General features: G+C 71.3%; 53 protein-coding genes and 1 pseudogene (2 of these 54 only partly in view). 19 read left to right on the top strand and 35 right to left on the bottom strand.

The window, feature by feature from the left end; translation table 11 throughout:
* The 5 genes and pseudogenes from AB0H12_RS03050 to AB0H12_RS03070 form a co-directional block, all read right to left on the bottom strand.
* Positions 1-631, bottom strand: a pseudogene (locus AB0H12_RS03050) (acyclic terpene utilization AtuA family protein) (it extends 868 nt beyond the left edge of the window).
* Positions 632-687: 56 nt separating this feature from the next.
* Positions 688-1,440, bottom strand: a complete 753-nt coding sequence (locus AB0H12_RS03055) for a TIGR03084 family metal-binding protein (protein ID WP_499620385.1) — start codon at positions 1,438-1,440, stop codon at positions 688-690.
* Positions 1,437-2,036, bottom strand: coding sequence for a TetR/AcrR family transcriptional regulator (locus tag AB0H12_RS03060; RefSeq protein ID WP_499620386.1), 600 nt, complete (start codon positions 2,034-2,036; stop codon positions 1,437-1,439). The genes AB0H12_RS03055 and AB0H12_RS03060 overlap by 4 nt, the downstream gene beginning before the upstream one ends.
* Positions 2,037-2,108: 72 nt before the next feature.
* On the bottom strand, positions 2,109-2,510 hold the full coding sequence (locus AB0H12_RS03065; protein ID WP_499620387.1) for a nuclear transport factor 2 family protein: 402 nt from the start codon (positions 2,508-2,510) through the stop codon (positions 2,109-2,111).
* An 88-nt stretch (positions 2,511-2,598) separates the two neighbouring features.
* A complete protein-coding gene (locus AB0H12_RS03070; protein ID WP_499620389.1) occupies positions 2,599-3,186 on the bottom strand; it encodes a TetR/AcrR family transcriptional regulator in 588 nt (195 codons plus the stop codon).
* Between the two features lie 108 nt (positions 3,187-3,294).
* On the opposite strand from AB0H12_RS03070, the gene AB0H12_RS03075 reads away from it, so the two are divergent.
* Positions 3,295-4,080, top strand: coding sequence for an SDR family oxidoreductase (locus AB0H12_RS03075; RefSeq protein ID WP_499620390.1), 786 nt, complete (start codon positions 3,295-3,297; stop codon positions 4,078-4,080).
* A gap of 97 nt (positions 4,081-4,177) precedes the next feature.
* Positions 4,178-5,623: an FAD-binding oxidoreductase gene (locus tag AB0H12_RS03080; RefSeq protein WP_499620391.1), complete on the top strand. Its 1,446-nt coding sequence runs from the start codon at positions 4,178-4,180 to the stop codon at positions 5,621-5,623.
* 86 nt (positions 5,624-5,709) lie between these two features.
* On the opposite strand, the gene AB0H12_RS03085 is transcribed toward AB0H12_RS03080, so the two are convergent.
* Positions 5,710-6,009 (bottom strand): hypothetical protein, encoded by a 300-nt coding sequence (locus AB0H12_RS03085; protein ID WP_499620392.1) that lies wholly within the window; start codon positions 6,007-6,009, stop codon positions 5,710-5,712.
* Between the two features lie 139 nt (positions 6,010-6,148).
* Positions 6,149-8,053 (bottom strand): intein-containing Rv2578c family radical SAM protein, encoded by a 1,905-nt coding sequence (locus tag AB0H12_RS03090; protein ID WP_499620394.1) that lies wholly within the window; start codon positions 8,051-8,053, stop codon positions 6,149-6,151.
* A gap of 46 nt (positions 8,054-8,099) precedes the next feature.
* Here AB0H12_RS03090 and pnuC point away from each other — a divergent pair, with 46 nt between their 5' ends.
* Both pnuC and AB0H12_RS03100 read left to right on the top strand, forming a co-directional pair.
* On the top strand, positions 8,100-8,741 hold the full coding sequence (gene pnuC / locus AB0H12_RS03095; protein ID WP_499620395.1) for a nicotinamide riboside transporter PnuC: 642 nt from the start codon (positions 8,100-8,102) through the stop codon (positions 8,739-8,741).
* On the top strand, positions 8,738-9,823 hold the full coding sequence (locus AB0H12_RS03100; RefSeq protein WP_499620397.1) for an AAA family ATPase: 1,086 nt from the start codon (positions 8,738-8,740) through the stop codon (positions 9,821-9,823). Before pnuC ends, AB0H12_RS03100 begins: the two co-directional genes overlap by 4 nt.
* Before the next feature lie 70 nt (positions 9,824-9,893).
* Here AB0H12_RS03100 and AB0H12_RS03105 read toward each other — a convergent pair whose 3' ends face one another.
* On the bottom strand, positions 9,894-10,520 hold the full coding sequence (locus tag AB0H12_RS03105; protein ID WP_499620808.1) for a nitroreductase family protein: 627 nt from the start codon (positions 10,518-10,520) through the stop codon (positions 9,894-9,896).
* 136 nt (positions 10,521-10,656) lie between these two features.
* Between AB0H12_RS03105 and AB0H12_RS03110 the strand changes: the two genes are divergently transcribed.
* Positions 10,657-12,120, top strand: coding sequence for a YibE/F family protein (locus tag AB0H12_RS03110; protein ID WP_499620398.1), 1,464 nt, complete (start codon positions 10,657-10,659; stop codon positions 12,118-12,120).
* On the opposite strand, the gene AB0H12_RS03115 is transcribed toward AB0H12_RS03110, so the two are convergent.
* The gene (locus AB0H12_RS03115; protein ID WP_499620809.1) at positions 12,047-12,409 is read right to left on the bottom strand and encodes a DUF1304 domain-containing protein; all 363 of its coding nucleotides are present in this window, start codon (positions 12,407-12,409) and stop codon (positions 12,047-12,049) included. The two genes, AB0H12_RS03110 and AB0H12_RS03115, sit on opposite strands and share 74 nt — an antisense overlap.
* A gap of 19 nt (positions 12,410-12,428) precedes the next feature.
* Here AB0H12_RS03115 and AB0H12_RS03120 point away from each other — a divergent pair, with 19 nt between their 5' ends.
* Together AB0H12_RS03120 and AB0H12_RS03125 are read left to right on the top strand one after the other, a co-directional pair.
* On the top strand, positions 12,429-12,836 hold the full coding sequence (locus AB0H12_RS03120) for a hypothetical protein (protein ID WP_499620400.1): 408 nt from the start codon (positions 12,429-12,431) through the stop codon (positions 12,834-12,836).
* Between the two features lie 7 nt (positions 12,837-12,843).
* Complete coding sequence (locus AB0H12_RS03125; protein WP_499620401.1) at positions 12,844-13,707, top strand: spermidine synthase; 864 nt, start codon at positions 12,844-12,846, stop codon at positions 13,705-13,707.
* A 68-nt stretch (positions 13,708-13,775) separates the two neighbouring features.
* Here AB0H12_RS03125 and AB0H12_RS03130 read toward each other — a convergent pair whose 3' ends face one another.
* From AB0H12_RS03130 to AB0H12_RS03145, 4 genes are all read right to left on the bottom strand, one after another.
* Positions 13,776-14,150, bottom strand: a complete 375-nt coding sequence (locus AB0H12_RS03130; protein ID WP_499620402.1) for an SCO4402 family protein — start codon at positions 14,148-14,150, stop codon at positions 13,776-13,778.
* A gap of 131 nt (positions 14,151-14,281) precedes the next feature.
* The gene (locus AB0H12_RS03135; protein WP_499620403.1) at positions 14,282-14,911 is read right to left on the bottom strand and encodes a hypothetical protein; all 630 of its coding nucleotides are present in this window, start codon (positions 14,909-14,911) and stop codon (positions 14,282-14,284) included.
* Positions 14,908-16,173 (bottom strand): histidine--tRNA ligase, encoded by a 1,266-nt coding sequence (gene hisS, locus AB0H12_RS03140; RefSeq protein WP_499620405.1) that lies wholly within the window; start codon positions 16,171-16,173, stop codon positions 14,908-14,910. The genes AB0H12_RS03135 and hisS overlap by 4 nt, the downstream gene beginning before the upstream one ends.
* 6 nt (positions 16,174-16,179) lie before the next feature.
* Positions 16,180-16,881 (bottom strand): MBL fold metallo-hydrolase, encoded by a 702-nt coding sequence (locus AB0H12_RS03145; RefSeq protein ID WP_499620406.1) that lies wholly within the window; start codon positions 16,879-16,881, stop codon positions 16,180-16,182.
* A gap of 145 nt (positions 16,882-17,026) precedes the next feature.
* Between AB0H12_RS03145 and AB0H12_RS03150 the strand changes: the two genes are divergently transcribed.
* Positions 17,027-17,887, top strand: a complete 861-nt coding sequence (locus tag AB0H12_RS03150) for a peptidylprolyl isomerase (RefSeq protein ID WP_230571897.1) — start codon at positions 17,027-17,029, stop codon at positions 17,885-17,887.
* 704 nt (positions 17,888-18,591) lie between these two features.
* Here AB0H12_RS03150 and AB0H12_RS03155 read toward each other — a convergent pair.
* The 3 genes from AB0H12_RS03155 to AB0H12_RS03165 form a co-directional block, all read right to left on the bottom strand.
* A complete protein-coding gene (locus tag AB0H12_RS03155) occupies positions 18,592-20,892 on the bottom strand; it encodes a RelA/SpoT family protein (RefSeq protein ID WP_230571896.1) in 2,301 nt (766 codons plus the stop codon).
* Between the two features lie 124 nt (positions 20,893-21,016).
* A complete protein-coding gene (locus AB0H12_RS03160; protein WP_499620408.1) occupies positions 21,017-21,220 on the bottom strand; it encodes a DUF397 domain-containing protein in 204 nt (67 codons plus the stop codon).
* Positions 21,213-22,073: a Scr1 family TA system antitoxin-like transcriptional regulator gene (locus AB0H12_RS03165; RefSeq protein ID WP_499620810.1), complete on the bottom strand. Its 861-nt coding sequence runs from the start codon at positions 22,071-22,073 to the stop codon at positions 21,213-21,215. The genes AB0H12_RS03160 and AB0H12_RS03165 overlap by 8 nt, the downstream gene beginning before the upstream one ends.
* Before the next feature lie 98 nt (positions 22,074-22,171).
* Between AB0H12_RS03165 and AB0H12_RS03170 the strand changes: the two genes are divergently transcribed.
* A complete protein-coding gene (locus AB0H12_RS03170) occupies positions 22,172-22,927 on the top strand; it encodes a tetratricopeptide repeat protein (RefSeq protein ID WP_499620409.1) in 756 nt (251 codons plus the stop codon).
* 364 nt (positions 22,928-23,291) lie between these two features.
* Here AB0H12_RS03170 and AB0H12_RS03175 read toward each other — a convergent pair whose 3' ends face one another.
* The 7 genes from AB0H12_RS03175 to ruvC form a co-directional block, all read right to left on the bottom strand.
* Positions 23,292-23,810 carry an adenine phosphoribosyltransferase gene (locus tag AB0H12_RS03175; protein WP_499620411.1) on the bottom strand — a complete coding sequence of 173 codons (519 nt, stop codon included), beginning with the start codon at positions 23,808-23,810 and terminating at the stop codon, positions 23,292-23,294.
* A complete protein-coding gene (gene secF, locus AB0H12_RS03180; protein WP_499620412.1) occupies positions 23,807-25,006 on the bottom strand; it encodes a protein translocase subunit SecF in 1,200 nt (399 codons plus the stop codon). Before secF ends, AB0H12_RS03175 begins: the two co-directional genes overlap by 4 nt.
* 1 nt (position 25,007) lies before the next feature.
* Complete coding sequence (gene secD / locus AB0H12_RS03185; protein ID WP_499620414.1) at positions 25,008-26,858, bottom strand: protein translocase subunit SecD; 1,851 nt, start codon at positions 26,856-26,858, stop codon at positions 25,008-25,010.
* Between the two features lie 150 nt (positions 26,859-27,008).
* Positions 27,009-27,377, bottom strand: coding sequence for a preprotein translocase subunit YajC (gene yajC / locus AB0H12_RS03190; protein ID WP_498772391.1), 369 nt, complete (start codon positions 27,375-27,377; stop codon positions 27,009-27,011).
* A gap of 98 nt (positions 27,378-27,475) precedes the next feature.
* Entirely contained in the window at positions 27,476-28,531 is a 1,056-nt protein-coding gene (gene ruvB, locus AB0H12_RS03195) for a Holliday junction branch migration DNA helicase RuvB (RefSeq protein ID WP_499620415.1), read from the bottom strand.
* Positions 28,528-29,118: a Holliday junction branch migration protein RuvA gene (ruvA, locus tag AB0H12_RS03200; protein WP_499620417.1), complete on the bottom strand. Its 591-nt coding sequence runs from the start codon at positions 29,116-29,118 to the stop codon at positions 28,528-28,530. The genes ruvB and ruvA overlap by 4 nt, the downstream gene beginning before the upstream one ends.
* Entirely contained in the window at positions 29,115-29,735 is a 621-nt protein-coding gene (gene ruvC / locus AB0H12_RS03205) for a crossover junction endodeoxyribonuclease RuvC (protein WP_499620418.1), read from the bottom strand. The genes ruvA and ruvC overlap by 4 nt, the downstream gene beginning before the upstream one ends.
* 179 nt (positions 29,736-29,914) lie before the next feature.
* Here ruvC and AB0H12_RS03210 point away from each other — a divergent pair, with 179 nt between their 5' ends.
* Both AB0H12_RS03210 and AB0H12_RS03215 read left to right on the top strand, forming a co-directional pair.
* Entirely contained in the window at positions 29,915-31,438 is a 1,524-nt protein-coding gene (locus AB0H12_RS03210; RefSeq protein WP_499620420.1) for a diguanylate cyclase domain-containing protein, read from the top strand.
* Positions 31,435-31,881 carry a cupin domain-containing protein gene (locus AB0H12_RS03215; protein ID WP_499620421.1) on the top strand — a complete coding sequence of 149 codons (447 nt, stop codon included), beginning with the start codon at positions 31,435-31,437 and terminating at the stop codon, positions 31,879-31,881. Before AB0H12_RS03210 ends, AB0H12_RS03215 begins: the two co-directional genes overlap by 4 nt.
* 10 nt (positions 31,882-31,891) lie before the next feature.
* Here the strand turns inward: AB0H12_RS03215 and AB0H12_RS03220 are convergent, their stop codons facing one another.
* Together AB0H12_RS03220 and AB0H12_RS03225 are read right to left on the bottom strand one after the other, a co-directional pair.
* Positions 31,892-32,665 carry a DUF899 family protein gene (locus tag AB0H12_RS03220; protein ID WP_499620423.1) on the bottom strand — a complete coding sequence of 258 codons (774 nt, stop codon included), beginning with the start codon at positions 32,663-32,665 and terminating at the stop codon, positions 31,892-31,894.
* A gap of 90 nt (positions 32,666-32,755) precedes the next feature.
* On the bottom strand, positions 32,756-33,253 hold the full coding sequence (locus AB0H12_RS03225) for a DinB family protein (protein WP_499620425.1): 498 nt from the start codon (positions 33,251-33,253) through the stop codon (positions 32,756-32,758).
* Between the two features lie 117 nt (positions 33,254-33,370).
* On the opposite strand from AB0H12_RS03225, the gene AB0H12_RS03230 reads away from it, so the two are divergent.
* Both AB0H12_RS03230 and AB0H12_RS03235 read left to right on the top strand, forming a co-directional pair.
* Positions 33,371-34,429 carry an ATP-dependent DNA ligase gene (locus AB0H12_RS03230; protein ID WP_499620427.1) on the top strand — a complete coding sequence of 353 codons (1,059 nt, stop codon included), beginning with the start codon at positions 33,371-33,373 and terminating at the stop codon, positions 34,427-34,429.
* Positions 34,430-34,466: 37 nt separating this feature from the next.
* The gene (locus AB0H12_RS03235; RefSeq protein WP_499620428.1) at positions 34,467-35,426 is read left to right on the top strand and encodes a helix-turn-helix transcriptional regulator; all 960 of its coding nucleotides are present in this window, start codon (positions 34,467-34,469) and stop codon (positions 35,424-35,426) included.
* Positions 35,427-35,438: 12 nt separating this feature from the next.
* Here the strand turns inward: AB0H12_RS03235 and AB0H12_RS03240 are convergent, their stop codons facing one another.
* Together AB0H12_RS03240 and AB0H12_RS03245 are read right to left on the bottom strand one after the other, a co-directional pair.
* On the bottom strand, positions 35,439-35,981 hold the full coding sequence (locus AB0H12_RS03240; protein ID WP_230571878.1) for a uracil-DNA glycosylase: 543 nt from the start codon (positions 35,979-35,981) through the stop codon (positions 35,439-35,441).
* 133 nt (positions 35,982-36,114) lie between these two features.
* Positions 36,115-36,867 (bottom strand): DUF427 domain-containing protein, encoded by a 753-nt coding sequence (locus AB0H12_RS03245; protein ID WP_499620430.1) that lies wholly within the window; start codon positions 36,865-36,867, stop codon positions 36,115-36,117.
* 99 nt (positions 36,868-36,966) lie between these two features.
* Between AB0H12_RS03245 and AB0H12_RS03250 the strand changes: the two genes are divergently transcribed.
* Entirely contained in the window at positions 36,967-37,632 is a 666-nt protein-coding gene (locus AB0H12_RS03250) for an HAD family hydrolase (protein WP_499620432.1), read from the top strand.
* On the opposite strand, the gene AB0H12_RS03255 is transcribed toward AB0H12_RS03250, so the two are convergent.
* The gene (locus AB0H12_RS03255; RefSeq protein WP_499620434.1) at positions 37,621-38,151 is read right to left on the bottom strand and encodes a DUF305 domain-containing protein; all 531 of its coding nucleotides are present in this window, start codon (positions 38,149-38,151) and stop codon (positions 37,621-37,623) included. The two genes, AB0H12_RS03250 and AB0H12_RS03255, sit on opposite strands and share 12 nt — an antisense overlap.
* A gap of 418 nt (positions 38,152-38,569) precedes the next feature.
* Here AB0H12_RS03255 and AB0H12_RS03260 point away from each other — a divergent pair, with 418 nt between their 5' ends.
* Positions 38,570-40,687, top strand: a complete 2,118-nt coding sequence (locus AB0H12_RS03260) for a discoidin domain-containing protein (RefSeq protein ID WP_499620436.1) — start codon at positions 38,570-38,572, stop codon at positions 40,685-40,687.
* A 140-nt stretch (positions 40,688-40,827) separates the two neighbouring features.
* On the opposite strand, the gene AB0H12_RS03265 is transcribed toward AB0H12_RS03260, so the two are convergent.
* Genes AB0H12_RS03265 through AB0H12_RS03290 form a run of 6 tightly spaced genes read right to left on the bottom strand, consistent with a single transcriptional unit; the run spans position 40,828 to position 48,034 of the window.
* Entirely contained in the window at positions 40,828-42,228 is a 1,401-nt protein-coding gene (locus tag AB0H12_RS03265) for a GH1 family beta-glucosidase (protein WP_499620438.1), read from the bottom strand.
* Between the two features lie 40 nt (positions 42,229-42,268).
* On the bottom strand, positions 42,269-43,294 hold the full coding sequence (locus AB0H12_RS03270; RefSeq protein ID WP_499620440.1) for an ABC transporter ATP-binding protein: 1,026 nt from the start codon (positions 43,292-43,294) through the stop codon (positions 42,269-42,271).
* Complete coding sequence (locus AB0H12_RS03275) at positions 43,291-44,283, bottom strand: ABC transporter permease (RefSeq protein ID WP_499620442.1); 993 nt, start codon at positions 44,281-44,283, stop codon at positions 43,291-43,293. Before AB0H12_RS03275 ends, AB0H12_RS03270 begins: the two co-directional genes overlap by 4 nt.
* A gap of 3 nt (positions 44,284-44,286) precedes the next feature.
* Positions 44,287-45,267 carry an ABC transporter permease gene (locus AB0H12_RS03280; RefSeq protein WP_499620443.1) on the bottom strand — a complete coding sequence of 327 codons (981 nt, stop codon included), beginning with the start codon at positions 45,265-45,267 and terminating at the stop codon, positions 44,287-44,289.
* On the bottom strand, positions 45,264-46,379 hold the full coding sequence (locus AB0H12_RS03285; protein WP_499620446.1) for an ABC transporter ATP-binding protein: 1,116 nt from the start codon (positions 46,377-46,379) through the stop codon (positions 45,264-45,266). Before AB0H12_RS03285 ends, AB0H12_RS03280 begins: the two co-directional genes overlap by 4 nt.
* On the bottom strand, positions 46,376-48,034 hold the full coding sequence (locus tag AB0H12_RS03290) for an ABC transporter substrate-binding protein (RefSeq protein WP_499620447.1): 1,659 nt from the start codon (positions 48,032-48,034) through the stop codon (positions 46,376-46,378). Before AB0H12_RS03290 ends, AB0H12_RS03285 begins: the two co-directional genes overlap by 4 nt.
* A 185-nt stretch (positions 48,035-48,219) precedes the next feature.
* On the opposite strand from AB0H12_RS03290, the gene AB0H12_RS03295 reads away from it, so the two are divergent.
* The 4 genes from AB0H12_RS03295 to AB0H12_RS03310 all read left to right on the top strand — a co-directional run bounded on the left by AB0H12_RS03295 (position 48,220) and on the right by AB0H12_RS03310 (position 55,617).
* Positions 48,220-49,482, top strand: coding sequence for an ROK family transcriptional regulator (locus AB0H12_RS03295; protein ID WP_499620449.1), 1,263 nt, complete (start codon positions 48,220-48,222; stop codon positions 49,480-49,482).
* Positions 49,483-49,628: 146 nt separating this feature from the next.
* Entirely contained in the window at positions 49,629-52,082 is a 2,454-nt protein-coding gene (locus AB0H12_RS03300) for a glycoside hydrolase family 3 C-terminal domain-containing protein (protein WP_499620451.1), read from the top strand.
* A 135-nt stretch (positions 52,083-52,217) separates the two neighbouring features.
* A complete protein-coding gene (locus AB0H12_RS03305) occupies positions 52,218-53,261 on the top strand; it encodes a LacI family DNA-binding transcriptional regulator (RefSeq protein WP_499620453.1) in 1,044 nt (347 codons plus the stop codon).
* Between the two features lie 151 nt (positions 53,262-53,412).
* A complete protein-coding gene (locus tag AB0H12_RS03310; protein WP_499620455.1) occupies positions 53,413-55,617 on the top strand; it encodes a pectate lyase-like domain-containing protein in 2,205 nt (734 codons plus the stop codon).
* 396 nt (positions 55,618-56,013) lie between these two features.
* On the opposite strand, the gene AB0H12_RS03315 is transcribed toward AB0H12_RS03310, so the two are convergent.
* A protein-coding gene (locus tag AB0H12_RS03315) for a maleylpyruvate isomerase family mycothiol-dependent enzyme (protein ID WP_499620457.1) crosses the window boundary here: on the bottom strand, positions 56,014-56,829 show its 3' portion. The gene runs 45 nt beyond the window's last position; 816 of the gene's 861 nt are visible here — the last part of the coding sequence; the start codon falls outside the window, past its right edge; its stop codon occupies positions 56,014-56,016.

Below are 56,829 nucleotides of genomic sequence, written 5' to 3' on the forward strand. Positions count from 1 at the left end.
CGGTGTCCACGGTGACCGCGCCGCCCGTGCCGTCGTGCTTGGTGATGACCGACGAGCCGTCCGCCTCGATCTCCGCGATCGGGAAACCGGGCCTGGTCGCGTCGATCGACGTGAAGAACGAGTAGTTGCCGCCGGTGGCCTGCGCGCCGCACTCCAGCACGTGACCGGCGACCGTCGCGCCCGCCAGCGCGTCGAAGTCCTCCCGGCCCCAGCCGAAGTGCGCGGCGGCCGGCCCGACGACCAGCGACGCGTCGGTGACCCGACCGGTGACCACCACGTCCGCTCCGGCCCTCAAGCACTCGGCGATGCCCCACGCGCCGAGGTAGGCGTTGGCGGTCAACGCCTCCGGGAACCGCTCGCGCACGTCGTCACCGGTCACGTGGGCGACCTTCGCGCCGAGCCCGAGCCGGTCGATCGCCTCGGCCAGGCCTTCCGGGTTCACCCCGCCCGCGTTGGCGACGATCTTGACGCCGCGGGCGAGCGCGTCGGCCAGGTTCTCCTCCAGCTGGCGCAGGAACGTGCGGGCGTAGCCGAGGTTGGCGTCCTTCACCCGGTCGCGGCCCAGGATGAGCATGGTCAGCTCGGCCAGGTAGTCGCCGGTCAGCACGTCCAGCTCGCCGCCGGTGAGCATCTCGCGGACGGCGGAGAACCGGTCGCCGTAGAAGCCGGAGGCGTTGCCGACGCGGATCACGACCGCCCCCGGCGACCGCGGCCAGGGCCGGGAGGACCGGCGAACGCCTGCGCGATCGGGACCCAGGCGCGCGCGGCCTCGCCGACCACCGCGACGGCCAGGTCGTCGCGGTGTCGCCGTTGGGTGGCCAGCAGGCAGAAGTCCAGGGCGGGACCGGTGATCCGGTTCTCCGCGTCCTCCGGGCCCCACGTCCACGCCTCGCCGTCGGGCGGGACCAGCTCGACCCGGACGGGCGCCTGCGGCACGGGCAGCCCGTTGACCACGAACGACCAGCCGAACGTGCGGACGGCGATGTGCGCGACGTGCTTGAGCCGGTGCGTCGGCTCACGGGTCACGCCGAGCGCGTCGGCCACGTCCTGGCCGTGCGCCCACGTCTCCATCAGCCGGGCGGTGGCCATGGACGTCGCGCTCATCGGCGGTCCGAACCACGGCATCTTCACGCCCGGCGGCAGCGCCGCCAGTGCCTCGGCAAGCTCGGCGCGGCCCACCCGCCACTCCTCCAGGCTGATCGGCTCCCGCGCGCCCTCGTCCACCATGTCCGCGGTGGCCCGCGTCAACGCGGCGGTGAACGCGCCCGGGTCCCGGGCGGCGAGCGTGGCCACGCGGTCGGTCCAGCGCAGGTGGCTGATCTGGTTGGCGATCGTCCAGCCCTCGGCGGGCGTCGGGACGGCCCAGTCGGACAGCGGCGCGACCAGGTCGTCCAGCACCTGGCTCTCAGCGCGCAGGTCGTCCAGGAGTTCGTCGATCACAGCGAGTCCTCCAGCATCCGCGCCCAGTGCCGGATGATCCGACCCCGTCGCTTGCGGTCGTCGGTGAGCTGGTTGGCCAGCGCGAGGCCGCGCACCAGGTCCAGGGTGAGCTGCACGGTCTCGCGGACGCCCGGCTTCGTCTCGTCGGCGTCCAGCAGCTCGACGGCGAGGCGGTGCGTCTCGCGCCCGAGGCGGACCTCCAGCGGCACCACCACGGTCTTGAGGTCGGGATCGGTGCGTGCGGCGACCCACAGCTCGAGGGCGGCGGTGAACAGGTCGCTGGCGTAGAAGTCGGCGATCAGCTCGACCACGGCGGCTGTGCTGCCGTTGACCTGCCGCGCGCGCTCTTTCAGGTCGAGGACGCTCTCCGCGCCCAGGTGCTCGACCGCGGCGGCGACCAGTTCGCCGCGGGTGCGGAAGTGGTGCAGCTGAGCGCCGCGGGACACGCCGGCGCGCTCGGCCACCACGGTCGTCGTCGTGCCCGCCCAGCCGCGCTCGACCAGGCACTCGACCGTGGCCTCCATGAGCTTGCGCCGGGTCTCGCGGCTGCGGTCGGCCTGGCGCCGCGTCTCCCGCCGGCCGGTGTCGGTGGACATGGCACCGAGTGTTCCGCGCCAACTAACAAACAGTCAAGACTGTTTGTTAGTTGGCGCGGGCGGACCACCCGGCTACCAGCCGCCCTGCGCCATCGTCTGGAACAGCCACTTGCCGTCGGTCTTCACCAACAGGTCGCCGTACCGCACGACCTGCGAGAAGTCACCGGCGGTGATGGTCGCGTCGGTGATCACGAACACGAGGTCGGCGTTGATGAACACCGGCGTCCGGACGGACTCCATCCGCACGTCGCCGTCGCCCAGCGTCGCCCTCATGTCGGTGAGGAACCGCGCCCGGTCCCACGACTGCGCCGACCCGTCGGTCACCGCGTTGACCGGGAACAGCGCCATGTCGGCCATCGCCTCCACGTCCTTGGCCACCGCCAACGCGTCCCACTGCTCGAACCACGCGAGCACGCCCGCCACGTCTTCGTCGGTCGGCACGAACCCAGCTCCACCACCCGGCACGGCATTCATGACGTACATTGTACCGTACAACGTACGACAATGGCCGCAGAGGGGCACTAAAGGGGTTTGACCAGGGGTTTCCGAGATCCGGCGAGGGTCAGGCCGGCCAGGCCGCCAGGGCGATGTCGACCATCCGGTGCAACTGCTCGCGGTCGACGCCGTCCGCCGCCTGCACCGAGATCCCCTGCGCGACCAGCACCACGAACTTGGCCAGGTCGGCCGCGTCCACGCGGGAGGGCAGGTCGCCCTCGGCCTTGGCCCGCTCGAAGCGGTCCCGCAGCCCGACCTCGCCGGTCCGACGCCAGTCGGCCAGCCGCTCACGGGTCGCCACGGCGTCCTCGCCCATGGCGAGGCCACCCTGGAGGCTCAGGCAACCGGTCGGACAGCCGGGCCGGGTCGACACGTCGGCGGCGCCGCACAGCATGCGCTCGGCGGCGGCACGGGCGGTCGGCTGGTCGAGCGCGTCCCGGACGTGGACGGCCTGCCGCTCGGTGTAGCGCTCGAGCACCTTGAGGAACAGGGACTCCTTGTTGCCGAAAGCCGCGTACAGGCTGGGGCGGTTGATGCCCATCGCCTCGGTCAGGTCGGACAGGGCCGCACCCTCGTAGCCGCGTTCCCAGAACACCCGGAGGGCCTGGTCCAACGCCTCGTCGGCGTCGAACCCGCGCGGACGTCCACCGGCCATCGATCCGTCACCTCGCTTCTGGACCTGCCAGCACGGTACTCGACCCTCGCCGGTGAGAGCCGTCACAGGTTGTTGACCGATCGGTACAGAACACGAATTGTGTACCTCATGGTAAATAACTCGGGCAGGTTGGCGGGACGGCGTGCGGTGGTCACCGGCGGCACACGGGGCATCGGTGCGGGGATCGTGCGCAAGCTGGTCGCCGAGGGCGCGGTCGTGCTGACCACGGCCCGTTCGGCGGGCGGCGCGGACCTGCCGCCGGACGTGCTCTTCACCACCGCGGACGCGGCCGACCCGGACTCGGCGCCCCGGTTGGCTGACGAGGCCGTCAGGCAGCTCGGCGGGGTGGACATCCTGGTGAACAACGCCGGCGGCGGCCAGGCGAAGCCGGGGGGCTTCGGCGACATCGACGACAAGGCGTGGCAGGAGATCCTGGAAACGAACCTGCTGGGCGCGGTGCGGCTCGACCGCGCGCTCCTGCCCGGGATGGTCGAACGGGGCTCGGGCGTGATCATCCACATCTCGTCGTCCGCGGCGCACGTCCCCGTCGGCCCGCTGCTGCACTACTCGGCCGCCAAGGCGGCGCTCTCGAACTACAGCAAGGGGCTGGCCGAGGAGGTGGCTCCCAAGGGCGTGCGGGTCAACCGGGTCTCCCCCGGCATGACCGAGACCTCCGCGGTGGACGCGGTGCTCGGCGAACTCGCCGCGAGCACCGGCGGCGGTCTCGACGACGCCCGGGCGGCGCTGGTCGGGATGATCGGCGGCATCCCGATCGGCCGCACGGGCACGCCGGAGGACATCGCCAACCTGGTGGCGTTCCTGGTGTCCGACGAGGCGGCCTGGATCACCGGCGTCGACTACGTCATCGACGGCGGCACCCTCAAGGCCGCGTAGTCCGGGGGTCGACCGGCTCCTCGTCAGCGGTCCGAACAGCGGTTCCGCCGTGATCGGACGCCTTGTTCGATGAGGGCTGACCGACGAGGAGGCCGGTGTGGGGTTATCACGGCGGGACGTGTTGCGGTGGGCGGGCGCGGCGGTGGCGGCAGGCGGCACGGTGGCCGCGGGCGGCGCGCCGGCGGCAGGCAGCCCGGTGGCGGCGAGTGGCGCGCCGGCGGTGGCTCGGCCCGGGAGGTGGGCCCGGCTGCGCGCCCGCCTGGCCGGTGAGCTGCTGGTGCCCGGCGACGACGGCTACGCCGCCGCGCGGCTGCCGTTCAACTCCTTGTTCGACCACCACCGACCGGCCGCGATCGCCCGCTGCGTGCGCGCGGAGGACGTGCAGCGGTGCCTGGAGGAGGCTCGACGCGGCCGGATCCGGGTGGCCGCGCGCGGCGGCGGGCACAGCTACGCCGCGTACTCCACCCCGCACGACGGCCTGGTGGTCGACCTCGGGCCGATGGCAGGCGTCGACGTGCGGCCCGACGGCACCGCGGTGATCGGCGCGGGCGCGCGCCTCGGTGACGTCTACGCGGCCCTCGCCGCCGCAGGCCGGTGCCTGCCGCTGGGCAACTGCCCGTCCGTCGGCATCGCCGGCCTCACGTTGGGCGGTGGCCTAGGCTGGGTGGACCGCGCCCTCGGCCTCACGTGCGACTGGCTGCGCGCCGCCCGCGTGGTCACGGTCGACAGCCGCCTGGTCACCGCCTCGGAGGACCGCGAGCCGGACCTGTTCTGGGCGTTGCGCGGCGGCGGGGGCGGCAACTTCGGCGTGGTCACGTCGTTCGAGTTCGCCACCGCGCCCGCGCCGGAGGTGCTCACCGTGTTCCGGCTGAGGTTCCCGGCCGGGTCGGCGGCGGACGTGCTCGGCGCCTGGCAGCCGTGGAGCGCCGGGGCTCCCGACCGCCTGTCCAGCACCTGCGTGGTCCTGCCCGACGGTTCGGTCGACCTCACCGGCTGCTCGATCGGCCCGGCGGCCGCGCTGCTCGGCGACCTGGCCCAGCTGGGCGTCGAGGGGCGGCTGGAGCACGCCGAGGTCGACTACCCGACCGCGACGGCGATCATGACCCAGGGGCACCCGCCCCGCAACGCCTTCCGCGCGTCCTCACGCATAGCGGACGGCATGTGGGACGACCCCGCGGCAGTGGCGGAGACGGTGCGGGGCAAGGACAGCGCGCTGCTCATCGTGGGCGCGCTCGGCGGTGCGATCGACCGGCTCGCCCCCACCGACACCGCCTACCCCCACCGCGGCGCGCCGACGTCCGTCGAGGTCTTCGGCACGGTCGGCGACCTGCCGCCCGAGCTGGTCACCCGCGAGGTGGACGACGTCCAGTCGGCGTTGGCCGGTCTGGTCGGCACGGGCACCTACATCAACTACCTGGACCCCGAGCAGGAGGACTGGGCGGAGACGGGCTACCGGCACAACCTGCCCCGGCTGCGCGCCGTCGCCCGCCGCTACGACCCGGACGGGGTCCTGCGGTTCCCGCAAGCGGTCGGAGCGCGGTGAACCGAGAGGTCGCGTGGGCCGTCTCGGGACTCCCCGGGTAGCACCGCGGGGAGTCCCGGACGTGGCGACGTTCGGTCGAGCGGATCTCAATCGCCGAGCGGGTCCCAGTCATCGAGCGGGTCCCAGTCGTCCAGCGGGTCCCAGTCGTCCAGCGGATCCCAGTCGTCCAGCGGATCCCAGTCGTCCAGCGGATCCCAGTCGTCCAGCGGATCCCAGTCGTCCAGCGGATCCCAGTCGTCCAGCGGGTGCCCCTTGGCGACCGAGTCTCCGACGGCGTGGTCAGCCGGGACGGCGGACACCGGTTCGGCGTTGGCGGTCATGGTTCCGACCAGCAGTGCCAGGCCGCTCATCGTCGTGACGGTCGCGGTGAGCAGAGTGCGTCGCATCGTCAGCCCTTCCTCGTGTCGGGTACTGCGGCTGGGATAGCCACCGACGCGATGACGACGCCGCCGAACGGCCACCAGCACCCGAAGGAGTTGCAGAAGGTTCACGACCGAACGCACCGGGTAAGCATCCGGGTCGAGGTCAGAGGAGGGTCAACTGCTCGTGCACGACCGGGCCGTTCGGCGTCGAGGCGGGCAGGCTGCCCGCCGGCCACACGCCCTCGTCGTCGCCGGGCACGCCGACCGCGTCGCGGTCGCCGCGCACGTCCAGGCCGTGCCGGCGCAACAACGGCTCGATGCGCGCCGCCAGCCACCGCCGGTACCGGGCGTCCACATAGGACCCGCGCGCGTACAGCCCCCGGTAGTCGTCGGCCAGGTCCGGCCGCTCGCGCACCAGCCACCGGGCGAACCACTCGCGCGCGCCCGGCCTCAGGTGCAGCGGCAGGACCGTGACGCCCGTGGCGCCTGCGGCGGCGATCGAGGCCAGCAACGCGTCCAGCTGCTCCTCCGAGTCGGTCAGCCTCGGCAGCACGGGCGCGACGAACACCCCGCACGGCAACCCCGCGTCGCGGACCCGGCGCACCAGCTCCAGCCTCGCCTGGGGGCTGGGCGTGCCCGGTTCCAGCCCGGATTGCAGCTCGCGGTCCAGCAGCGCCAGCGACACCCCGATGCCCACCGACACCGTGGACGCGGCCTCCGCCAACAGCGGGATGTCCCGCGACAGCACGGTCCCCTTGGTGAGGATCGAGAACGGCGTGCCGGAGTCGGCCAGCGCCCGGATGATGCCCGGCATCAACGCGTACCGGCCCTCGGCCCGCTGGTACGGGTCGGTGTTCGTGCCCATCGCCACGTGCTCGCGCCGCCACCGCTTGGACCGCAACTGGCCCGCGAGCACCTCGACCGCGTTGACCTTCACCACGACCTGGGTGTCGAAGTCGCGCCCGGCGTCCAGGTCGAGGTACGTGTGCGTGTTGCGGGCGAAGCAGTTGTGGCTGACCAGGCCGTTGGCCACGAAGTCACCGGTGCCGGTGGTGATGTCGTACAACGTCCGCGTCACGCCGAGCGACTCCACCGACACCACCGCCAGCCGGGACGTGGACGGCACCGCCATGCCCTCCACCGCGTTGCCGCGCCCGATCGCCGGGCCGACGAGGTGCAGGAACCGCAGCCGCTCGGCCAGCCCGCCGGTGATCCGCACACCGCGCACCTCGACCACGTGCGACACGCGCAGCCGCAGCAGCGCCAGCACCGCCGCCTCGAACACCTCGCTGTCCGAACTGGACATCACCAGCTCACCGCCGGTCGAGCTGCCCCTCGCGTCGAACAGACCGGCCAGGAAACCCTTCGACCACTCGTCACCCGGCGTGGCGGGCCACTGCGCCAGGTCGTGCTCGCGCGGCACCCGGCCGCCGGCGAACTCGCGCACGCGGCCGAGCACGTCCGGGTGGCTGGGCAGGCCGCCGCGCACCGCGCCCCAGAGGTAGCCCGCGCGGTACTCCTCGCCGTGCGCGGGCGGCGAGGCGAACCGGCCCGTCCCGACCAGCTGCGCGCCCTTGACCAGGAACGGCCGCTCCTCGAAGTCGTCGCACCGGCCGGGCGTGACGTGCTTCCACCCCTCGTCGGTGAGGAACCGGTGGTCGCCGCCCGCCACCACCTGCGTGCCGTCGCTCAACGTGACCCGGTAGGCGGGCTTGGAGGTCTTCCAGTGCGCCCGCACGCGGGTGACCACGAACCGGCCCTGCGCCGTGCCGAACACCTCCTCGCCGACGGCCAGCTCGGCGATGGGCTTGGTGCGGCCGTCCGCCAGCAGCACCGGCGTGTCACCGGTCAGGCAGTACGTGCAGCCGTGCGTGCAGCCGCGGTACGGGTTGACCGTCCAGCCGAACGGCAGGCCGCCGCCCGGCACCTTGTTCAGCACGGACTTGGCGTTCACCTCGTGGAACACGACGTCGGCGAAGTCGGGAGTTCGTACGCTACGGACCAGCCCCGGCAAACCCGGCAGGGCCTGCTGCCGGCCCGCCCCGTCCTTCTGCCCGTCCCATCGCATGTCCACATTCGAACACGTGTTCGAAAAAGGGTCAAACGGAGTGCCTGTGTCTGTGCTGGACGTCATCTTGTGGCCCTTCAACACCACCGCGTTCACGTTCGCCGGCGTCGCCACGAGCTGGGGCGAAGTCGCCGGTTTCGTGACCGGCGCGCTCTGCGTGTGGCTGGTGGCCCGGCAGAACCCGCTCAACTGGCCGATCGGCATCCTCAACAACCTCGCCTTCCTCGTGCTGTTCGCGACCAGCGGCCTGTACGCGGACTCGGGCCTCCAGGTCGTCTACGTGGTGCTCGCGCTGTACGGCTGGTGGGCCTGGCTGCGCGGCGGCGTCGAGCACACCCCGCTGCCGGTCGGTCGCACCACGCGCGAGCAGTGGTGGTGGCTCCTCGCCGCCGGCGTGGCGGGCACCCTCCTGCTGGTGTGGGTGCTCACCACGTTCAGCAACTCGACCGTGCCGTGGGCGGATTCCGTGACCACCGTGCTCTCGTTGCTGGCCACGTGGGGCCAGACCCGCAAGAAGGTCGAGTGCTGGTGGCTGTGGATCGCCGCGGACGTGATCTACGTTCCGTTGTACGCCTACAAGGACCTGTGGCTGACCGCGATCCTCTACGTCGGCTTCATGGCTCTGTGCGTGCTCGGCCTGCGCAACTGGACGAAGGCGTTGCGCCAGGACGAGGCGGTGGCCGCGTGACCGACTTCGACCACGCGCTGGTGCTCGGCAAGTTCTACCCCCCGCACGCCGGTCACCACCACCTCATCCGCACGGCCGCCGCGCGGAGCCGGCGCACGACCGTGACCGTGCTGGCGTCGAGCGCCGAGTCCATCCCGGTCGCCGACCGCGTGTCGTGGCTGCGCGCCGAGCACGCGGGCACGCCCGGTCTCGTCGTGCTCGGCGACGTGGACGACCACCCGATGGACTTCGACAGCGATGTGGTCTGGGAACTGCACATGGGCGTGGCACGGGCGGTGCTCGCCCGGCGGGCCATCCTGGACGGCGAACCGGCGTCGGCGGCGGTCGACGTGGTGTTCTCCAGCGAGCGGTACGGCGACGAGATGGCCAAGCGGCTCGGTGCGCGGCACGTGCTGGTGGACCTCGACCGCGGCGCCGTTCCCGCGTCGGGGACGGCGGTGCGGGCCGATCCGCGCGGGCGGTGGGGGTGGCTCGGGAGGGCGACCAGGGTCGGGTTGTGCGCGCGGGTCGTGGTGGTGGGAGCCGAGAGCACCGGCACGACGACGTTGTCGCGGGAGTTGGCGGAGGCGTTGGGTGCGCCGTGGGTGCCCGAGTACGGGCGGGAGCACACCGAGCTGAAGCTGGCGGCTGCGCGGGCGTTCGACCCCGAGGCGGGGGTCGATGGTCTCGTGTGGACGGTCGGCGACTTCCAGGACGTGGCGCGCAGGCAGCAGGAGCTGGCCGACGCGGCGGTGGACGGGCCGGTCCTGGTGTGCGACAACGACGCGTGGGCCGCGACCGTGTGGGGTCACCGGTACCTCGGCGCGCCGCACCCGGACATCGCGCCGGACGCCCGCCGCCCCGCCCTGTACCTGCTGACCGATCACGTCGGCGTGCCGTTCGAGCAGGACGGGTGGCGGGACGGCGAGCACCTGCGGGAGTGGATGACGGACTTGTTCCGGGTCGGGTTGGCGCGGCGGGGTGTGCCGTGGCGGTTGGTCACGGGGTCGCCGGAGGAGCGGCTGCGGCAGGCCTTGGCGGCGTGCGAGGAGGCGGTGGCGGCGCACTTCCGGTTCGCCGACCCGTTGGAGCCCGGCCGGTGACGCGGCCCGTTTGGGCCCCTCGGCGACGCGGTCGGTGACGCGGCCCGGTCGGCATCAGCGAGGAGAGCCGTCAGATGGTGACGAGCACTTGGTCCAGTGATTCGCGGACCAGGTCGGGCACCACGCAGTCCTCGGCCGGGTAGCCGATCGGGATCACCGCGAACGCCTTCTCGTTGCGCGGGCGGCCCAGCACGTCGCCGAGGAACCTCATCGGCGACGGCGTGTGGTTCAGCGCGGCGAGCCCGGACAGGTGCAGCGCGGTCAGCAGCATGCCGACCGCGATGCCGACCGACTCGTCCACGTAGTAGTGCTTGCGGCGGGTGCCGTCGGGCTCCAGGTAGTAGCGCTGCTCGAACACGACGACCAGTTCCGGCGCGTCGGTCAGGTGCGGTTCGACGTCGTCGGTGCCGAGCGGGCGCAGCGCGTCCAGCCACTCGTCGCCGAGCCTGCCCGCGTACGAGACGCGTTCCTCGTGCTCGGCGGCCTCACGGATGCGGCGACGCACCGCGGGGTCCTTGACCAGCACGAACGTCCACGGCTGCTGGTGGGCTCCGCTGGGCGCGGTGGAGGCGACCGCGATGGCGTCGAGCACCACCCGGTCGGGCACGGGATCGGTGGAGAACATGCGCACCGTGCGGCGGGCCCGCATGCGGGCCCGCAGGTCGGCGGCCGTGCGCAGGGACTCGTCGACCGGCATCCTGGCCGGTCGGTACGGGACCGGCTCGAAGGACCGGCCGTGGATGGGTGTCCAGTTCGTGGTCACGCGGCGAGCGTGGCACCGACCGGGGCGTGGTTGAAGGGCTCACCCCGAAATTCGCACCGAACTGTCCGACATGCGGACGACCGGGGTGGGCGGGCAGTATGTGCGCGTGCGCGCCAAGGACCTCATCGCCGCCCATGGACACGGCCATGGGCACGGCCCCGTCGAGCCTGCTTCCCGACGTGTGCGGAAGCTGCTGCTGGTCCTGCTGCTGCCGCTCGTGCTCGCGACCGTGGTCGGCGCGCTGCTGCTGTACCCGTTCGGGCACGAGCAGCGCACGGGCGCGGAGGCCGGGCTCGCGCAGGTGCCGGTGCGCGGTGACGTGACGGCGGTGGCGCGGGGCGGGTGCGGTCCGGACACGGGCGAGCCGGGTGCCACCGGGTGCGTGCTGGTGACCGTGAAGATGAGCGACGGCGCGGCGGCGGGTCGGGAGATCCGGATCCCGGTGCCGGACCAGCCGGGCACGCCGACGTTCACCGTGGGCGACGCGGTGGTGCTGTCCTACGGCGGCGGCGACCCGAACGACAGCACGTCCTACCAGCTGGCCGACTTCCAGCGGGGTGTGCCGCTGCTGCTGCTGGCCGTGCTGTTCGCGGCGGCGGTGCTGCTGCTGGGACGGTGGCAGGGGCTGGCGGCGCTGGGCGCGCTGGCGTTGAGCTTCGTGGTGCTGGTGCTGTTCGTGCTGCCCGCGATCCTGGCCGGCGAGAACCCGCTGACCGTGGCCGTGGTCGGCGCGGGGTTGATCATGTTCGTGGTGCTGTACCTGACGCACGGGTTGTCCGCGCGGACGTCCACGGCGGTGCTGGGCACGTTGGTCAGCCTGGCGTTGATCTGCGTGCTGGGCGCGGTGTTCTCCGCGTTCGGCAAGCTGACCGGGTTGGACCAGGAGACGGCGAACCTGGTGTCGCTGCTCGGGCACGGCATCGACACGCGCGGGCTGCTGCTGGCGGGCACGATCATCGGCGCGCTCGGCGTGCTGGACGACGTGACCGTGACGCAGACCAGCGCAGTGTGGGAGCTGCGTCGGGCGAACCCGTCGCTGGGGTTCCGCGAGCTGTACGCGGCGGGGTCGCGGATCGGCCGCGACCACTTGTCGTCCGTGGTGAACACGCTGGTCATGGCGTACGCCGGCGCGGCGCTGCCGCTGCTGCTGGCGTTCACGCTGTCGGGGCGGAGCCTGGGCGAGATCCTGACCGCGCAGGAGGTGGCGCAGGAGGTCGTGCGGACCCTCGTGGGCAGCATCGGGCTCGTGGCGGCGGTGCCGATCACGACCGCGTTGGCGGCGTTCGTGGCGGGGCGTGAGGTGGTGCCCGAGCCCGCCGGGTCCGGTGGGTCTGGAGGGTTGGGTGAATCGGGTGGGTCCGGTGGGGTGGTTGGTCCGGCCGATCCGCTGTGGCGCAAGCACGTGAGGGGTGACCTGCGCACCGGTTACGACCCGGCGAAGGGGCCGTGGCGCCGTCCGGCTACCTCGCCAGCACCACCAGCAGCAACGCGATCGCGGCGGGCACGGACTGCACGACCAGGATCCGACGACTGACGGTCGCGGCGCCGTACAGGCCCGCGACGATCACGCAGATCAGGAAGAACACCGCGAAGGCGAACCCGGTGGAGCCCCGGGCGATCAGCGCGAAGATCAGCCCGGCGGCCAGGAACCCGTTGTAGAGCCCCTGGTTGGCGGCCAGCACCTTCGACTCGGCGGCGAACTCGGGCGTGGTGCCGAACGTCGCACGGCCGCGTGGCGTGTTCCAGAGGAACATCTCCAGCACGACGATGTAGAGGTGGATGGCCGCGACCAACGCGGTGAGGACATCTGCGGCGAGCTGCACGGATCGGTACCGTACCGCCATGCTGCGGACCGTGCTGGGTCTCACCGCCCGTGTCGCCACCGGGCTGGTGTCGGGCATGCTGGCGTTGCCGCGGATCGCCGACGCGCTGGAGAAGCTCGCACCGCTGGCGCAGGCGTTGCCGCAGGTCGCGGAGTTGCGGGGCACGCTGGAACGGCTGGAGCAGCTCGCCACGTTCCTGGCCAACGAGATGCCCGAGGCGTTGCACCAGCTGGAGGTGGTGCAACGCCAGTTGACCGAGCTGGAGCCCCGGATCGCCACGTTGGCCGGCAGCACCGGGCAGCTGGACGAGTCGATCCGCGTGCTGGCCGCCGCGCTCGGGCCGTTGCAGGGCACGACCGAGCGCCTGGGCAGGCTGGTCGACCGCCTGCCGGACCGGAAGCGCCGCACGCAGTCGCTACCGGGATAATCGTCGGGTGGGACGGATCCGGAAAGCCGACGAGACCATCAGCCGTGAGGTCGACTCGGGCATCGCGGAACTGATCCCGGACCCCGACGTGCCGAGGGCGTGGATGCTGCGCCTGAACGGCACGCCGCAGTCCCACGTGGACCTGGACGACCCCGGGCACCTGGAGTTCGAGTACCTGCGGCGGCTCGGCCACGTCGCCGACCTGGTCGCGCCGGGCAGCGAGCCGATCCGGGCGCTGCACCTGGGCGGCGGCGCGCTCACGTTGCCCCGGTACATCGCGGTGACGCGACCGCGTTCCAGCCAGCAGGTGGTGGAGATCGACGCGGCGTTGGTCGACCTGGTGCGCGGCGTGCTGCCGTTGGACCGGAACTGGCGGCTGCGGATCCGCAACGGTGACGCGCGGGCGGTGCTGGAGAAGGCGCCCGAGGCGGCGTTCGACCTGGTGGTGACGGACGTGTTCGCCGGGTCGCGGACGCCCGCGCACCTGACGTCGGTGGAGTTCGTGGCGTTGGCGTCGCGGGTGCTGCGGGCGGGCGGCGTCTACGCGGCCAACATCGGCGATGGCGGGAAGCTGGCGTTCGCCAAGGCCCAGGCCGCGACCGTTCGGGCGGTGTTCCCGCACGTGTGCGTGCTGGCGGAGCCGGCGGTGTTCAAGGGCAGGCGGTTCGGCAACTTCGTGCTGGTCGGGTCGCACGTCGAGCTGCCGGTGGCGGCGTTGACCCGGTTGACGGCCGGTGACCCGTTCCCTGGGCGGGTGGAGCACGACGACTCGCTGGTCAGGTTCATCGGCGGTGCGCCGGCGACGACGGACGCGACGGCCACCCTGTCCCCCGCGCCGCCCAAGGGCACGTGGGGTCTGCCGGACGACTAGGCGGAGTTCGATCAAGGCGGAGGCCGAGATCAGGACGAAGTACAGAGGACGAAGGCCTGGCGGTCAGGTCAGGAAGGGTTGTGGGTCTGCATGACCTGCCACGCCTTGGCCGCTGTCCGCACCACGTCGTCCCACCTGGGGTCGGCGAGGTAGACGGCGTCCGGCTCATCGCCCAGGTCGTCGATCAGCGGGCCGAACACCGCGCCCAGCTCGGCGAGCGGTTCGACCTCGTCCGGGTGAATCACGGTTCCCACGGCCGACACCGGGTTTGGCAGCACCCGGGCGTCGTCGAACAGGCTGTGGACGGCGAGGTCGAGCTCGTCGTAGTAGCCGGGGTGCGGCAGCTGGTGGCGGATCCACACCCGTTCCTGGTACGCGCGGTCGGAGAGGGACTCGACGGCCGCCAGCACCTGGGTCCGCATGCCGGGGTACTTGATCGTCACGGGGTCGTCCGCGTCCTCTGGTCGACGGGTCGTCGAGGTGATGGTGGAGCGAAAAGAAGAGTCCTCGCCGGACGGCAGATCAGCAGGATGACGGCCGGTGGGGTCGACGGTCCAGGGGGCCTGGGTGGACGTCAGGGTTGGTCGAGGGTGGAGACGAAGCGGGAGATGGCTTCCGGGTTCAGTTTCTGGGCGAGGCGGCCGGTGGGGGCTTTGGAGCCCAGTTGGTAGAGAGGGCGGTCGGAGGCGGGCAGGCCTCGGGCTTCGGCGCGGAGCTGGGCGACCAGGAGTTCGGAGAAGACCAGGCCCGGGGGGTCGCCTCGGCCGGCGAGGACGTCGGCCAGTTTGCGCAGTGGGAGGACGCCCTGTTCGCGGCCTCCGGTTCCGGCGTAGATGGCCAGTGCGAGGTTGATCGCCTTGCCGCCGCCGCGCACGAAGAGGCCGACGGTGCGGCTGCCGCGCACGTCGGTGACCAGCAGGTCGAGTTGGTCGGCGGTGTGCAGGTCGACCGAGCGCGTGCCGAAGGCGCGGACGGAGAGGACGTGGCCCTCCAGCCAGACCCTGCGGCGCGCTTCCGACCAGGCCAGCAGGAGGAGGGGTACGGCGAAGATCGCTGCCGAGACCAGGCCGGTGGTCCGGCCGGCGAGCAGACCGAGCAACCCGCCGAACGCGGCGGCGACGATCAACGCGCCGATGGCGACCGTGCGCGCGCGTTTGCGCACCGCCTTCGGGTCAAGCAGGTCAAGGGCAATCCGCTCGCTCACCGGCCCAACGCCTCCAGCACTGAGATCACCACGTCCGCCAGCGGCACCTCGCGCTGGTCGCCCGACGACAACTCCTTCACCTGCACGACACCGGCCTCGATGTCGCGCTCACCCAGGACGAGGGCGAAGCGCGCGCCCGAACGGTCGGCGCCCTTCATCGCACCCTTGAGGCCCTTGCCACCATAGGACAGGTCGAACCGCACACCGGCGGCGCGCAAGGGAGCCGAGAGGGCGACCAGGCGGGACTTCGCGGCCTCGCCCAACGGCACGCCGTAGACGTCGCAGCGGGTCTGGTCGCCCGGCGTGACGCCCTCCACCTGGCAGGCGAGCAGCGCGCGGTCGACGCCGAGGCCGAAGCCGACGCCGGACAGCGGCTGGCCGCCGAGCTGTTCCATGAGGCCGTCGTACCGACCGCCGCCGCCGATGCCGGACTGGGCGCCGAGCCCGTCGTGCACGAACTCGAACGTCGTCTTGGTGTAGTAGTCCAGCCCGCGCACCATCCGCGGGTTCTCCGCGAACTTCACGCCCAGCTCGTTGAGGTAGCCCTTGACCTGCTCGTAGTGGGCGAGGGACTCGGCGGAGAGGTTGTCCACCATGAGGGGTGCGTCGGCGACGAGTTCGCGCACCTCGGGGCGCTTGTCGTCCAGCACGCGGAGGGGGTTCAGCTCGGCGCGGCGGCGGGTCTCGTCGTCGAGGGGCAGCTCGGCGAGGAAGGCCTGGAGCTTCTCGCGGTACTGCGGGCGGCAGGTCGCGTCGCCCAGCGACGTCAGTTCGAGCCTGAAGCCGGTCAGGCCGAGGGCTCGGAAACCGGCGTCGGCGATGGCGATGACCTCGGCGTCCAGGGCCGGGTCGTCGACGCCGACGGCCTCCACGCCCACCTGGTGGAACTGGCGGTAGCGGCCTGCCTGGGGCTGTTCGGCGCGGAAGAACTGGCCCGCGTACGCGAGCTTCACGGGCAACTGGCCGCGGTCGAGGCCGTGCTCGATGACGGCCCGCATGACGCCCGCCGTGCCCTCGGGCCGCAGCGTGATGGACCGCCCGCCGCGGTCGGTGAACGTGTACATCTCCTTGCTGACCACGTCGGTCGACTCGCCGACGCCGCGCGCGAACAGCGCGGTGTCCTCGAAGACGGGCAGCTCGACGTAGCCGTAGCCGGCTCGGCGCGCCGACTCCACCAGCGTGTCGCGCACCGCCAGGAACGACGCCGAGGTGGGCGGGAAGTAGTCGGGAACGCCCTTGGGGGCGGCGAAGGGGGTCGTCACTGTTCTCTACAGTCCTCGGTGCGGTGCGGCCGGCGCGCCCGGTGAGCCCAGCTCCAGCAGGAACGGGTTGCTCACGCGCTCGCGACCGATGGTCGTCGTCGGTCCGTGGCCGGGCAGGACCACCGTGTCGTCGGCCAGCGTCAGCACCTTCGTGCGCAGCGACGTCAGCATCTCGCGGTGGTTGCCGCCCGGCAGGTCGGTGCGTCCGATGGAGCCGGCGAAGAGGGTGTCGCCGGACAGCACGAGCCGTCCGCCCTCCTCGGTGCCGGCGCGGAACATCACCGACCCGCCGGTATGGCCCGGTGTGTGGTCGACGGTCAGCCGGAGGCCGGCCAGGTCCAGCTCGGCGCCGTCGGTCAGCTCGCGCACCTCGCGAGGCTCCCGCATCTCCAGGTTGCCGCCGAAGAAGGCCCGTGACCCGGCGCTGATGCCCTTGAGCGGGTCGGCCAGCATCTCGCGGTCGTCGGGGTGGATCCACGCGGGGATGTCGTTGCCGTCGCAGACGGGCGCGACGGAGAACGTGTGGTCGAAGTGCCCGTGCGTGAGCAGCACCGCGACCGGGGAGAGCCGGTGCTCGCGCAACGCCTCGGTGACCGGCTCGACCGCGTCCTGACCGGGATCGACCACCACGCACGCCCCGCCCGCGCCCGTGGCCAGCACGAAGCAGTTGGCCTGGAGAGCGCCGGTCGGGAAGCCGATCACCAGCACGGGATCACCTCTCGACGGCAACGGATCGACAACGGATCCCTGTGGACCACGCCAAGCAGCCTATCCGGCATACACCAGTCACATACCTGCCCCCTAGACTGCTGACCGATCGTCGCCGTCGACGCAGAGATCAGGGAGGTTGCAGGTGCCGACCAACGTGCAGCGCCGCGAGCAGGCCAAGCGGAAGCTGGAACGCCAGCTCGTCCGCAGGGCGGAGCGCGCGAAGCGGCGCCGGGTGATCGCGGTCGTCGCGACGGCGGTCACCGTCGTCGTGGTCGCGGGCGGTGTGTACTTCCTCGCCACGACCGACTTCAGCAGCACCGGCGACGACGCCGCCGCCAGCTCGACCACCCCGGCCCCGATCGAGATCCCGACCGAGGTGAAGGCGCTGCCCACGCGCCCGACGCCCATCGCGGACCCGGCCACGTGCGAGTACCGGCCGTCGACGGAGCCCGCGTCCAAGGAGGGCACCAAGGCCCCCGAGGCGAGCGCCCCCGCGACCGGCACGGCGACCGCCACCATCAAGGCCAACATCGGCGAGCTGAAGCTGACCCTGGACCGCGCCCTGGCGCCGTGTGCCGTGAACAGCTTCGTCAGCCTGGTCAAGCAGGGCTACTACGACGGCAGCACGTGCCACCGCATCGGCACCGAGGGCCTCCAGATGCTGCAGTGCGGCGACCCGACGGGCACCGGCACCGGCGGCCCGGGTTACACGTTCGACAACGAGACGTGGCCCGAGCTGACCTACGGCCGCGGCTACCTGGCCATGGCGAACGCCGGCCTCGACCAGGCGACGCAGAAGGGCACGAACGGCAGCCAGTTCTTCATCGTCTACGGCGACGCCCAGCTGTCGCCCGACTACACCGTCTTCGGCAGCCTCGACGAGGCCGGTCTGAAGCTCATCGACGAGGTCGCCCGCGCGGGCCACGACGGCTCGTTCGACCCGAGCCCCGGCGGCGGCAAGCCGAACAAGGAAGTCAAGTTCGAGTCGGTCGCGGTCGCCTGACGACAGCCGCGGAGAAGACGCAGGGGCCCGGCACTCGGGAGAGGAGTGCCGGGCCCCTGCGTCTTCCTCATCGGCCAAGCCGATCTCTCGGATGGTCCCACCGGCCCCTTACGTTTCACTGACGCCACCAGGATCCCTGGCGGCCTCGGGTGCCCGAGACGGCCGCCGGGCCTCCAGGTGCGATCTCTTCACCCTCCAGCAACGCGAAACCTCGGCGAGTTGACCCGAAGGAGCCTGCGGCTTGCGGGCGGTGGCCCGGATTCGAGAACGGTCACCATTGAGGCCGAGCACATCCCCGTGCTCGGGTACGCGGACACGATCCACGGATCCCGGGCCGACGTGTGCGGGGTGCCGGCCAACGTCGGGGACCTGGTGACGTGGCACGTGAACACCTGGGACGACAACTTTCCCGCGTCCCGGGCGCTGCCGAGCCGGATCGACTTCCCGCTGGCGGACAGCCGGGTGCTCGACCAACCGGAATACGCCCTTTACGGGAGCGCGCACGTGGTCCCCGACGAGGATGATCGAGCAACTACACCGTCATACCGCTCAACGTGGGCCGGTGGGCCTCCGGCATCACGGTGTCCGACTGGTTCGTCCGAGAAGCCTCGTCCTGCTCCGATCCGAATCGGGTCGGAGCGGGACGAGGCACGACGGATCAGCCTGGGGTGCGGCGCGTCGGACGTGGAGGCGCGGTCAGCCGGTCACGACGCCGAAGTCACCCGGTACACGTCGTACACGCCCTCCACGCTGCGAACCGCCTTCAGCACGTGACCGAGGTGCTTCGGGTCGCCCATCTCGAACGAGAACCGCGACACCGCGACCCGGTCCCGCGACGTCGTCACCGACGCCGACAGGATGTTGACCTTCTCGTCGGCCAGCACCTTCGTCACGTCCGACAGCAGCCGGTGCCGGTCCAGCGCCTCCACCTGGATCGCCACCAGGAACACCGAGGACGACGACGGCGCCCACTCGACGTCCAGCAGCCGCTCGGGCGTCCTGAGCAGCTCGTCCGCGTTGGTGCAGTCCGTCCGGTGCACCGACACCCCGCCGCCGCGGGTGACGAAGCCGAGGATGTCGTCACCCGGCACGGGCGTGCAGCAGCGCGCCAGCTTGACCCACACGTCGGCCGCGTCCTTGACGACGACACCGGCGTCGCCGGTGACCCGCCGCCGGGCCACCGTGGACGGCGTCGACCGCTCCGCCAGCTCTTCCTCGGCGTGCTCGACACCGCCGAGCTGCGCGACCAGCCGCTGCACGACGTGCCGCGCGGAGGTGTGGCCCTCCCCCACGGCCGCGTACAGCGCTGACACGTCGGGGTAGTGCAGTTCCTTCGACAGCGCGCCCATCGAGTCGGCCGAGACCAGCCTCTGCAACGGGAGCCCGACGCGTCGGACCTCCTTCGCGATGGCGTCCTTGCCGACCTCGATGGCCTCTTCCTTGCGCTCCTTCGCGAACCACTGCTTGATCTTCGCCTTGGCCCTGGGCGAGGCCGCGAACGACAACCAGTCGCGGGACGGGCCCGCGCCCTCCGCCTTCGAGGTGAAGATCTCGATGACCTCGCCGTTCTCGAGCTTGCGCTCCAGCGCGACGAGCCGACCGTTCACCCGCGCGCCGATGCACCGGTGACCCACCTCGGTGTGCACGGCGTACGCGAAGTCGACCGGCGTGGACCCGGTCGGCAACGTCACCACGTCGCCCTTCGGCGTGAAGACGAAGATCTCCCGCGCGGCCAGGTCGAACCGCAGCGACTCCAGGAACTCGCCGGGGTCGGCGGCCTCGCGCTGCCAGTCGAGCAGCTGGCGCATCCAGGCCATCTCGTCGACCTCGACGCCCTTGCCGGTGTGCGTGCCGCGCGTCTCCTTGTACCGCCAGTGCGCCGCGATGCCGTACTCGGCGGTCCGGTGCATGTCGTAGGTGCGGATCTGCACTTCCAGCGGCTTGCCGTCCGGCCCGATGACCGTCGTGTGCAACGACTGGTACACCCCGAACCGGGGCTGCGCGATGTAGTCCTTGAACCGGCCCGGCATCGGCTGCCACAGCGCGTGCACGACACCCATGGCCGCGTAGCAGTCGCGGACCTCGTCCACCTGGATGCGCACGCCCACCAGGTCGTGGATGTCGTCGAAGTCCCGACCGCGCACGATCATCTTCTGGTGGATCGAGTAGTAGTGCTTGGGCCGGCCTTCGACCTTGGCCGTGATCTGGGCCGCCGCCATCTGCTGGGACAGCTCCGTGATCACCCCGCCCAGGTACGTGTCCCGGGACGGCGCGCGGTTGGCCACCAGGCGCACGATCTCGTCGTACTTCTTGGGCTGGAGGATCGCGAACGCCAGGTCCTCCAGCTCCCACTTCACCGTCGCCATGCCGAGGCGGTGCGCCAGCGGCGCCAGCACCTCCAGCGTCTCGCGCGCCTTGCGGGCCTGCTTCTCGGGCGGGAGGAACCGCATGGTGCGCATGTTGTGCAGCCGGTCGGCGAGCTTGATGACCAGCACCCGGGGGTCCTTGGCCATGGCGATGACCATCTTGCGGATGGTCTCCGCCTCGGCCGCCGCGCCGAGCTTGACCTTGTCGAGCTTGGTGACGCCGTCCACGAGGAGCGACACCTCGGTGCCGAAGTCGACCCGGAGCTGGTCCAGCGAGTAGTCGGTGTCCTCCACCGTGTCGTGCAGGAGGGCGGCGACCAGCGTGGTGGTGTCCATGCCCAGCTCGGCCAGGATCGTCGCCACGGCGAGCGGGTGCGTGATGTAGGGGTCGCCGGACTTGCGCCGCTGCGGGCGGTGCTTCTCCTCCGCCACGTCGTAGGCGTGCTGGAGCAGCGCCAGGTCGGCCTTCGGGTGCAGGTCGCGGTGGACGGCCGCCAGCGGTTCGAGCACCTGCTTGACCGGCGCGGCGCGCTGGGCGGTGATCCGACGTGCCAGCCGCGCGCGCACGCGCCTCGTCGCCGACGGCGGCCGTGCGGGCACGGGCTGCGACGTCTGCGCGGGTTCGGTGTCCTGGCTCAACCACGCTCCTCGGGTCTAGGAACCGAGGATAACTCCGTTGCGGGCCTCACTCCGTTGACGAGCCGATGAGCGGTGCAGTTCACACGACGAGCAGCACCTCCGGTTCAGCCGGACCAATCGGTTTTCACCAGCCTGAACCCGCCGGCCAGTCCCTCTTGAGGCCCGCCAGGAACGCCGCGAAGCTCTCCCGGGGGAAGCTCAGCTCCCCCGCCGCCGGCTGCTTGCTGTCCCGGACGGCGGTCGACTCGGGGGTGACCGCCAGCTCGACGCAGTCCGGATTGGTGGAGCTGTAGGTCGACTTTCGCCACTGTCCCTGCTGGTCAGGCATACCTGGTATCCCTCACTTCTTGGATGCGCCTCGCGGACTGCTCGGGAGTGAGCGCCAGACCTGCCACGTCGTCCCATGCAGCGACCAGCCTCCTCACCATGCCCACATTCTCCACCGGCTTGATCCCGTCGTGGCCTTCGATGTAGATCGAGAGCGGTTCATCGGGCTCGGGGTAGTCGAGCAGGGTCAACGCACCGATGTGCGCGCCATACGCACCGGTCTCGAAGGCAGCGATCTGGATGGTGATGTTGTCCCGTCGACCAGAGGTGAGCAGGTGCGTCAACTGCTCTGCCATCAGCTCACGGCTGCCGACCACGCGGTACAGCGCCGCCTCGTCGACCAGTGCGTGCAGGTGAAGCGGGCTGAACTCGCGGTAGAGCAGCCCTTGCCGATCGCGCCGCTCCGCAGCCGCCTGGGCTGTCCAGCCCTTGCCGGAGGTCAAGGCCGGAGCTCGCCGGCCGAGTTCTTCGGCGTAGCCGCCCAGCTGAAGGATGCCCGGGATGAGCATCGAGTCGAGTGAACGCTCCTTGGTCGCCTCACCTTCATCCATCCTGAACCTCAGGTAACCCGGCGAGAGCGCGGACGCGTGCTCGACCTTCACCGCGTCCACGTTCGCGCGTTCCCAGAGCGCCGTGCCCTCACCCAGCTCCTCATCGGTCGCCTTGAGGACCATCATGATCGCCAGGAACGTCGGGTAACGCGGCAGGTGGTCGCCGGACAGGAGTCGGTTGACCGTGTCCTTCGACGTCTTGACCAGGTCCGCGACCTCGGCCGGCTTGAGCCCGGCCCGTTCCACGATCGGCTTGACGTGTCGGCCGAGCCTGCGCTTGGCACGTGTGGTTCCTACCGCCATGACGATCACCTTAGCCACTGTGAGTAGTCGGCTTGCACGCAGAGTTCACTCGATTGCTTACCATAGGTTTGCGTGGCGCAAACTATAGGGTGGCACCCATGACGGAGAACGTAGACCAAGTGGCGGTACGCCTCCGCTGCCAGTGGCTGGAAGCGCCCCACGGCTATGGCCTGGCTGCCACGTTGGAAGTGCACCGGGCGACCCTCGCCCTCGCCGAACGACACCCGCTGTCCGAGTCCGCCGCCGTCCCGCCGGAGGTCGCCGCACAGGTCTACGCCCGGATGGGCCTCTTCCTGGCCGCCACCACGATGGCGGCGCGCGCGGTCGAGATCCGACGGGACCTCTGCCTCGAACTGGCCACCGAGGACCGGCTCGTCCGGCACGTCTTCGCCCTCGACCTGCTGGCGAGCGTCTACCGCGCCCGCGGCATGACGGACGCCATCGCCGGGTGCCTCGTCCAACTGGTCGAGATGCACTTCACCTGCGAGAACAACGCCGGCGTCGCGTGGGCGGTCCGCGAACTCGGAGCGCACGCGCTCCTGACGGGCGACCTGGACAACGCGGTCGCGAAGTTCACCCGGGCCGACGAGCTCTACGCCGAGTACGACGCCGACGTCGAGATCGCCGAGGAACGCGGCGAGTGCCGGGTGCTGCTCGGACGCGCCCGCTTGGCGCAGGGAGACCGCGAGTCGGCCCTGCTGTGGTTCAAGCGGGCAGCCGACGACTTCACCAGCGCGGGAGCCGACGCGCTCGTGCTCGAGGCGGAAGCCCTCCAGACCGCCGTGAGCTCCTCCACCGAGCCGCCCGCGCCGGACCTGCTCGTGATCGGCGACTTCGGCGTCACCCGCTGGTAGGCGGAAGTCGTTACTCGGAACTGCCGGCCGAAGTGCTGCGGTGCGGCTACGACCTGGACGCGTTCCGGCACCTGGCACGGGCGAACCCGGCCGAGATCAAGGCTCCGACTTGCTCGACCTCGGGCGGACACGGCGGACGGTCAGCGTCGTCCAGCGCAACGCACCGCACGCCCGGGACCGCGGCTGCACGTTCCCCGGACGCGGCCGGCCACCCAACTGGTACGACGCGCACCACGCCACGCACTGGGCCGACGGCGGCGACACCGACCTCGACAACATGGCGCTGCCGTGCCCCCACCGACCACCCACCGCCATCACGGCCTCGATCCCGGAGCGAGTCAGGCGGTGGGGTCAGGCGGTGGGGTCAGACACTCAGCAGGGCGTTGACGTCACGGCCGGCCAGCCGCTCACGGCCGCCCAAGCCGGGGATCTCCAGCACCACCGAAATGCCGGTGACCACGCCACCGGCGCGTTCCACCAACTCGCACGCCGCGGCGGCGGTGCCGCCGGTCGCCAGCACGTCGTCCACCACCACGACGTGCTGCCCCGGCACGATGGCCTCCGCCGGCAGCTCCAGCGTGGCCGTCCCGTACTCCAAGTCGTAGGACACGCGATGCGCGACCGAAGGCAGCTTGCCCGGTTTGCGCAGCGGCACGACGCCGTAGTGCCAGCCGTACCCCAGCGCGGCGCCCAGCAGGAAGCCGCGCGACTCGATCGCGGCCACTACCTGGGTGTCCGGGTGGATCTTGTCCTGAAGGGCGTCGACCACGGCGCGCAACGCGTCCGGGTCGGCGAGGACCGGCGTGAGGTCCCGGAAGACGACCCCCGGCAGGGGGAAGTCCGGGACCTCACGCAGCAACCCTAGGGCGCGGTCGAGCTTCAACGGTGCTTCTTGCCCGTCGGGCGGCGCCGTGCGTCGCTCGCCTTGCCGGTCCGCGCGGGCACGCCCGCCGCGGCCGCCATGGCCTTCTCCTTGCGCAACTCGGCCTGCAACGACTCGTCGTCGGTCGACTCCACGATGTCGCCACCGCTGACGACCTCGCCGGTCGCCTCGCCGGTCGCGGCGGCCCGGCGGGCCAGGTTGTCCCGACGCGCCTGCACCCGGGCGGCCTGCGCCTTGTACCGGGCGTCGCGCATCTTCAGGTCCACCGCGATCGGGGTCGCGATGTAGATGGACGACAGCGCGCCGATGACGATGCCGGTGAGCTGCACCAGCGCCAAGTCCTTCAGCGTGCCGACGCCGAGCAGGCCGACGCCGATCGCCAGCAGGCCCAGCACCGGCAGCACCGCGATCAACGAGGTGTTGATCGAGCGCATCAGGGTCTGGTTGACCGCCAGGTTCGCGGCCTCGGCGAAGGTGCGGCGGGTGAGGCCGAGCAGGCCGCGGGTGTTCTCCCGGACCTTGTCGAACACCACCACCGTGTCGTACAGCGAGAAACCGAGGATGGTGAGCAGACCGATGACCGTCGCCGGCGAGACCTCGAAGCCGACGATCGAGTACACGCCGGCCGTGATCAGCACGTCGTGCAGCACCGCGACGAGCGCGGCGATCGCCATCGACAGCTCGAAGTACAGCGCCAGGAAGATCATCACCGCGACGAAGAACACGAGGAGCGCGATCAGCGCCTGGCTGGTGATCTCACCGCCCCACGAGGCGGACACGGCGCTGTCGCTGATGGCGTCCGCGCCGCCGTTGGGCTTCAGGTCGTCGTTGAGCGTGGTCTTGAGCTTCAGGACCTGGTCGGCGTTGAGCGTCTCCGACCGGATCTGGATGGTCGCCGACTCGCCGGTGCCCACGGTCTGCGTGGCGGCCGGCTCCTTGCCGAGGGCCTTCTCGAACGACTCCTTGGCCGCCTCGACGCTGATCGTGCCGGAGGAGCTGATCGCGGGCATCTGGATGCGCGTGCCGCCGGTGAAGTCGATGCCCCGGTTGAAGCCCTTGAACACGATCGACAGGACGCAGATCAGCAGGATGATGCCGAACACCACGTACCAGCGCTTGCGCTTGCCGACGATGTCGAACGCGCCGTTGCCGACGTAGAGCCGCTGGAAAACGTTGCGCTTCTTCGTCTCGGTCACGTCAGACCTCCTTCACAGCGGTGCTCTTCGCACCCGACGGCGCGCGGTCGTCGACAGCGGCCTGGACGGCGCCGCCCAGACCCGAGAGCTTCGGGTTGGACAGGCGCTTCGACTTGGAGATCATGCTGACCAGCGGGTGGGTCACCAGGAAGACCACGACCAGGTCGAGCACGGTCGACATGCCCAGGGTGAACGCGAAACCCTTCACCTGGCCGACGGCGAGCACGTACAGGATGGCCGCGGCGAGGAAGCTCACCATGTCGGCGGACAGGATCGTGCGACGGGAGCGGACCCAGGCACGCGGCACCGCGGACCGGAACGACCGGCCCTCCCGGATCTCGTCCTTCAGCCGTTCGAAGAACACCACGAACGAGTCCGCCGTGATACCGATCGACACGATGAAGCCGGCGATGCCCGCCAGGTCGAGGGTGAACCCGATCCAGCGGCCGAGCAGCACCAGCACCGCGTAGACGACCACACCGGACAGGGCGAGCGACAGGATCGTCAGCACGCCGAGCAGGCGGTAGTAGAACAGGCAGTACACGAACACCAGCGCGAGGCCGATGCCGCCGGCGATCAGGCCGGCCTCCAGCGAGGCGAGGCCCAGCGTCGCGGACACCGTCTCGGCCTCGGAGGCCTCGAACGACAGCGGCAGCGAGCCGTACTTGAGCACGTTGGCGAGGCTGTTCGCCTCGGCCTGGGTGAACTTGCCGCTGATCTGCGTCGAGCCGCCGAGGATGGGCTCGTTGATGTTCGGCGCGGACACGACCTGCGTGTCCAGCACGACGGCGACCTGCTGCGAGACGTTCGCCGAGGTGAACTTGCCCCACTTCTCGCCGCCCTCGCCCTTGAAGGTGAGGTCGACGACGAAGCCCGCGCCCTGCGGGTCGGTGCCGGACACCGCGTTGTCGACGTCCTCGCCGCTCAGGCGCGAGTACAGGCTGAAGTCGTCGTCCTTCACGCTGCCGTCGGTCGGCGGGGTGACCGGGGCCAGCACGTACTTCTCGGTGCGGTCCTGGTCGCAGGTCAGCAGCGGCAGCGCCGGGTCGTCGTTGCCGATCAGCGGGTCGACCGTGGGGCAGGTGAACGCGGCGAGCGCCTGGGACACGGTCTGCGCGTCGAGCGTGGTCAGCTGCGGGTCCTGCCGGCAGGTGCGGGACTCCTCGATGGCCCTGGTCGGCTCGTCGGAGTACTGGCCCTGGAAGACCGCGCGGCAGTCGACCTGCGACTCGGCGGGCGGCTGCTCGCCGGCGGGCGCGTTCGGGTCCGCGGGCGGCGTCGTGGCGTCGGCCGGCGGGGTCGTCGTGGTCGGCTGGCCCTCGAACGCCGGGGCCGGGCGGCCCTGCGCGGTCGTGGTCGGCGCGGCGGAGTTCGCGGTCTCGGTCGGCTCCTTGCCCGCGCTCTCGGTCGGCGCGGCCGAGCCCGACGTGGACGGCGGCGCGCTCTGGGTCGGCTCGGGCTCCGGCGCGTTGGGCACCGGCGAGCCGATGACCTTGCGGAAGTTGAGCTTCGCCGTCTGGCCGAGGCGCTTCGCGCCCTCGCTGTCGGAGCCGGGGACCGTGATCACCAGGTTGGTGCCGTCGCGGATGACCTCGGGACCGGCCACGCCCAGACCGTTGACGCGCGTCTCGATGAGCGTGCGCGCCTGGTTGAGCGACTCCTCCGACGGCGTCTTCCCATCAGGAGCCCGGGCGGTCAACGTGACACGGGTGCCACCCTGGAGGTCGATGCCGAGCTTGGGGGTCGCCTTGCCGTTCCCGGTGAAGAACACCAGGGAGTACAGCGCGACCACGATGAGGACAAATGCGCCCAGGTACTTCGCGGGGCGGATTTGCCCGGCCGGAGGTGCCACGGTCCGTCCGTCTCCTGATAGTTGACAAGGTCAGCGAGGCCGCAGCGTACCCCTGATGGTGTGAGCTGCGCGTCACTGCCTGGAGTCGGCACGTTGACAGTTGCCGGCTCCAGGCGAGGGGTCCGCTGGTTACTGCGGGTCTACTTCTGGTTACTTCTTGCTCTCCTGCTGTGCGCGGTCGACGTCCGCGGTCTCGTCCACGACGTCGTCGACATCCTCGACGTCGTCCACGACCGCGTCGGTCTCGGTGTCCACCACAACCTTCTCGCGAATGGCCTGGCGCAGCCAAGTGGTGACGACGCCGTCGGCGATCTCGAGCTCGATCGTGTTGTCTTCGTCGTTCACGCCGGCCACCGTCGCGTACAGCCCGGAGGTGGTCATGACCCGGTCACCCGGCTCCAGGGAGTTCAGCAGCGCCTGCTGTTCGGCGACGGCCCGCTTCTGCTTGCGGGCGCTGAGGAACAGCGGCACCGCGAGCAGCACGAGCAGCAGCGGGAACATCAAGGAGGACAGGTCCATCATTCTCCGATCAACCGGACGGGGCGAGCGCGATCAGCGCCCGGTACGTCCGAATTTCTGGGGTGCCGCTGCCGATTGTGCCAGGTGAGCAATACCGATCACTCGGTGGCGTCGTCGAACAGGGATCGGGTGGCCTCGCCCGGCGCCCGCGGCGGCGGCTGCAGACCCAGGTGCAGCCAGGCCGTGGCGGTGGCGACCCGACCACGGGGCGTGCGCGCCAGCATCCCGGCCCGGACCAGGTACGGCTCGCAGACCTCCTCGACCGTGGTGGGCTCCTCACCCACCGCGACGGCCAGCGTGGAGACGCCGACCGGGCCGCCGCCGAACGAACGGACCAACGCGCCCAGGACCGCCCGGTCCAACCGGTCCAGGCCCAGTTCGTCCACGTCGTAGACCTTCAGGGCGTCACGGGCGACCTCCAGGGTCACCGCGCCGTCCGCGCGCACCTCTGCGTAGTCCCGAACCCGCCGGAGCAGTCGGTTCGCGATGCGGGGCGTGCCGCGGGACCGGCCCGCGATCTCCCGGCCGCCGTCGTCGCGCAGGTCGACGCCGAGGATCCGGGCGGACCGGCGGATGATCAGCTCCAGCTCCTCGGGGCTGTAGAACTCCATGTGCCCGGTGAAGCCGAACCGGTCGCGCAACGGCCCGGTCAGCGCGCCGGACCGGGTGGTGGCCCCGACCAGGGTGAACGGGGCGATGTCGAGCGGGATGCTGGTCGCGCCGGGGCCCTTGCCGACGACCACGTCGACCCGGAAGTCCTCCATCGCCAGGTACAGCATCTCCTCGGCGGGCCTGGCCATCCGGTGGATCTCGTCGATGAACAGCACGTCGCCCTCGACCAGGTTCGACAGCATCGCGGCCAGGTCGCCCGCGCGTTCGAGGGCGGGGCCGGAGGTGATGCGCAGCGACGCGCCCAGCTCGGCCGCGATGATCATGGCGAGGCTGGTCTTGCCCAGGCCGGGAGGACCGGACAGCAGCACGTGGTCGGGCGGCGCGCCGCGTTGCATCGCGCCCTGGAGGACCAGTTCGAGCTGTTCGCGGACCTTCGGCTGGCCGACGAACTCGTGCAGGTCCTTCGGCCGCAGGGTGGTCTCGAGGTCCCGCTCGGCGGGGTCGGGCAGCGGGCTGAGGGTGTCGTCCTCGTCGTGGTTCATCGCTTGCGGCCCAGGGCGGCCAGTGAGCGGCGGAGGACTTCGGACGTGCCGAGCGCCCCGTCGGCGGCCAGCACGGCGTCGACGGCCTGCTCGGCCTGCTTGGCCGGGAAGCCGAGGCCGAGCAGCGCCTCGGTGACCTGCGCGCGGACCTGGCCGGAGTCGCCGGTGGCGCTCGGCGCGGGTTCGAGCCGGCCGACCTTGTCGCGCAGCTCGATGATCAGGCGTTCGGCGCCCTTGCGGCCGATGCCGGGCACCTGGGTGAGCACGGTGATGTTGCCCTCGGCCAGGGCGGCGCGCAGCTTGTCCGGCTCCAGCACGGCCAGGGTCGCCAACGCCAGCCTCGGCCCTATCCCGGACACGGTCTGCAGGAGGCCGAACAGCTCGCGGGCGTCGGCGTCGGCGAAGCCGAAGAGGGTCAGCGAGTCCTCGCGCACCACCAGCGCGGTGGCCAGCTGGGTCTCTTCGCCGCGGCGCAGCGTGGCGAGCGTGGCGGGGGTGGCCTGCACGGCGTAGCCGACGCCGCCGACCTCGACGACGACGTGGTCGAGCCCGATGGACAGCACCTGCCCGCGCAGTGACGAGATCACTGACCCTTACCTGCTTCCCGCTTGTCGATCGGTGTCGCCTTGGTCGATGCGGCCGATGCCCGCGCACCCGCCTGTGCCAGTTTCGCGCGGTGCGTCCGGGCGATCTCAGCCGCCCTCGCCTGCGCCTCCTCCAGGCGCGACCGCATGGGCGCGCGCCACAGGTGGCAGATGGCCAGCGCGAGCGCGTCGGCGGCGTCGGCGGGCTTCGGCGCGGTCTTGAGGCCGAGCAGCTTGGTGACCATGGCGGTGACCTGGGCCTTGTCCGCCCGCCCGGAACCGGTGACGGCGGCCTTGACCTCGCTCGGCGTGTGGAACACGACCGGCAGGCCGCGGCGGGCCGCCGACAGCGCCACCACGCCACCCGCCTGCGCCGTGCCCATCGCGGTGCGCACGTTGTGCTGGCTGAACACCCGCTCGATGGCCACCACCTGCGGCCGGTAGCGGTCCAGCCACTGCTCGACCGCGTCGGAGAGCTGGAGCAGCCGCAACGCCAGGTCCTCGTCCGCCGGCGTGCGCACGACGTCCACGGCGATCGGCCGCACCGCCCGGCCGGGACCGCCGTCGACCACCCCGAACCCGCACCGGGTCAAGCCGGGGTCGACTCCGAACACGCGCACGCTGGTCCCCTCAACCGCCGACGAACACCAGTTCGAAACCTTAGAGGGTGATCACCGCGGACCGCCCGATGACACGCGCACGGTGACGAACAGGTACCCCCCGATCGACACAGCGTCACGAGGTCACTACAGTGGCTCGGTCAACTGATCGACTCCAGTGGCGGCATGAGCGGGGTGGCATGACCCTGAGGCGGTTCGGCGTCGTCTCCGTCGCCGTCTGCGCCCTGGTCGTCTGCGTCGTCAGCCTCGTGGTCTCCGGGGTGCTCGACCGGCCGACGTCCGTCGCGATCGACAAGTTCACCCAGTTGCTCGCCTCGGTCGCCGCGATGGTGTCGTACTGGCGGGCCGCGCGCGCACGGCAGGGCGTCGCGCGGCGCTGGCGGCTGTGGATGGCCGCCGCGATGGCGAGCCTGGCCGTCGGGCTGACCGTCTGGATCTGGGGCCAGGTGTTCCTCGGGGTGTCGCTGCCCTCGTCCACGCTGGCGCCGATCGGGTTCATGCTCGTGCCCGGGCTGACGCTGTGCGCGATCCTGGTGCTGGCGCACGGCGGGTCGGGCAAGCTGCCCGGCCACCGCAGCAAGCTGGTCGTCGCGCTGGACGGGCTGATCGTGGTCGGCTCGCTGTTCGTGCTCACGTGGGTGTCGCTGCTGGAGTCGATGGTCCGCGCGTGGGCCACCTCCGGCCCCGGTTTCGCGACCGTCGTGGCGCACCCGGCGGCGTACCTGGTGATGCTGGTCGTGCTGCTGGTGTCGTCGTGGACGCACCGCTCGGTGCGGCAGCTGCCGGTGCTGTTCATCGCGTTGGCCGGCCTGGCGCAGTCGGCGTCGGGCTGGGTGTTCGCGTACCTGGTGAGCAAGGGCGCCACCGCCATCCCGACGGCCGCCGACATCGGGTTCATGGTGTGCCCGGCGTTGTTCTTCCTCAGCTCCATCGCGCCGAGCAACGCCGCGCGGGAGCGGGTCGGCGCGGCCAGGCTGCGCGCCGGCGAGCTGCTGCACCTGCTGGTGCCGTACCTGCCGATGCTGGTCACGGGCCTGTTCATCGTGGTCGGCACGGCGACGGGCGTGCGGCTCAACCCGCTGGAGATCTACGTCGGCCTCGGTGTGGTGCTGCTGGTGATCGCGCGGCAGCTGCTCACGCTGATCGACAACGTGAAGCTGCTGGAGCAGCTGAGGGAGAGCCGGGAGCGGCTGCGGCACCAGGCCTACCACGACCCGTTGACCGGGGTGCCGAACCGCGCGCTGTTCCGGGAACGGCTGGACGCGGCGCTGGCCGGGACGTCGCCGGTGGTGGTGCTGTTCATCGACGTGGACGGGTTCAAGGACGTCAACGACAACTTCGGCCACGCCGAGGGCGACGCGGTGCTGCGGATCGTGGCCTCGCGGTTGCAGGCGTGCGTGCGGTCGCAGGACGTGGTGGCGCGGCTCGGTGGTGACGAGTTCGGCGTGCTCGTCGACGGCTACCCGCAGCCGCCGGAGGAGATCGGGCGGCGGGTGCTCGGCGCGCTGGACGAGCCGCACCGCACGGCGAACGGCTCGCACGTGATCCGCGCGTCGATCGGGATCTCGCACCGCGAGGCGTTCGACCCGTCGTTGACCGCCGACGACCTGCTCGGCACCGCGGACGCCGCGATGTACACGGCGAAGCGGCTCGGCAAGGGAATGGTGGTAGTGCACGGATCGGTGGAGGCGGAGCTGACATGAGCGCCGAGGACGTCATCAAATCGCTGGGGATGGTCGAGTTACCGGTCGAGGGAGGGTGGTTCGCGCAGTCGTGGCGGTCGCCCGAGGCTTCCGCGATCTACTACCTGCTGCGGGAGGGCGAGTTCTCCGGCGTGCACCGGCTCGACCACTTGGAGATCTACTCCTACCACCGCGGCGCGGCGTTGCGGATGCTGCTGCTGCACCCCGACGGCACGGTGACCACGCCCGTGCTGGGCCCGGACCTCGCCGCGGGAGAACGACCGCAGGTGGTCGTGCCCGCCGGGGTGTGGCAGGCCGCCGAGCCGGACGGCGACTGGTCGGTCGTCGGCACGGTCGTGGTGCCGCCCTACACCGATGACGTGGTCAGCTTCGGCGAGGCCGACACCCTCGCGCCGCTCTACCCCTCGCACGCCGACCAGATCCGCCGCCTCTGCCGCTTCTGACCGCCGTCCCTCAGTGGCGGTGGCGCTCCCGGCCGAGGGTGTCGACCGGGAGCGCGCCGGGGCGGGTCCACTGCGGCACGGGGCGGCTGGTCGGGCCCCAGGTGGGGTTCCCGTCCGCGTCCGAGCGCCAGGACCAGCACGCGTCCCGGCCCGCGGGCCACCCGTCGGGGTTGTCCTCCCATGCCTCGCCACGGCCGTACGGCGTCAGGTCGAGCAGGCCCAAGGACCCGTTGACCCGCTCGTTGCCGCGCCCGGTCGTGGAGTAGGTGAGGAACGCGCGGTCGCCGTCGCGCAGGAAGCAGGTGATGTGCCCCATGCTGTCGCCGACCGGCGCGGCCAGGTCGCGCACCGAGTACCAGGGCTGGGTGTAGCCCATGAACTCGACGTAGGAGGCCACCTCGTCCCAACGGCCCGTGGTCAGGACGGCGAACGAGACGCCGCGGGCGTTGAGGTAGACGGCGTCCTTCAGGTGCCAAGCCGCGGTGGTGCAGCCCTCGCACTGCCCCTGGTGCGGCGCGCCGTCGTACCACATGTGCTTGTAGACCACGAGCTCGTCGCGGCCCTCGAACAGGTCCAGGAACGGGACCGGGCCGTGGAGTCCGACGAGCTCGACCGTCGCGTCGAACTCCACCATCGGCAGCCGGCGGCGGGCGGCGGCGAGGGCGTCGCCCTCGCGGGTGTGCGCCTTCTCGCGGACCAGGAGCTCGTCACGGGCGGCCTGCCAGGTGGCCAGGTCGACGACGAGCGGGCGGCCGGGCGGCGCGGTGGTCGGGTCGGGCGTCACGGTGTCCTCCGGGTGTCGCGTGCGGGTGCTACTCGTGCGTCGAACGAGGATGCCCCGGATCGACACGAGACCCGACCGCCACGCGCCGGGTCAGCCCATCGTCTTCTGGCCGTCGAGGGTCTCGCGGATGATGTCCGCGTGGCCGGCGTGCTGGGACGTCTCGGCGATCAGGTGCAGCACCACGCGGCGGACGGACCACGAGACGCCCGGCTCGAACCACGGCGCGACGGGCAGCGGGTACGCGCTGTCCAGGTCAAGCTCCGCGAGCAGCCGCTCGGTCTTCGCCGCCGTCTCCTCGTAGTCCGCGAGCAGCCCCGCCAGCGTCTCGTCCTCCAGCATGCGGAAGCCGTTCTCCCAGTCCGCCGGCACGCTCTCCATCAGCTCCGCGCCACCGACCGCGAAGCGCATCCAGCCCTCTTCCATGGCGCGGACGTGCTTGATGAGGCCGCCGAGGGAGAGGGCGCTCGCCGTGGGCGTCTGCCGCGCCTGCTCGTCGCTCAGCCCGCGCACCGTGACGCGGAGGAACCCGCGGTGGCGGTCCAGGCTCGACAGCAGGTCGGTGAGCTCGGTCGAGAGGGTGGTGTTCATGGTGTGGTTCTGCCTTCCGCCTCAGTGGTGACACCACCCTAGGAGGCAATGCGGACGACTTCCGCCCTCGATTCCGAGCCACGGTGCATTCCCCTGCTTCGAATTACGCTCGGGCGCGTGGACCTCCCCGTGATGCCTCCCGTGCGGCCGATGCTCGCCAAGGCCGTGCACTCGGTGCCGCGCGAGCCCGGGCTCGTGTTCGAGCCGAAGTGGGACGGGTTCCGGTGCGTCGTGTTCCGCGACGGCGACGAGCTGGAGCTCGGCTCACGCAACGACCGGCCGTTGACGAGGTACTTCCCCGAGGTGGTCGAGGCGCTGCTGGCCGGGCTGCCGCCGCGGTGCGTGGTGGACGGCGAGATCGTCATCGTCACGCCCGGGGGGTTGAGCTTCGACCTGCTGCAACTGCGGCTGCACCCGGCCGCGTCGCGGGTGCGCAAGCTGGCCGTCGACACGCCGGCCGGGTTCGTCGCGTTCGACCTGCTCGCACTGGACGACCGGGACCTGACCCAGACGCCGTTCGCGGAACGCCGGCGGCTGCTGGGGGGCGTGCTGCGGGACGTGCCGGGGCTGTACCTGACGCCCGCGACGGACGACCCGGACCAGGCCGAGGACTGGTTCACCCGGTTCGAGGGCGCGGGGTTCGACGGCGTGGTGGCCAAGCGGACCGACCTGCCGTACGAGCAGGACAAGCGGGTGATGTGGAAGGTCAAGCACGAGCGGACGGCCGACTGCGTGGTGGCCGGGTTCCGGCCGCACAAGGACGGGGTCGGGGTCGGCTCGCTGCTGCTCGGCCTGTTCGACGACGCGGGGTCGCTGCACCACGTCGGCGTGGCCAGCAGCTTCACCGCCGCGCGCCGCCGTGAGCTGCTGGAGGAGTTGGCGCCGTACCGGGAGGACGCGCTGGCCGACCACCCGTGGGCGGAGTGGGCCTCGATCGACGCCGCCACGCCCGGCGCGCAGAGCCGGTGGAACCCGACCAAGACGCTGACCTGGGAGCCGCTGCGGCCGGAGCTGGTCGCCGAGGTGCGCTACGAGCACCTCCAGGCACGGAGGTTCCGGCACACGAGCAGGCTGGTCCGCTTCCGCCCGGACCGCACGCCCGAGTCGTGCACGTACGCCCAGCTGGAAGAAGTCGCGCCGGCGGAGTTGATGGACATCTTCGGCGTGCGGAGGTAGGTCGGGACCTGTCCTACTCGTCGGGCATCCTTGGTCGGTGACCGACACTGCGGGCCGGCTGCTCTCCCTGTTGTCCCTGCTCCAGATGCCCCGCGAGTGGCCGGGCAGCGAGCTGGCGCGGCGGCTGGAGGTCAGCCCGCGCACGATCCGCCGCGACGTCGACCGGCTGCGCGAGCTCGGTTACCCGGTCGAGGCGTCGATGGGCGCCGAGGGCGGCTACCGGCTGGTCGCGGGCACGGCCATGCCGCCGCTGCTGCTCGACGACGAGGAGGCCGTGGCGATCGCGGTCGGATTGCGGACGGCGGCGCGGCAGACCGTGGCGGGCATCGAGGAGGCGTCGCTGCGGGCGATGGCGAAGCTGGAGCAGGTGTTGCCGTCACGGTTGCGGCGGCGGGTGGCCGCGTTGGGCGCGGCGACGTTGCCGGTGGTGCTCGGCGCCGACGGGGTGACCGTGGACCCCGAGCACCTGACCGTGCTGGCGTCCGCCATCGCGAACCGGGAACGGCTGCGGTTCCGGTACTCGGCGGCGGACGGCGCGGAGAGCAGGCGGCACGTCGAGCCGCTGCACCTCGTGCCGTCCGGGCGGCGCTGGTACCTGGTGGCGTTCGACCCGGAGCGCGACGACTGGCGGTTCTTCCGGGTCGACCGGATGACCGCGTTGTCCCCCACCGGGGCGCGGTTCGCGCCGCGCGCGCTGCCCTCCGACGACCCGGCCGCCTACCTGGCGGAGCACATGCTCAGCCGTGCGCCGACCTACACCGCCGTGGCGACGGTGCACCTGCCCGCCCGTGACGTGCGGGCCAGGTTCCCCGGCGCGGACGTCGAGGCCGTCGACGAGCGGACGTGCGTGATCAGCGACTTCACCGACACGGTGGAGTACCTCGCGTTCCACCTGGTGCAGCTGGGCTGCGAGTTCGAGGTGCACGAGCCGCCCGAGCTGGTCCGGCACCTGCGCGAGCTGCACGACCGGATCGGCCGGGCGGTCGGTCGGGGCTGAGCTCCCGAGCGCTCACTCGGCCGCCTTGGCCGCCTGCCGGCAGGCGTCGACGAGCTGCGGCCACCGGCCCGCCCGGTCGCGGTTGATGGACAGCGGCGACGGGTGGGGCGCGTTGAACACCTTCAGCTTGTGGCCGCGGCCGGACAGCGTCCAGCCCGTGCCCGCCGGCCTGCCCAGCACCACGACCGCCTTGAGCGCGGTCAGCATCCGCAGCAGTTCCACCAGGTACGGCACCGCCGCGCGCAGGTCTGCCGGCGACGGCTCGCGGCCGGACAGGTACCAGGGCACCACGTTCCAGCTCAGGCTCACCCGCCGGGACAGGCCGGCCTCGGCCATCGCGGCGAACACGTTGGCGGCGGTCGGGTCGTCGTTGTCCGGCGAGTTCAGGCCCGAGCCCGACGACGCGGGCCCGGGCGACTCCAGCAGCAGCAGGACCTTGGAGTTCACGCCGCCGCTCGCGGGGTCGAACAGCGGCACGTCGGCCTTGCGCTCGGTGGCGACGCGCTGCGCGAACTCCGTCAACTTCGCCAGGTGGGGCGCTTTGAGCAGAGCCATCTTCCGAGCGACGACCACGGGGTTCCGGTGTGCCCTCGGGGTGGAGGGGAAGACGTCCATGGGCGCTAGCGTTCCCGTCTTGATCAGGCACTACCATCCGCCGTCCGGGCGGCGCCCCGGAATCGTGCCGGCGTCACGCGAAGTGGGTGCGCGGCCGCTCCTCCAGGACGCCGTCGACATAAGTGTCGACCTTCTCGTTGTAGAACGCGACCAGGCCCGCGAGCGGCCTGCTCTCCGGCAGCGGGTTGCGGTAGCCCCAGACGACGTTCTCGTGCGTCTGGTCGCCGACCACCACCGACCAGTACTCCGCGGTGCCCTTGTACGGGCAGCTCGTGCTCAGGTCGGTGGACCGCAGGAGGTCCAGCCGGACGTCGGTCATCGGCAGGTAGTAGCGCGCGGGCAGCCCGGTCTCGAACAGGATCACCGGGCGGTGCGAGTTCGCGACCTCGACGCCGCCGACCTCGACCCGGATGTGCCTGCTGCTCTGCAGCGCGTCGACCCTGGTGTACGGGTCGCGCGGGTGGGCGTAGACCGGCTCGTCCTCCTCGAACCACTCGTCCATCGCGTCCCAGTCCAGCCGGACCAGGCCGCGCAGCGCCTCCAGCGGCGAGTCCGGGTACCGCAGCCCCGCGCCCGCCGCCGACGCCGAGCCGGTCTTCACGTCGAACAGCCGGCCGTTGCCCCGACTGGGCGATCGCTTCACCTCGCCCGTCGCCACCAGGTCCGCCCGTACGTCCTCCGCCGGGAAGTAGTACGTGGGGTAGTAGGGCATCTCCCACACCAACGCCGGCCGCGTGGTGTCCACGACCAGCTCGCCCGCGAGGAAGGCCCGGACCCGCTTGGTCCCGGTCTCCACCCGCACCCGTCCGCGTTCCGCAGCACTCATGATTCCGAAACTACGCGCGAGTGCGCCCGGCCGGGAGGCGTCGGGTTTCTCCGGTGTTGCCCAACGTTCCCGGTGTCGCCGGATGGCTATGCTCGGCCGGTGGTCGAGGTGATCGACAACGGATCGGCGCCGCGTCTGGTCGTCTTCGACCTCGACGGGACGCTCTACCCGCGCGAGCTGTACACCGGGCTGGTCCTGGACGTCATCGGCGCGATGTTCGTGGAACTGCGGGGCGCGCCGCCCGACCACGCCGCCCGCAAGGTGGCGGAGCTGCGCGAGCTGATGCGGACCGAGTGGTCGCGCACGTCGACCACCTCGTTCGTGCTCGCCAACGGGTTCGACGTGGACGAGTGGCGCGAGTACCGCGAGGCGCACCTGTCGATCGTGGACGGCGTGCGGCCCGACGAGCTGGTGGTGCGCGAGCTGGACCGGCTGCGCGCGGTGGTGCCCATCGCGTTGCTCACCAACAACACCACCAGCGCGGCGGAGGCGATCCTCGACCGGATCGGGGTCGGCGTGTCCGGCTTCACCGGTGTGGTGAGCGCGGACGACGTCGGGGGCAGGCCCAAGCCCGACCCCGGCGCGTTCCGCGTGGTGCTGGAGCGGTTCGGCGTCGACGCCCGCCACGTGTGGGGCGTGGGCGACCGCTACGACATCGACATCCGGCCGCTGCGCGAGCTGGGCGGCGCGGGCATCACGGTCGACGGACCGGCCGACCTGCCCGAGGCGGTCGACCACGTCATCGGGCGCGTCTCATCGGCCTGATCCGGGCGGGCTCGCCGCCAACGGCGACACCGCGGCCAAGCGCGCGGTCTGCGCGGCGCGGGCCGTGCCGATCGACGCCGCCAGGTCGCGGGTCTCCCGGTCCGCGCCGCTGTCCTGCTCGCCGCGCGCGAGCAGCGCCGACTGCTCCAGGTGCTCGCGCAGCTTCGCGGGCAGGCCGGACGGGTCGAGGCGCAGGCCCGCCAGGTCCGCCTCCGACACCAGGCCGGGCATCTGGTGACCGGCGTGCGGGTTGTCGTCCGACAGCCCGGCGCGCTCGCGCAACCGCTTGAGCTGAGCCAACTCCCGCTCGTGCGACTCCTTCACCTCCGCCGCGAACGGCGCGAGCGCGGGCGGCGCGAGGGCGAGCGCGGGCAGCAGCTGCTCGTTCATCGGGATCATCAGCTGGATCCACGCGGTGTCGGTGGCGTTGAACGGCGACGCCGCGGCCGGTGGCGCCGGGGTCGGCGCCTGCGAGCACGCGGCCAGGAGCAGCAGCGCGGCGCCCCAGAGCGCTCGCAAGCGCCCCGGGGTGGACGGGATCGTCGTCACCGCGGCAGCCAGTAGTCCGGCCCGAGGGCGGCGCCCCGGTGCGGCTTGTACTGGCCGTACCCGCGCGGGTCGCACTGGAGGCCGGCGTTGACGCAGTGGCTGCCCCAGCTCATCGGCCTGGGCCGGTCGGGTGGCGACCGTCAAGGCGGTCGGGAGCGGGCCGACCGCGGCGGTCGCGGCCGGCGTGCGGAGTGTTCGGGACACCTTTGTCCTCCTGCCGACGGACGAGCGTGGCTGGGAGAGCGCTCTCCCGATTGAGGTTGCCCGCCCGCCACCGCGGTGTCAAGGCGCGGCGCATTGACAGGTCCGCAGTCCGTTCGCAACACTTCGAGCCGGGTTGAGAGAGCGCTCTCCCGCACCTCGACCCGACGATCCGGCAGGAGACGCCATGTACCGCCTCCGATCCGTCAGCACGGCACTCGCGCTGCTCATGGGACTCGCAGTGGTCCCGGGCACCGCGAACGCCGCACCCGTGCTGCTCTCCCAGGGCAAGCCGGCCACGGCGTCCTCGACCGAGGGCGCGGGCACACCCGCGTCGGCGGCCGTGGACGGCAACGCCGGCACCAGGTGGGCCAGCGCGTGGAGCGACCCGCAGTGGCTGCGGGTGGACCTCGGCGCCACCTCGCCCCTCAGCCGCGTCGAGCTCGACTGGGAAGCCGCGTACGCCACCTCGTTCCAGCTCCAGGTGTCGGCCGACGGCAACACCTGGACCACCGTGCACACCACGACCGCCGGCACGGGCGGCAGGCAGGGCTTCACCGTCACCGGGTCGGGCAGGCACGTCCGCGTGCACGGCACCCAGCGCGCCAACGGTTACGGCTACTCGCTGTGGGAGTTCCGCGTCTTCGGCACGCAGGGCGACACTCCCCCGCCCGGCACGGGCGTGCACGTCACCGGCTCCCAGGGCAACTGGCGGCTCGTGGTGGACGGTCAGCCGTGGACGGTGAAGGGCCTCACCTGGGGCCCGCCGGCGGCGGACGCGGCGCGCTACATGCCGGAGCTGAAGTCCATGGGCGTCAACACGTTGCGCACCTGGGGCACCGACGCCTCGACGCGACCCCTGCTGGACGCGGCGGCGGCCAACGGCATCAAGGTGATGAACGGCTTCTGGCTGCAACCCGGCGGTGGCCCCGGCTCCGGCGGGTGCGTCGACTACGTCACCGACGCCACTTACAAGAACGACATGATGAACACGATCCGGCAGTGGGTGACCACTTACAAGGACCACCCCGGCGTGCTCATGTGGAACGTCGGCAACGAGTCCATCCTGGGCCTGCAGAACTGCTACTCGGGCACGGAGCTGGAGAACCAGCGCGTCGCGTACGCCAAGTACGTCAACGAGGCCGCGCGCGCCATCCACGCCATCGACACCAACCACCCGGTCACGAACACCGACGCGTGGACCGGCGCGTGGACCTACCTCAAGGCGCACGCGCCCGACCTGGACCTGTACTCGGTGAACTCCTACGGCAACGTGTGCCAGGTCCGGCAGGACTGGATCAACGGCGGCCACACCAAGCCGTACATCCTCACCGAAGCGGGCCCGGCCGGTGAGTGGGAGGTGCCCAACGACGTCAACGGCGTGCCGAGCGAGCCGACGGACGTGCAGAAGCGGGACGGCTACACCCGGGCGTGGAACTGCATCACCGGGCACACCGGTGTGTCGTTCGGCGGCACGTTGTTCCACTACGGCACGGAGTACGACTTCGGCGCGGTGTGGTTCAACCTGACCCCGGCGGGCAAGAAGCGGCTGTCGTTCTACTCGGTGCAGCGGGCGTTCGGCGGCGCGACGCCGGCCAACACCCCGCCGGTGATCACCGGGATGACCCTGCCCACCAGCATCCCGGCCGGCGCGCGGCTCGACGTCGACGTGGCCGCGAGCGACCCGAACGGCGACCCGATCACCTGGTCGGCGGCGTTCAACAGCAAGTACGTCGACAACAGCGGCGGCTTGGGCTTCACGCCCGTGCAGGTGAACGGCAACCGGCTCAGCGTCACGGCACCCGATCGGCTCGGGGTGTGGAAGGTGTACGTGGTGGCCGAGGACGGCCGCGGCAACATCGGCATCGAGACGAAGTCGGTGCGGGTGGTCGCGCCGCAGCCGGCGGGCGTGGACGTGGCGCGGGGCAAGCCCGTCACGGCGTCGTCCTACCAGCAGGTGGGCGACGGCGCGCCGTTCCCGCCGGCCAACGCCGTCGACGGCGACGCGGGCACCCGCTGGGCGACCGACTGGTCCGACCCGCAGTGGTTGCGGGTCGACCTCGGCGCGGTGACCGCGTTCCACCACGTGCAGCTGGTGTGGGAGGGCGCGTACGGCCGGGCGTACGAGATCCAGGTGTCCGACGACGGCGCCACGTGGCGCCCGGTGCACGGCACCACCACCGGCAACGGGGGCGTCGACTCGATCGACGTCACCGCGACCGGCCGGTACGTGCGGCTGCACGCCACGCAGCGCGGCACCGGGTGGGGTTACTCGCTCTACGAGCTCGGCGTCTACCGGCGCTGACGGGGAAAGCCGGAGGGCCGGAGGGTGAATCCCTCTCCGGCCCTCCGGCCGTCGCGCCGCCGGGTGCGGCCACTCCGGCGACGACGCGCGGGTGAGGGGCGTGCCGCACAACACCCGCGGCACGCCCCTCGGCCGTTCCGTCAGCTGCCGCGGACGCGGCGAACCGTGTCCCGGTACCACAGCGCGCTGCTCTTCAAGGTGCGGACCTGGGTGTCGTAGTCCACGTGCACCAGGCCGAACCGCTTGTCGTAGCCGTAGGACCACTCGAAGTTGTCCATCAGGGACCACGCGAAGTAGCCGCGCACGTCCGCGCCCGCCGTGCGGGCCTTGGCCACGGCCGCGATGTGCGACTCCAGGTACGCCGTGCGGTCGTCGTCCTGCACGAAACCGCTGTCGTCGGCCTTGTCGTCGAACGCGGCGCCGTTCTCCGTGATGACCATCGGCACGCCCGGGTAGTCCTCGCCGATCTGCACGAGCAGGTTGGTGAAGCCCTCGGGGACGATCTCCCAGTCCATCGCCGTGACCGGGCGGCCGTAGCGGACCTCCCGGCAGACCGGCACGCCGTCGGCGTCGGCCGTGTTGCCGTCCTCGTCCACGCCGGAGAACTTCGAGCTGGAGTAGTAGTTCACGCCCAGCACGTCGATCGGCTGCTTGATGATCTCCAGGTCGCCCGGCTCCTCGGGGATCTTCACCCCACGCGCGGCCAGGTCGTCCACCACGTCGGCCGGGTAGTGGCCGCGCACCAGCGGGTCGAGGTAGATCCGCCGCGACAGGCCGTCCGCGCGGCGGGCCGCGTCGTGGTCGGCCTCGCTGTCGGTGGCGGGGCTCGCGTGGCTCATGTTGAGCGTGATGCCGAACTCCATGGGCCCGGTGGCCGCCTCGCGCATCCGCTGCGTGGCCAGGCCGTGGCCGAGCAGCAGGTGGTGCACGGCGTGGATGGCGGCCTCGAAGTCCTGCCTGCCGGGCGCCTGGCGGCCCTCGTAGTAGCCGAGCATCGCCGAGCACCACGGCTCGTTGAGGGTGGTCCAGTGGCGCACCCGGTCCGACAGCGCGTCGAACACGAGCATCGAGTAGTCGGCGAACCGGTAGGCGGTGTCGCGCACCGGCCAGCCGCCCGCGTCCTCCAACTCCTGCGGCAGGTCCCAGTGGTAGAGCGTGACCCACGGGTCGACGCCCTTGGCCAGCAGCTCGTCGACCAGCCGGTCGTAGAACGCCAGGCCGGGCGCGTTGACCGGGCCCCTGCCGCCCGGCTGCACGCGCGGCCAGGCGACGGAGAACCGGTAGGTGTCCACGCCGAGGGAGCCGATCAGCGCGACGTCCTCGGGCATGCGGTGGTAGTGGTCGCAGGCGATGTCGCCGTTGTCGCCGTTGTGCACCATGCCGGGCGTCCGGCAGTACGTGTCCCAGATGGATGGTCCACGACCGTCTTCCTCATGAGCCCCCTCGATCTGGTACGCGGAAGTCGCCACGCCCCAGCGGAACGAGGCGGGCAGGGTGTCGATCGCGGGGTCGAGCCCGACGGTCGGCGCCGTGGTGTCCATTGATCTCCTCTGGAGTCGGAACCCGTTGTCGTGAACGGGATCAGAGCCCGTTGTCGTGAACGGGGTGCAGCCAGCAGGCCACGGTGCGGTCGGCGGGACCCCCGTGTGCCGCGTGGTTCTTCGCGGGGGGCACGCCGAGCACCGGGACCTCCACACCGCAACGCTCCATTGCGTGCGGACAGCGTGGGTGGAACGCGCAGCCCGCAGGCATGGCGCGCAGGTCGGGCGGTGAGCCGGGGATGCCGGTCAGCTCGCGCTTCGGTCCGCGCAGCGCGGGGAAGGAGTTGAGCAGGCCGTGGCTGTAGGGGTGCAGCGGGTCGCGGTAGAGGTCGGCCGAGATCGCCTCCTCCACGATCCGACCGCCGTACATGATCGCGATCCGGTCGGAGAACTCGACCAGCAGCGACAGGTCGTGGGTGATGAACACGACCGAGAACCCGAGCCGTTCGCGCAGCTCGACGAGCTGGCGCAGGATCTGCCGCTGCACCACCACGTCCAGCGCGGTGGTCGGCTCGTCCATGATGACGACCTTCGGCTCCAGCGCCAGCGCCATGCCGATCATCACGCGTTGCCGCATGCCGCCGGAGAGCTGGTGCGGGTAGCTGTCCAGCCGGTCGGCGGAGATGCCGACCAGGTGCAGCAGCTCGCGGGCGCGGGCCAGCCGGGACGCGCTGCTGCCGCGCGGGTCGTGCGCCTTGATCACGTCGGTGAGCTGGGTGGAGATCCGGTGCACCGGGTTGAGCGAGTTCATCGCGCCCTGGAACACGATCGCGGTCTCCGCCCACCGGAACTTCCGCAGCTGCGGGTGGCTCATCCGCAGCACGTCGACCGGGTCGCCGCCGTCGGGGTGGTACAGCACCTCGCCGCCGGTGATCACGCCCGGCGGCGGCAGGAGCCTGGTCAGGCCGTAGGCCAGGGTCGACTTGCCGCTGCCGCTCTCGCCCGCGAGGCCGAGGACTTCGCCCCGGTGCAGGGTGAGGTCCACGTCGCGGATCGCGTGCACGGCCTCCTCGCCGAGGCCGTAGTCCACGTTCAGGCCGCGGATCTCCAGCACCGCGTCGGTCACGGCGTCTCCCTTCCCTCGGACCGGGCCTTCGTCGCGAGCACCGGCGTGAAGCCGACCCGCATCCGGACCGTGTGGCCGTCGGCGGTCTTGACCTCTGTCTTGCCGCCGCCGCGCAGCCGCGGGCTGACGAACTCGTCGATGCCGAAGTTCACCAGCGACAGCGCGGTGCCCAGGAGCGCGATGGCCAGGCCCGCGGGCACGAACCACCACCACGCGCCCTGCGCGAGGGCCTGCTGGCTCTGCGCCCAGTACAGGACAGTGCCCCAGTTCCAGTCGCCGCCCGCGCCGATGCCGATGAACGCCAGCGTGATCTCCAGGGTCACCGCGAAGATGACCGTGCCGACGAAACCGGAGGCGATGACCGCGGTGAGGTTCGGCAGGATCTCGAACAGGATGATCCGCGACGACTTCTCGCCGGTCGCCCGCGCGGCCTCCACGTAGTCACGGCCGCGCAGCGACAGCGTTTGCGCGCGGAGCACGCGTGCGCCCCAAGCCCACGACGTGAGTCCGATGACCAGGGCGATGGTGAGCGCGCCCGTCTCCGGCAGCGTCGACGTGATGATGATCATCAGCGGCAGCGCCGGGAGCACCAGGAACACGTTGGACAGCGCGGAGAGCACCTCGCTGCCCGCGCCCGCCAGGTAGCCGGACGTGACGCCGACCAGGATCGACAGGATCGTGGCCACGACGCCCGCGACGAACCCGACGACCATGACGCTGCGAGTGCCGACCACGACCTGGCTGAAGATGTCCTGCCCGAGGTGGGTGGTGCCGAACCAGTGCGCGGCCGACGGCGCCTGGAGCAGGTCGTTGCTGCGCCCGGAGGGGTCGTACGGCGCGATCCACGGCCCGATGACCGCGATCAGGGCGAAGAAGCCGAGGATGACCAGGCCGACGGTCGCTTTGGGGTTGGCCACGAACCGCAGCCTGCGGCGCTTCACGGGCGCCGCGACCGGGGTGGCGGTCCCGGTGGTGGGTACCACGGTCACGGCTCAGCCCTCCCGTCGGGTGCGCGGGTCGAGCGCGAGGTAGGCCACGTCGGCGAGGAAGTTCGCCAGCAGCACGGACAGCGTGATGATCAGGAAGATCCCTTGCATGAGCGGGTAGTCCTTGGCGCCGACGGCCTGGTACAGCTGCAGGCCGAGGCCCGGGTAGGAGAACACGATCTCCACCAGCAGCGTGCCGCCGACGATGAAGCCCAGCGACAGCGCGAAGCCGGAGACGTTCGGCAGCAACGCGTTGCGCGCCGCGTAGGACAGCATCACGCGCCGGTCGGACAGGCCCTTGGCGTGCGCGACGGTCACGTAGTCCTCGGAGGCCACCGTCACCATCATGTTGCGCATGGACAGGATCCAGCCCGCCATGGACGAGATCAGGATGGTGAACGCGGGCAGGATGCCGTGCCGCAGCACGCTGCCGATGAACTCCAGGTCCGGGTTGGGCACCAGGCCGTTGTCGTAGGCGCCCGACGCCGGGAAGAAGCTGTCCGGGCCGGTCAGCAGCGCGATCGCGATGAGGCCGAGCCAGAAGTACGGGATGGACGACACGAACGTGGTCACCGGGATCAGCGCGTCGGCCCACGAGCCGCGCCGCCAGCCGATGCCCGTGCCCAGCGCGGTGCCGATTCCGAAGCCCAGCACGGTGGTGATGCCGACCAGCCCCAGCGTCCAGGGCAGGCCGTCGCCGAGCACCTGCGACACCGGTGACGGGAAGTAGGTGAACGACAGGCCGAGGTCGCCGCTGAGCAGCTGGCCGAGGTAGGTGAAGTACTGCTCGACCAGGCTCGCGTCCTTGTCCAGCCCGAACAGCACGTACAGCGACTGCACGGCCTCGCTGGTCATCTGGCCGCGCGACCGGGTGATCAGCGCCTGCACCGGGTCGCCGGGGATGACGCGCGGGATGAAGAAGTTGATGGTGATCGCGGCCCACGCGGTGAACAGGTAGAACGCGATCCGCTTGAGGAGGTAGCTCACGACGCCCCCTCGACGCCGCGCAGCTTCACCTTGTCCGCGTCGGACAGACCGGCGTCGTAGAGCCAGCACGCGGCGAAGTGCGCGCCGGCGTTGCCGTCCGCCGTGCCGTGCGCGCTGTCGTCGTCGACGATGGCGAACCTCGGCGGGACCTTCTCCGCGCAGACCTTCATGGCGAACGGGCACCGCGGGTTGAACCGGCAGCCGTCGGGCGGGTTGATCAGCGACGGCGGCTCGCCCGTCCCGCCGTCCTTCTCCTGCGCGGCGGGCCGGTCGGGGTCCGGCGCGGAGTCGATCAGCAGCTGGGTGTACGGGTGCGCGGGCCGTTGGGTCACGGTCTCGCTGTCGCCGCCCTCGACCACGCGGCCGGCGTACATCACGAACGTCTCGTCGGCGAAGTAGCGGGCCGACGCGATGTCGTGGGTGATGTAGAGGATCGCGAGGTGCAGGCGTTCCTTGAGGTCGCGCAGCAGGTTCAGCACGCCGAGCCGGATGGACACGTCCAACATGGACACCGGCTCGTCGGCCAGCAGCACCTCGGGGTCGGAGCCGAGGGCGCGCGCGATGGCCACGCGCTGGCGCTGACCGCCGGACAGCTCGTGCGGGAACTTGTCCACGTACCGCTCGGGCGGGGTGAGCTGCACGCGGGTGAGCAGGTGGGCGAGCGCCTCCTCCAGCTCACGCGGCGTGCGGCCCGCGTTGCCGTGGATCTTCAACGCGCGGGTCAGGTGGTAGCGCACGGTGTGCACGGGGTTCAGCGAGGCGAACGGGTCCTGGAAGATCATCTGGACGCGCTTGCTGTACGCCCGGAAGCGCCTACCCCCCTTGGTCTTGACCGGCTCGCCGTGCAGCCGGACGGCGCCGGACGTCTGGGGGTAGAGCTGCGCCAGCAGGCGTGCCACCGTCGACTTGCCCGAACCGGACTCGCCGACCAGCGCGGTGACCCGGCCGCGGTGCAGCCGCAGCGTCACGTCCTCGACCGCGCGCACCGAGCGCGTGGTCTTCGACAGCAGCTCACGCCCGCGCTTGCGGACCGGGAAGTGCTTGGTCAGGCCATCGGCCTCCAGGACCACCTCAGTGGTCCCGGAGGCCGACGGTGCGGTGCTCGTCGTCATGCGGCCGGCTTCAGGTGCAGGACGACGTCGAGCGCGTTCTCCAGCGTGGGCTGCAGCGGCGCGTACTGGTTGGACTGGTCGGGCCAACCCACCCAGTTCTTGGTGCTGTACTGGCCGCCCGCGTTGGCCGCGGAGGTGATGGCGACCGGCATGTCCCGCACGTGGATCTGCTGGATCTTGTGCAGGGCCGCGGTGCGGGCCGCGTCGTCGGCGGCGTTGGCGTACTCGTTGAGCAGCGCGGTCGCCTCGGGGTTCTCGTAACGGCCGTAGTTGCCGTTGATGCCGCCCTCGCCGATCGGCTTGTACAGCGCGCCGTTCATGATGTTCTCGTAGATGTCGTACGGCGTCGGACCGTTGTTGCTCCAGTGCAGCGCGGCCTGGAAGTCACCGGTGTCGAGCGCCTTGCTCCACGCGTCGGCGTTCGGCAGGTCGACCGTGGCCTCGATGCCGATCTCGGACACGTTGTCCTTGATGATCTCCAGGTTCGTCACGTAGTCCGACCAGCCGGACGGCACGGTCATCTTCAGCGTGACGGGCTTGCCCGACGGGTCCTTGAGCTTGTCGCCGTCGAAGGTGAAGCCGGCGGCGGCCAGCTCCTTCTTCGCGCCGTCCACGTCGACCGTGACGATCTTGTTCTTGAACTCCGGCGCGATGTACGAGTCGCCGGCGGGCGTCGGGATGCCGGTGATGTTGTCGACCTTCGGGTAGAAGTACCCCGCCTCACCCTGCATGAAGATGTCGTCGCGGTTGATCACCATGTTGACCGCGCGGCGCAGGGCCGGGTTGTCCCACGGCGCGACCTTGGTGTTGAACCACAGGCCGTGGATGCCGAGCACCGGCGGGAAGTAGAGCTTGTAGTGCTCGGGGTCCTTCGAGGTGTAGACGGCCTCGTAGTTCGGGATGAACACGAAGCTCCACTCGGCCGCGCCGGTCGCGAGGGCCGTGGTCTGCGCGTTGTTGTCGCTGTAGGAGGTGTAGCGGACCTCCTTGACCTTCGGCAGCTCCTGCCAGTACGAGTCGCGCACGGTCAGGGTGACGGTCTGCGGCGTGAACGACTTCAGCGTGTACGGGCCGCTGCCGACCGGGTTCTTGAGCGTGTCCGTGCTCGGGTCCGCCATCGTCGACCAGATGTGCTTGGGCACGATCAGCTGCTCGAGGATCTTCTTCTGGTTGACGAACTGCGACCTCGGGAAGCCGACCTCGACCTTGCTCCCGGAGGCGGTGATCACGTCGTAGGGCACGGAGTCGACGTTCAGGCCGGGGTTCTTCTTCAGCAGCTCGAAGGTGAACGCCACGTCCTCGGCGGTCAGCGGCTTGCCGTCCGACCACGTCGCGCCGTCGCGGATGGTCAGGCTCAACTTGTGGAAGTTCTCGGTCCACTCCCACTCCGTGGCCAGCCACGGCTTGGGCTTCTCCGCGGGCTTGGTCTCGTTGACCATGGTCAGCGGCTCGAAGATCAGCCGCCGGTAGCCGAGCGAGCTGGCCGCGGACGTGTTGAGGAACGGGTTGTTGTTCTCGGTCTGCGGACCGTTCGGCATGCCCACGTTCAGCACGCCTTCGTTCGTGCTGTTCGCGCCGGGGTTCGAGGTCGAACAGGCTGCCGAGAACAGCAGTGCTGCCGCGACGGCGAGGGCGGACGTTCGCCTGAGTCGCATGGGTTCTCCTTGTCGGGCGGGGAAGGGCGAGCGCTCGGGAGTGCGGGCCGCGCGTGCCATCGCGGCTGGGACGCTGGACGCGTCCTCGTGTCGTTGCAGACTCAACCCCGGTGAGCCAAGTCACGTCAATCACGAACAGGTTACAAACTTAGCCTAATTTTAAGTCGCAAACTAAGGTCCGTGCCGTGGCACCGAAGCGCACCACCGTCCGCGACCTGCGTCGGCAGAACCGGTCGACCCTGCTGTCGACGCTGTTCTTCGACGGGCCGTTGAGCAGGTACGAGCTGTCCCGGCTGTCGGGGCTGTCGGCGGCGACGGTGTCCAACGTGACCGGCGAGCTGGTCGACGACGGGCTCGTGGTGGAGGCCGGTTCGGTGGACTCGGACGGCGGCCGGCCGCGCGTGCTGCTGCGCGTGAACCCCGCGTTCGCGCACGTGGTCGGGGTCGACGTCGGCGAGACCGGGATCAAGGTCGAGCTGTTCGACCTGGCGTTGACCCAGTTGGCCGCCCTCGACCACGCCTTGTCGCCGTGCTCGCCCGCCGCGGTGGCGTCGTTGATCGCGTCGTCGGTCCGGGACGTGGTCGCCTCGGCGGGCGTTGCGGCGTCGACCGTGCTGGGGGTCGGGATCGGCGTTCCCGGGACGGTGGAGCAGGGTGCGACGGCGGTCGTGCACGCGCCCACCATCGGGTGGGACGGCGTGCGGCTGGAGGAGCTGGTCGCGTCGGCGTCCTCGTCCGCCTGGCCGCTGTACGTGGAGAACGGGGCGAAGACGCAGGGCCAGGCCGAGATGTGGTTCGGCGCGGGCCGGGGCGCGAAGCACGTCGTCATAGCCCTCATCGGCTCCGGCGTCGGCGCGGCGGTCGTCACCGACGGCGGGGTCTACCGGGGCGCCACCAGTTCGGCGGGCGAGTGGGGCCACACGACGATCGTCTACGGCGGTCGGCCGTGCCGGTGCGGCGCCCTGGGCTGCCTGGAGGCCTACGTGGGCGCCGACGGCATCCTCGACCGGTACCGCAAGGCGCGTGGGCGTGAGCTGCCGGCGGGTGACGAGCAGTCCACCGTGGCGGCCCTGATCGACTCCGCGCCCCGCTCCAGGACCGCTGCCCGCGTGCTCGAGGAGACCGCCGGCTACCTGGGCGCGGGCATCGCGAACCTGGTGAACCTGTTCAACCCGGAGCGCATCGTCCTGGGCGGTTGGGCCGGGCTGGCCCTGGGCGCGCACCAGCTGGACCGGATCGTGGCCGCCACCCGCGCGCACGCCCTGCGGCACCCGTACGAGCAGATCTCGATCGAACTGGGCCGCCTGGGACCGGACGCCGTCGCCGTCGGCGCCGCCACCCTCCCCGTCGCCGCCCTCCTGGACCGCGCCGCCGACCCGCGCAAACCGTCCGCGCCCGACCTGAGCGTCGAACTCGGGGTGCCCGAACGCAGGACTCGCGCGTTCTGAACGCAGGACTCTCTCGAGAGTCCTACGTTCGCGTCCCGCGTGTCGAACGCTCAGGACCCCCGAGTTCAACGCTCAGGTAGTTGACAGAGCGGGCCGGGTGGCCTGACGCTGGACGGGAGAGCGCTCTCCGAGGCAAGGGGTCGGGTGTGGACGAGCCGGATCTGGGTCTGCTGGTCGGCAAGCTGGACGTGGCGCGCAAGGTCCGGCTGCTGACCGGCGCCACGGGGTGGCGGACGCACGACGAGCCGGACGTCGGCCTGCGGTCCATCGTGGTGTCGGACGGGCCGATCGGCGTGCGCGGCCAGGGTTGGGACGAGCGCAGCACGTCACTGGCCCTGCCCTCCCCCACCGCGCTGGCCGCCACCTGGGACGTCGCCCTGGTGCGACGGCTGGGCGTGCTGCTGGCGGCGGAGGCGCGGCGCAAGGGCGTCGACGTGCTGCTCGCGCCCACGCTCAACCTGCACCGGTCGCCGTTCGCCGGCCGGCACTTCGAGTGCTACTCCGAGGACCCGCTGCTCACCGGCCGCATCGGCGCGGCCTACATCACCGGCGTGCAGAGCGGCGGGGTGGCCGCCACCGCCAAGCACTACGTGGCCAACGACTCCGAGACCGAACGCATGACGCTGGACGCCGACGTCGACGAACGCACCCTGCACGAGGTCTACCTGGCCCCGTTCGAGGCCGCCGTCGAAGCCGGGGTGTGGGTGGTGATGTCGGCCTACAACGGCGTCAACGGCGTCACCATGTCGGAGAACCCGCTGCTCGACGAGCCGTTGAAGGGCTCCTGGGGCTTCGACGGCCTGGTGGTCTCAGACTGGGGCGCGATCCGGTCCACCGCGCCGTCCGCGCGCGCGGCCCAGGACCTCGCCATGCCCGGCCCGGAGAGCCCGTGGAACGACCTGGTCGCCGCCGTCGAGAACGGCGAGGTGCCGGAGAGCGCGCTGGACCTGAAGGTCGAACGACTGCTCCGCCTGGCCTCCAGGGTCGGCGCCCTCAACGGCACCACCGCCCGAGAACCCCACGTCGACGCCCCACTGGACATGCTCCGCGAAGCCGTCGCCGCGAGCACCGTGCTGCTGCGCAACGACGGCATCCTCCCGCTGTCGCCCGGCGTGAAGGTCGCCGTCCTCGGACCCAACGCCGCCACGGCCCGGATCCAGGGCGGCGGCAGCGCGGGCGTCTACCCCGAGTCGGTCGTGTCCTTCCTGGACGGCCTCGAGGAGGTCGCCGAAGTCGTGCACACCGCCGGCGTCCGACTCCAGGACCGCCCCGCGCCCCTGACCACCGCCAACACCCGACACCCGCACCACGGCGAGCCGGGCGTGCTGGTCCGCCTCCTCGACGCCGACGGCGCGGAGCTGTCCGCCGAACACCGGTTCCTCGGCCGCATCCTGGAAGTGCCCCTGGTCGACGGCGCGCGCACGATCGAGGTCCACGGCAAGCTCGACGTGGACGTGACCGGCGACTGGACGATCTCCGTGGCCGGCTTCGGCCGCCTCACCGTCGACCTGGACGGCAACCGCCTGGTCGACGAAGACGTCCCGCTCGACACCGACGACCCGGCCGTCATCCACCTCACCCCACCGTGCCGACAAGCCACCGCGCACCTCGAAGCGGGCACGACGGTCGACCTCGTCGCACGCCGTGAGCTGCGTGAGGACACCGGCACAGCCACCGTCCTCGCCGCCGACCCACCACACCTGAGCGCCGCCGACGAACTGGCCCGTGCAGTCGGCCTGGCCCGCACCAGTGACGTCGCCGTGGTCGTCGTCGGCACCACGGACGAGATCGAGAGCGAAGGCTTCGACCGCACGTCCCTGGCCCTGCCCGGCCGTCAGGACGAGTTGGTGCGCGCCGTCCGTGCGGTGAACGACCGCACCGTGGTCGTCGTCAACTCCGGCGGCCCGGTCGAACTGCCGTGGCGCGACGAGGTCGCCGCCGTCCTGCTGACCTGGTTCCCGGGCCAGGAAGCCGGCCACGGCCTGGCCGACGTGCTCTTCGGCGTCCGCGAGCCGGGCGGCCGACTACCAACCACCTGGCCAGTCACCCAGCAGGACCTGCCCGTGTCGAACGTCCAACCCCACCACGGCGTCCTGCGCTACGACGAGGGCCTCCACCTGGGCTACCGCGCGTGGCACCGCGCCGAGGCCGACCCGGCCTACTGGTTCGGCCACGGCCTCGGCTACACCACCTGGGCCTACGAACACGCCACCACCACCGGATCCGGCATCCGCGTGCGCATCCGCAACACCGGTGACCGCCCCGGCCGCGAGGTCGTGCAGGTCTACGTGACGCGGCCGGACAGCGCGATCGAACGCCCGAAACGCCAACTGGCCGCCTGGACCATCCCATCCGCCGGCCCGGGCGAAACCGTCGAAGCGGACATCGAGATCCCCCACCGCGCCTACCAGCACTGGACCCCCACGGGCTGGGCAACCGAACCAGGCACCTTCACCCTGCTGATCGGCCCATCCTCCGGCAACACACCCCTCACCCTCCGACACCCCCTCAACGCCAACCCCGACCACCCAACCCACAACCGCCGCACAACGGACCCGGAACACCCCGCCGAGGCCCGAGGTGGCATGGGCCGGGCTTGACCCACGAGCGTTGAACTCGGGTACTCCGAACGTAGGACTCTCGCGCTCTGAACGTGGGACACGCGGGACCTGAGCGTTCGACACGCCCGAGCGCGAGGACGGAGAGCGCTCTCCGACGCATGGCAGAATGACCGCATGAGCAGACCGCCGACGACCCCGCCGACGTTGGAAGACGTGGCGCGGGTCGCCGGCGTGTCCCGCGCCACCGTCTCCCGCGTCATCAACGGCACCCGCAACGTCGACCGCAAGATCCAGGAAGTCGTGCGCGCCGCCATCGACAAGACCGGGTACGCGCCCAACCGCGCCGCACGGTCCCTGGTCACCAGGAGGGCCGGGACGCTCGCGCTGGTGGTGTCCGGCGCAGGCGATCCAGGCGACGAGGACGCCTTCGCCGCACGCGTGTTCTCCGACCCGTTCTTCGGCCGGGTGGCCAGCGGTGTCCTCAGTTTCCTGCGCACGCGCGGCGTGCACCCGGTGCTGATGGTCGCCGACACCGAACCGGCCCGCGAGGACGTGCTGTCGTTCCTCCGCCAGGGCAGCGCGGACGGCGCGCTGCTGGTCTCGACCCACGCCGAGGACCCGCTGCCCGCCCGACTGGTCGCAGCCGAACTGCCCGCCGTGCTGTTCGCGCGCCCGGCCCGTCCCGCGCCGATCAGCTACGTCGACCTCGACCACCAGGCCGGCGCGAAGCTCGCCGCCGACCACCTGGTGCGCCGCGGCTGCGCGCAGGTCGCCACGATCACCGGTCCGCTGGACGTGCCCGCGTCCCAGGACCGGCTGACCGGGTTCCGCGACGCCATGGCGAGGCACGGTTTCCCGTACGTGCCGATCGCCGAGGGCGGCTTCACCTCGATCAGCGGCGAGGCCGCGATGGAACGGCTGCTGGCCGAACACCCCGACATCGACGGCGTGTTCGCGGCGAACGACCTGATGGCGCAAGGCGCCCTGCTGGTGCTGCACAAGCACCAGAGGCGCGTCCCGGACGACGTGGCGCTGGTGGGTTTCGACGACAGCAGCCCCGCGCAGTCCTGCCGACCGAGGCTGACCACGGTGCGGCAACCGGTGGAGGACATGGCGGCCGGGATGTCCCGGTTGCTGCTGGACCACGTCGAAGAACCGGGACTGCGCCCCAGGTCCGTCATCTTCGAACCCTCGCTCGTCGTGCGGGATTCCGCCTGAACGCCGCCTGAACCGTCGTCGGCGCTGAACCGTCGTTGACGTCTTCGCAACATCGGCGTTACGCTCCGAGAGAGCGCTCTCTCAGCGCCTCCGGTGCCACGGAGGCACGGCTCCGGGCCTTCTCGCGCCCCTTACCTCGTCAGGTAGGACAATGAGCTCTCCCCGTTCCCTGTCACGGGTTCTGACCGCCGCGCTGGCACTCGGCCTCGCCGCGGTGCTCAGCCCCGTGATCACCCAGTCCGCGCAGGCCGCCGAGTGCGGCACGACCAACGCCGCGCTGAACCGCCCGGCGACCGCGTCGTCCGTCGAGAACGGCGGCACCCCTGCCGCCGCCGCGGTCGACGGCAACACCGGCACGCGCTGGTCCAGCGCGTTCACCGACCCGCAGTGGGTCCAGGTGGACCTCGGCTCGACGCAGCAGGTGTGCCGCGTGACGCTGACCTGGGAGGCCGCGTACGGCCGGGCGTTCCAGGTGCAGCTGTCGGACAACGCGTCCACTTGGAACACCGTCTACTCCACCACCACCGGCACGGGTGGCGTGCAGAACCTGACCGTCACGGGCGCCGGCCGCTACCTCCGGGTCCACGGCACGGCGCGCGCCACCGGCTACGGCTACTCACTGTGGGAGCTGGCAGTCAACACCGAGACGACCGGCGGACCCGTCATCCCGCCCACCGACCCGCGCAACCCCGACTTCGGTCCCAACGTGCTCGTCTACGGCCCCGGCTACGACCGGGGCGCGATGCAGTCGCGGCTGGACCAGATCGCCACCCAGATGAAGACCAACCAGTTCGGCAGCGAGCGGTACGCCGTGCTGTACAAGCCGGGCGTGTACGACGCGGACGTCAACCTCCGCTTCTACACCCAGGTCGCGGGCCTCGGCCTGCGTCCGGACGACGTGCGGCTCAACGGCCACGTGCGCGTCGAGGCTGACTGGCTCCAGCAGGGCGACAACCCGGACAACCTCGGCAACGCCACGCAGAACTTCTGGCGCCAGGCCGAGAACCTGCACGTCAACCTGCCGGCCGGGCAGATCGAGCGGTGGGCCGTGTCGCAGGCCGCGTCCTACCGGCGGATGCACCTCAGCGGCCAGATCCACCTGTGGAACGGCGGCGACGGCTGGGCGTCCGGCGGTCTGATCGTGGACAGCAAGATCGACGGTGTCGCGGTCTCCGGTTCGCAGCAGCAGTTCCTGACCCGCAACAGCAACCTCGCGGGCGGCTGGAGCGGCTCGGTGTGGAACATGGTGTTCGTCGGCACGCAGGGCGCGCCCGCGCAGCACTTCCCGAACCCCTCGCACACCACCGTCGACACCAGCCCGGTCGTGCGCGAGAAGCCTTTCCTGTACTTCGAGAACGGCGAGTACAAGGTCTTCGTCCCGGCGCTGCGGCAGAACGCCCGCGGCACGAGCTGGGAGGCGGGCGCGCCCGCCGGCCAGTCGATCTCGCTGGCGGACTTCTTCATCGTCAAGCCCGGCACCCCGGTGGCGACGACGAACGCGGCGCTGGCGCAGGGCAAGCACCTGCTGCTGACGCCGGGTGTGCACCGCCTCACCGACACGATCAACGTGACCCGGCCGAACACCGTGGTGCTCGGCCTCGGCCTGGCGACCCTCTCCCCCGACACCGGCAAGGCGGCGATGGCGGTGTCCGATGTGGACGGTGTCAAGCTGGCCGGGTTCCTGGTCGACGCCGGTGTGCAGAACTCCCCCGTGCTGCTCCAGCTCGGCCCGACGACCTCGTCGGCGTCGCACGCCGCCAACCCGACCTCGATGCACGACGTGTACCTGCGCGTCGGCGGTCCCCAGGCGGGCAAGGCGACGACCTCGCTGGAGATCAACAGCGACCACGTGATCGTGGACCACACCTGGGTGTGGCGCGCCGACCACGGCACGGGCCCGACCGGCTGGACCGCCAACACCGGCCGCAACGGCGTCGTCGTCAACGGCGACAACGTGACGGCGTACGGGTTGTTCGTCGAGCACTACCAGGAGTACAACACGGTGTGGAACGGCAACGGCGGCCGAACGTACTTCTACCAGAACGAGCTGCCGTACGACCCGCCGAACCAGGCCGCGTGGATGAACGGCTCGAAGCTGGGCTGGGCCGGGTACAAGGTGGCCGACCACGTCACGACCCACGAGGGTTGGGGCATGGGCGTGTACGCCTTCAACCAGGCCGACCCGAGCATCCGGACGGCGAACGGCTTCGAGGTGCCCAACCGGTCGGGCGTGCGGCTGCACGACCTGGTGACGGTGTCGCTCGGCGGCGTCGGCACGATCGACAACGTCGTGAACGGCATCGGTGGCGCGGCGAACATGGCCACGCAACAGCGTTACGTCGTCAACTACCCGTGATCGCGTGAGCAACCGCCCCGCCGAGGCTTTCGTCCTCGGCGGGGCGGTTCGCGTTGTCCGGCGCTCTGCGCCGCGGCGACGCCGCGGAACCGCTTCACGAAGCCGGAGGGTGAAAACCGGATCTGGCGGGTTCGCCCGGTCGGCTGGTGCCGTGTCCGGTATGGCCCGGGCGACTGCCCTCCGCCACCTTGCGCCGGGCGTCACGTCATTCCGACTCGCACGGGTGAATGCCGGCAGGTTCACTGAAGAGGTGTGGACTCACCTCCCACCCGGCGCTCGCAGTCGAGTCGCCAAAGCGGTAAGGCGAACCAATAGCCCTCACCGCGCAAATACGCGCCTGCGATTCCTCACATTCAACGGTTCGTGAACTTCCGGCAGCTCGAGGGGTTGCCCGCCCTAGCCCGCCGACAAGGGCACGGAGTTCGTCGGCAGGCGCACCTTGCGCAGGAACGCCGGCAGCAACCACGGGCGTCGTCCGCCGACCCGCAGCTTGCCGGTGACCGCGGCACGGGCGCGGCTGACCCGGCCGAACAGCACCAGGTTGAGCACGGCCGGGTCGAAGGTCAGGCGCACGTCGACCGGCTCGCCCGGTTCCCCGATCGACACCCGGCCCTGGTGCAGGACGATCGTCACCGGGGTCGTGTGGCGGGACCGGAACGCCACGGCGACGCGGCGGTCGCTGGGCGGTTCGCCGTCGAGCACGCCGCCGACGTCGTTGCGGATCATGCCGACGACGAACAGGTCGAAGAACAACGCGGCTTCACGCGCCGGGATCGACCACGGTGTGCCGACGCCCCGGGCGATGTCCCACCCGTGGACGAGCAGTTCGTTGACGAGGTGGGCCAGCACGCCCGCGATCGGCACCTGGGACGCGCCCAGCCACGGCACCGTCCGCTCGGGGTCGGCCTCCGTCGTCATGTCCAGGATCGAGGCCACCATCGACCGCAGCATGGCGCTCAGGGTGGCGGGGTCGCGCTCGGTGAACCGCCGCAGCGCCAGGTCGTTCAGGTTGGCGACGGTGTCCACGGTGACGGCGGGGATCCGCTCGGCGAGGCTCGGGTCGGCCACCTCCCCGCCGTCCGGCGCCAGCAACGTGGTGTAGATCGAGGCGATGGCGACGACGTGCGCCGCCGTGTCGGCCACCGTCCAATCGGCGGTGGCGAGCGCGCTCGGGTCCGACGCGGCGACGAGGTCCGCGAACCGCCCCGTCAC

Origin of the sequence: Actinosynnema sp. NPDC023794 (assembly GCF_040639675.1) — a bacterium.
In the GTDB taxonomy this organism is placed as follows: Bacteria; Actinomycetota; Actinomycetes; order Mycobacteriales; family Pseudonocardiaceae; genus Actinosynnema; species Actinosynnema luteola.

What these genes read in the sequence shown, in the direction of transcription:
- AB0H12_RS03060 (WP_499620386.1), bottom strand. Translation starts at nt 2,036, where the DNA reads ATGTCCACCGACACCGGCCGGCGGGAGACGCGGCGCCAGGCCGACCGC.
- AB0H12_RS03065 (WP_499620387.1), bottom strand. Translation starts at nt 2,510, where the DNA reads ATGAATGCCGTGCCGGGTGGTGGAGCTGGGTTCGTGCCGACCGACGAA.
- AB0H12_RS03070 (WP_499620389.1), bottom strand. Translation starts at nt 3,186, where the DNA reads ATGGCCGGTGGACGTCCGCGCGGGTTCGACGCCGACGAGGCGTTGGAC.
- AB0H12_RS03075 (WP_499620390.1), top strand. Translation starts at nt 3,295, where the DNA reads ATGGTAAATAACTCGGGCAGGTTGGCGGGACGGCGTGCGGTGGTCACC.
- AB0H12_RS03085 (WP_499620392.1), bottom strand. Translation starts at nt 6,009, where the DNA reads ATGCGACGCACTCTGCTCACCGCGACCGTCACGACGATGAGCGGCCTG.
- AB0H12_RS03090 (WP_499620394.1), bottom strand. Translation starts at nt 8,053, where the DNA reads ATGCGATGGGACGGGCAGAAGGACGGGGCGGGCCGGCAGCAGGCCCTG.
- AB0H12_RS03105 (WP_499620808.1), bottom strand. Translation starts at nt 10,520, where the DNA reads ATGCCGGTCGACGAGTCCCTGCGCACGGCCGCCGACCTGCGGGCCCGC.
- AB0H12_RS03110 (WP_499620398.1), top strand. Translation starts at nt 10,657, where the DNA reads ATGCGGACGACCGGGGTGGGCGGGCAGTATGTGCGCGTGCGCGCCAAG.
- AB0H12_RS03120 (WP_499620400.1), top strand. Translation starts at nt 12,429, where the DNA reads ATGCTGCGGACCGTGCTGGGTCTCACCGCCCGTGTCGCCACCGGGCTG.
- AB0H12_RS03160 (WP_499620408.1), bottom strand. Translation starts at nt 21,220, where the DNA reads ATGCCTGACCAGCAGGGACAGTGGCGAAAGTCGACCTACAGCTCCACC.
- AB0H12_RS03165 (WP_499620810.1), bottom strand. Translation starts at nt 22,073, where the DNA reads ATGGCGGTAGGAACCACACGTGCCAAGCGCAGGCTCGGCCGACACGTC.
- AB0H12_RS03170 (WP_499620409.1), top strand. Translation starts at nt 22,172, where the DNA reads ATGACGGAGAACGTAGACCAAGTGGCGGTACGCCTCCGCTGCCAGTGG.
- yajC (WP_498772391.1), bottom strand. Translation starts at nt 27,377, where the DNA reads ATGGACCTGTCCTCCTTGATGTTCCCGCTGCTGCTCGTGCTGCTCGCG.
- ruvB (WP_499620415.1), bottom strand. Translation starts at nt 28,531, where the DNA reads ATGAACCACGACGAGGACGACACCCTCAGCCCGCTGCCCGACCCCGCC.
- AB0H12_RS03210 (WP_499620420.1), top strand. Translation starts at nt 29,915, where the DNA reads ATGACCCTGAGGCGGTTCGGCGTCGTCTCCGTCGCCGTCTGCGCCCTG.
- AB0H12_RS03215 (WP_499620421.1), top strand. Translation starts at nt 31,435, where the DNA reads ATGAGCGCCGAGGACGTCATCAAATCGCTGGGGATGGTCGAGTTACCG.
- AB0H12_RS03225 (WP_499620425.1), bottom strand. Translation starts at nt 33,253, where the DNA reads ATGAACACCACCCTCTCGACCGAGCTCACCGACCTGCTGTCGAGCCTG.
- AB0H12_RS03240 (WP_230571878.1), bottom strand. Translation starts at nt 35,981, where the DNA reads ATGGCTCTGCTCAAAGCGCCCCACCTGGCGAAGTTGACGGAGTTCGCG.
- AB0H12_RS03245 (WP_499620430.1), bottom strand. Translation starts at nt 36,867, where the DNA reads ATGAGTGCTGCGGAACGCGGACGGGTGCGGGTGGAGACCGGGACCAAG.
- AB0H12_RS03260 (WP_499620436.1), top strand. Translation starts at nt 38,570, where the DNA reads ATGTACCGCCTCCGATCCGTCAGCACGGCACTCGCGCTGCTCATGGGA.
- AB0H12_RS03265 (WP_499620438.1), bottom strand. Translation starts at nt 42,228, where the DNA reads ATGGACACCACGGCGCCGACCGTCGGGCTCGACCCCGCGATCGACACC.
- AB0H12_RS03285 (WP_499620446.1), bottom strand. Translation starts at nt 46,379, where the DNA reads ATGACGACGAGCACCGCACCGTCGGCCTCCGGGACCACTGAGGTGGTC.
- AB0H12_RS03290 (WP_499620447.1), bottom strand. Translation starts at nt 48,034, where the DNA reads ATGCGACTCAGGCGAACGTCCGCCCTCGCCGTCGCGGCAGCACTGCTG.
- AB0H12_RS03305 (WP_499620453.1), top strand. Translation starts at nt 52,218, where the DNA reads ATGAGCAGACCGCCGACGACCCCGCCGACGTTGGAAGACGTGGCGCGG.
- AB0H12_RS03310 (WP_499620455.1), top strand. Translation starts at nt 53,413, where the DNA reads ATGAGCTCTCCCCGTTCCCTGTCACGGGTTCTGACCGCCGCGCTGGCA.